This window comes from Pontiella sulfatireligans, from assembly GCF_900890705.1.
GTDB lineage: Bacteria > Verrucomicrobiota > Kiritimatiellia > Kiritimatiellales > Pontiellaceae > Pontiella > Pontiella sulfatireligans.
In genome coordinates this window covers 173014-230684 of sequence record NZ_CAAHFH010000002.1, presented here as the reverse complement: position 1 = coordinate 230684, position 57671 = coordinate 173014, and the positions used below count along the sequence as shown (strand labels likewise).

General features: G+C 53.2%; 42 protein-coding genes and 2 pseudogenes (2 of these 44 only partly in view). 31 read left to right on the top strand and 13 right to left on the bottom strand.

Features of this window, described 5'->3' with window-relative positions; genetic code table 11:
• Positions 1 to 97 carry the 3' portion of a glycoside hydrolase family 16 protein gene (locus SCARR_RS14045; RefSeq protein WP_168433307.1) on the top strand. The gene continues 950 nt to the left of window position 1, outside the view, so the window shows 97 of its 1047 coding nt (coding positions 951–1047); its start codon lies off the left edge, out of view; its stop codon occupies positions 95 to 97.
• Positions 98 to 192: 95 nt separating this feature from the next.
• Here the strand turns inward: SCARR_RS14045 and SCARR_RS14040 are convergent, their stop codons facing one another.
• The 4 genes from SCARR_RS14040 to SCARR_RS14025 form a co-directional block, all read right to left on the bottom strand.
• On the bottom strand, positions 193 to 1965 hold the full coding sequence (locus SCARR_RS14040; protein ID WP_136062312.1) for an alpha-L-fucosidase: 1773 nt from the start codon (positions 1963 to 1965) through the stop codon (positions 193 to 195).
• Positions 1966 to 2127: 162 nt separating this feature from the next.
• On the bottom strand, positions 2128 to 3987 hold the full coding sequence (locus SCARR_RS14035) for an alpha-L-fucosidase (protein WP_136062311.1): 1860 nt from the start codon (positions 3985 to 3987) through the stop codon (positions 2128 to 2130).
• A 42-nt stretch (positions 3988 to 4029) separates the two neighbouring features.
• A complete protein-coding gene (locus SCARR_RS14030) occupies positions 4030 to 5109 on the bottom strand; it encodes a family 20 glycosylhydrolase (protein ID WP_168433306.1) in 1080 nt (359 codons plus the stop codon).
• A gap of 288 nt (positions 5110 to 5397) precedes the next feature.
• Positions 5398 to 6522: an acyltransferase family protein gene (locus SCARR_RS14025; protein WP_136062309.1), complete on the bottom strand. Its 1125-nt coding sequence runs from the start codon at positions 6520 to 6522 to the stop codon at positions 5398 to 5400.
• A gap of 657 nt (positions 6523 to 7179) precedes the next feature.
• On the opposite strand from SCARR_RS14025, the gene SCARR_RS14020 reads away from it, so the two are divergent.
• The 19 genes and pseudogenes from SCARR_RS14020 to SCARR_RS13930 all read left to right on the top strand — a co-directional run bounded on the left by SCARR_RS14020 (position 7180) and on the right by SCARR_RS13930 (position 33850).
• On the top strand, positions 7180 to 9675 hold the full coding sequence (locus SCARR_RS14020; protein ID WP_136062308.1) for a hypothetical protein: 2496 nt from the start codon (positions 7180 to 7182) through the stop codon (positions 9673 to 9675).
• A gap of 124 nt (positions 9676 to 9799) precedes the next feature.
• Complete coding sequence (locus tag SCARR_RS14015; protein WP_136062307.1) at positions 9800 to 12982, top strand: glycoside hydrolase family 18 protein; 3183 nt, start codon at positions 9800 to 9802, stop codon at positions 12980 to 12982.
• A gap of 93 nt (positions 12983 to 13075) precedes the next feature.
• Positions 13076 to 14614 carry a sulfatase family protein gene (locus SCARR_RS14010; RefSeq protein ID WP_222846322.1) on the top strand — a complete coding sequence of 513 codons (1539 nt, stop codon included), beginning with the start codon at positions 13076 to 13078 and terminating at the stop codon, positions 14612 to 14614.
• Between the two features lie 509 nt (positions 14615 to 15123).
• Positions 15124 to 16644 (top strand): arylsulfatase, encoded by a 1521-nt coding sequence (locus SCARR_RS14005; RefSeq protein ID WP_136062306.1) that lies wholly within the window; start codon positions 15124 to 15126, stop codon positions 16642 to 16644.
• A 373-nt stretch (positions 16645 to 17017) separates the two neighbouring features.
• Positions 17018 to 18892 carry a sodium:solute symporter family protein gene (locus SCARR_RS14000; RefSeq protein ID WP_136064611.1) on the top strand — a complete coding sequence of 625 codons (1875 nt, stop codon included), beginning with the start codon at positions 17018 to 17020 and terminating at the stop codon, positions 18890 to 18892.
• 11 nt (positions 18893 to 18903) lie between these two features.
• Positions 18904 to 20526: a beta-N-acetylhexosaminidase gene (locus SCARR_RS13995; RefSeq protein ID WP_136062305.1), complete on the top strand. Its 1623-nt coding sequence runs from the start codon at positions 18904 to 18906 to the stop codon at positions 20524 to 20526.
• A gap of 2 nt (positions 20527 to 20528) precedes the next feature.
• The gene (locus tag SCARR_RS13990; protein ID WP_136062304.1) at positions 20529 to 22106 is read left to right on the top strand and encodes a sulfatase family protein; all 1578 of its coding nucleotides are present in this window, start codon (positions 20529 to 20531) and stop codon (positions 22104 to 22106) included.
• Between the two features lie 22 nt (positions 22107 to 22128).
• On the top strand, positions 22129 to 23664 hold the full coding sequence (locus SCARR_RS13985; RefSeq protein ID WP_222846320.1) for a sulfatase-like hydrolase/transferase: 1536 nt from the start codon (positions 22129 to 22131) through the stop codon (positions 23662 to 23664).
• Between the two features lie 28 nt (positions 23665 to 23692).
• Positions 23693 to 23854 (top strand): annotated as a pseudogene (locus tag SCARR_RS13980) (arylsulfatase); the annotation flags it as partial.
• Positions 23855 to 23888: 34 nt separating this feature from the next.
• Positions 23889 to 24530: a DOMON domain-containing protein gene (locus SCARR_RS13975; RefSeq protein ID WP_136062302.1), complete on the top strand. Its 642-nt coding sequence runs from the start codon at positions 23889 to 23891 to the stop codon at positions 24528 to 24530.
• Positions 24531 to 25176: 646 nt separating this feature from the next.
• Entirely contained in the window at positions 25177 to 25875 is a 699-nt protein-coding gene (locus SCARR_RS28500; protein WP_136062301.1) for an IS1595 family transposase, read from the top strand.
• Positions 25876 to 26138: 263 nt separating this feature from the next.
• Complete coding sequence (gene aroC, locus SCARR_RS13965; protein WP_136062300.1) at positions 26139 to 27224, top strand: chorismate synthase; 1086 nt, start codon at positions 26139 to 26141, stop codon at positions 27222 to 27224.
• A 113-nt stretch (positions 27225 to 27337) separates the two neighbouring features.
• Complete coding sequence (locus SCARR_RS13960; RefSeq protein ID WP_222846318.1) at positions 27338 to 28630, top strand: anaerobic sulfatase maturase; 1293 nt, start codon at positions 27338 to 27340, stop codon at positions 28628 to 28630.
• Positions 28631 to 28634: 4 nt separating this feature from the next.
• Positions 28635 to 29531 carry a peptidylprolyl isomerase gene (locus SCARR_RS13955; protein ID WP_136062298.1) on the top strand — a complete coding sequence of 299 codons (897 nt, stop codon included), beginning with the start codon at positions 28635 to 28637 and terminating at the stop codon, positions 29529 to 29531.
• 99 nt (positions 29532 to 29630) lie between these two features.
• Positions 29631 to 30080 carry a Sec-independent protein translocase subunit TatA/TatB gene (locus SCARR_RS13950; RefSeq protein WP_136062297.1) on the top strand — a complete coding sequence of 150 codons (450 nt, stop codon included), beginning with the start codon at positions 29631 to 29633 and terminating at the stop codon, positions 30078 to 30080.
• Complete coding sequence (gene tatC, locus SCARR_RS13945; RefSeq protein ID WP_136062296.1) at positions 30064 to 30921, top strand: twin-arginine translocase subunit TatC; 858 nt, start codon at positions 30064 to 30066, stop codon at positions 30919 to 30921. The genes SCARR_RS13950 and tatC overlap by 17 nt, the downstream gene beginning before the upstream one ends.
• A 3-nt stretch (positions 30922 to 30924) precedes the next feature.
• Positions 30925 to 31155 carry a twin-arginine translocase TatA/TatE family subunit gene (gene tatA / locus SCARR_RS13940; RefSeq protein WP_281281177.1) on the top strand — a complete coding sequence of 77 codons (231 nt, stop codon included), beginning with the start codon at positions 30925 to 30927 and terminating at the stop codon, positions 31153 to 31155.
• 76 nt (positions 31156 to 31231) lie between these two features.
• A complete protein-coding gene (locus SCARR_RS13935) occupies positions 31232 to 32026 on the top strand; it encodes a CAAX prenyl protease-related protein (protein ID WP_136062295.1) in 795 nt (264 codons plus the stop codon).
• A 30-nt stretch (positions 32027 to 32056) separates the two neighbouring features.
• Entirely contained in the window at positions 32057 to 33850 is a 1794-nt protein-coding gene (locus tag SCARR_RS13930) for an SLC13 family permease (protein WP_136062294.1), read from the top strand.
• Between the two features lie 138 nt (positions 33851 to 33988).
• On the opposite strand, the gene SCARR_RS13925 is transcribed toward SCARR_RS13930, so the two are convergent.
• Positions 33989 to 35482, bottom strand: coding sequence for a DUF2851 family protein (locus tag SCARR_RS13925; RefSeq protein WP_136062293.1), 1494 nt, complete (start codon positions 35480 to 35482; stop codon positions 33989 to 33991).
• Between the two features lie 160 nt (positions 35483 to 35642).
• On the opposite strand from SCARR_RS13925, the gene SCARR_RS13920 reads away from it, so the two are divergent.
• The gene (locus tag SCARR_RS13920) at positions 35643 to 36149 is read left to right on the top strand and encodes a hypothetical protein (protein ID WP_168433305.1); all 507 of its coding nucleotides are present in this window, start codon (positions 35643 to 35645) and stop codon (positions 36147 to 36149) included.
• A 136-nt stretch (positions 36150 to 36285) separates the two neighbouring features.
• Here the strand turns inward: SCARR_RS13920 and SCARR_RS13915 are convergent, their stop codons facing one another.
• The 7 genes from SCARR_RS13915 to SCARR_RS13885 all read right to left on the bottom strand — a co-directional run bounded on the left by SCARR_RS13915 (position 36286) and on the right by SCARR_RS13885 (position 42304).
• A complete protein-coding gene (locus SCARR_RS13915; RefSeq protein WP_222846317.1) occupies positions 36286 to 36933 on the bottom strand; it encodes a redox-sensing transcriptional repressor Rex in 648 nt (215 codons plus the stop codon).
• A 90-nt stretch (positions 36934 to 37023) separates the two neighbouring features.
• Positions 37024 to 37275, bottom strand: a complete 252-nt coding sequence (locus SCARR_RS13910; RefSeq protein WP_136062290.1) for a thioredoxin domain-containing protein — start codon at positions 37273 to 37275, stop codon at positions 37024 to 37026.
• Positions 37276 to 37349: 74 nt separating this feature from the next.
• Positions 37350 to 38792 carry a monomeric [FeFe] hydrogenase gene (locus tag SCARR_RS13905; RefSeq protein ID WP_136062289.1) on the bottom strand — a complete coding sequence of 481 codons (1443 nt, stop codon included), beginning with the start codon at positions 38790 to 38792 and terminating at the stop codon, positions 37350 to 37352.
• The gene (locus tag SCARR_RS13900) at positions 38792 to 39055 is read right to left on the bottom strand and encodes an NAD(P)H-dependent oxidoreductase subunit E (protein WP_136062288.1); all 264 of its coding nucleotides are present in this window, start codon (positions 39053 to 39055) and stop codon (positions 38792 to 38794) included. The genes SCARR_RS13905 and SCARR_RS13900 overlap by 1 nt, the downstream gene beginning before the upstream one ends.
• A complete protein-coding gene (locus SCARR_RS13895) occupies positions 39052 to 40230 on the bottom strand; it encodes a SpoIIE family protein phosphatase (protein ID WP_136062287.1) in 1179 nt (392 codons plus the stop codon). The genes SCARR_RS13900 and SCARR_RS13895 overlap by 4 nt, the downstream gene beginning before the upstream one ends.
• Positions 40227 to 41936 (bottom strand): [Fe-Fe] hydrogenase large subunit C-terminal domain-containing protein, encoded by a 1710-nt coding sequence (locus tag SCARR_RS13890; protein WP_136062286.1) that lies wholly within the window; start codon positions 41934 to 41936, stop codon positions 40227 to 40229. Before SCARR_RS13890 ends, SCARR_RS13895 begins: the two co-directional genes overlap by 4 nt.
• A gap of 86 nt (positions 41937 to 42022) precedes the next feature.
• A complete protein-coding gene (locus SCARR_RS13885; RefSeq protein ID WP_281281176.1) occupies positions 42023 to 42304 on the bottom strand; it encodes a (2Fe-2S) ferredoxin domain-containing protein in 282 nt (93 codons plus the stop codon).
• 185 nt (positions 42305 to 42489) lie between these two features.
• Here SCARR_RS13885 and adhE point away from each other — a divergent pair, with 185 nt between their 5' ends.
• From adhE to SCARR_RS13855, 6 genes are all read left to right on the top strand, one after another.
• Positions 42490 to 45066, top strand: a complete 2577-nt coding sequence (gene adhE, locus SCARR_RS13880; RefSeq protein WP_136062284.1) for a bifunctional acetaldehyde-CoA/alcohol dehydrogenase — start codon at positions 42490 to 42492, stop codon at positions 45064 to 45066.
• A gap of 347 nt (positions 45067 to 45413) precedes the next feature.
• Positions 45414 to 45704: a Dabb family protein gene (locus SCARR_RS13875; protein ID WP_136062283.1), complete on the top strand. Its 291-nt coding sequence runs from the start codon at positions 45414 to 45416 to the stop codon at positions 45702 to 45704.
• Between the two features lie 80 nt (positions 45705 to 45784).
• Entirely contained in the window at positions 45785 to 46288 is a 504-nt protein-coding gene (locus tag SCARR_RS13870; RefSeq protein ID WP_136062282.1) for a shikimate kinase, read from the top strand.
• Between the two features lie 1100 nt (positions 46289 to 47388).
• Positions 47389 to 47829 (top strand): hypothetical protein, encoded by a 441-nt coding sequence (locus SCARR_RS13865; RefSeq protein WP_136062281.1) that lies wholly within the window; start codon positions 47389 to 47391, stop codon positions 47827 to 47829.
• 113 nt (positions 47830 to 47942) lie between these two features.
• Positions 47943 to 48614, top strand: a complete 672-nt coding sequence (locus SCARR_RS13860) for a lectin-like protein (protein WP_136062280.1) — start codon at positions 47943 to 47945, stop codon at positions 48612 to 48614.
• Positions 48615 to 48791: 177 nt separating this feature from the next.
• A complete protein-coding gene (locus SCARR_RS13855) occupies positions 48792 to 50333 on the top strand; it encodes a PHP domain-containing protein (RefSeq protein ID WP_136062279.1) in 1542 nt (513 codons plus the stop codon).
• Here the strand turns inward: SCARR_RS13855 and SCARR_RS13850 are convergent.
• Positions 50311 to 50694, bottom strand: a pseudogene (locus SCARR_RS13850) (transglutaminase family protein); the annotation flags it as partial. The gene SCARR_RS13855 and the pseudogene SCARR_RS13850 sit on opposite strands and share 23 nt — an antisense overlap.
• Between SCARR_RS13850 and SCARR_RS28190 the strand changes: the two are divergent.
• The 4 genes from SCARR_RS28190 to SCARR_RS13835 all read left to right on the top strand — a co-directional run.
• Positions 50681 to 50908: a hypothetical protein gene (locus SCARR_RS28190; RefSeq protein ID WP_168433290.1), complete on the top strand. Its 228-nt coding sequence runs from the start codon at positions 50681 to 50683 to the stop codon at positions 50906 to 50908. The pseudogene SCARR_RS13850 and the gene SCARR_RS28190 sit on opposite strands and share 14 nt — an antisense overlap.
• A 518-nt stretch (positions 50909 to 51426) precedes the next feature.
• Positions 51427 to 52491, top strand: coding sequence for a hypothetical protein (locus tag SCARR_RS13845; RefSeq protein ID WP_136062278.1), 1065 nt, complete (start codon positions 51427 to 51429; stop codon positions 52489 to 52491).
• A complete protein-coding gene (locus tag SCARR_RS13840; protein ID WP_136062277.1) occupies positions 52488 to 54311 on the top strand; it encodes a hypothetical protein in 1824 nt (607 codons plus the stop codon). The genes SCARR_RS13845 and SCARR_RS13840 overlap by 4 nt, the downstream gene beginning before the upstream one ends.
• A gap of 10 nt (positions 54312 to 54321) precedes the next feature.
• Positions 54322 to 57671 carry the start of a hypothetical protein gene (locus tag SCARR_RS13835; protein ID WP_136062276.1) on the top strand. 5290 nt of this gene lie beyond the right edge of the window, so 3350 of the gene's 8640 nt are visible here — the first part of the coding sequence; its start codon is at positions 54322 to 54324; its stop codon lies beyond the right edge, outside the window.

Here is a 57671-nt window from a genome sequence, read left to right as displayed (position 1 = left end):
GGCCGACTGGGCAGGCGGGCCTATCTTGAAAGAAGAACTGCCCAGTCGGATGGTCATCGATTATATTCGCGTTTATCAATTGTCGGAAACAGAGTGATCTCGCTTAATACGTCCTTCAGATAATAAAAACAGGCCGTGCATTTCAAAATGGAACGGCCTGTAAAAGGTTGGGAGTTAATTTTAATTAGGTGCTTACTTCTCCGGCAGGGGCACGGGCGGGGAGAGCGTGTTGCCTAGGCTCATGATTCTAACCTTATCCAGTCTAACACCAACGGGCTCGCCTGAGACATAACTTGGCGACTGGACCGTTAGTTGAATGGGGCAGTCGGCCTGTAGGGTTAGTGGCCTCGTTTCTACGGAAATGGTTTTTTCGGCGCTGGCATCCACTTCCAGAATGTGCGACGTGCCATCCACAAGTAATTCGATTCTGCATGGCTGGTCGGGCGATAAGATTTCGGGAACAATTTTATAGGTTCCGCTCTGGCTCAGGGAGAAATCCCACGTGTAGCCCGTGGTCACTCCAGGACTGAAGCAGTCCGGCCCATTGCGTGCAATCCGTCGATACGCATCCTTCTCGTTAAGGCTGAAAAGGCCCGGAGCCTCCGGCTTAAGTTGCGGAGGACGGATGTCGAGGGGGCCCTCCAGTTCGACCACAATAATCTGGACCGGCCACTGTGTGGCGGCCGAGGAGAGAGTGATCGCCATACTGCCTGCAGAACCGCGAACCGTTAGGTCGCTCTTATCCTTATCGTGCAGGAGATAGGCGCGTTTGACCGGGCTGTACAGTCCGGGCATGGGGAGGGATCCATCTTCGGGCAGATCGTGAACATGCAGGTACAGTTTTCTCGGTCTAAATGTCGCACATCCATAGGGTAGGTTCTCGTAGAAGGGCTGAGGTTCCGTGCCGTGAATGGCTTCTTTATGTATCTGCATCCACTCTCCGACACCGCGTAAAACATCTGCTTCAAACTCCACAATGGAGCCATCGCCACGGGGGCCGATGTTGAGTAGGTATACGCCGCCGAGAGACGCCACTTTAGAGAGATGTTCGATCTTTTCGGCGATCTTATCTTTCAATCCCAACCGCTCTTGCCATGTACGATATCCCCATGTTTTGTGGTAGATGGTTTCGGGACTTTGCCAAGGCTCTCGAATGGCTGCCTCCGGGGTCACGTTGTCTCCCACAACGGTGAAATCGCCCTGATGATTCCACACTCTGCCACTCACGGCACAATGGGGTTGTGCGTCTCGCACGGTTTGGGCGAACCGTACGCTCTGATTCCACGTCGGTGCACCCATATCAAACCAGATCTCGGCGAGCTCACCATACTGGGTGGTTAGTTCTCTGAGCTGTCTGACGTTGATCTCTTCAAGTCCCTTCGGAATCGGATTGGAATTCTTCTGAGGTTCCGGGGTGTTTCCTTCCGGGTGCGACCAGTCGATATTGGAGAAATAGAGACCAAGCTTGAGACCATGGCGCTTGCAGGCTTCCGCAAGTGAGCCGACTACATCCCGACCGAACGGTGTTGCATCGACGGTATTGAACGTTGTCGTTTCTGTATGAAACAGGCAAAACCCGTCGTGGTGCTTACTGGTAATGACGATATATTTCATGCCCGCCTGTTTGGCCAGGAGGCAGAGGGCATCGGGATCCCATTGGGCGGCAGTGAATTGCTCTGCCAATTTCGCGTATTCAGCTCGCGGAATATCCGCCCAGGCCATAATTTGCTCACTGTATCCTTTCTTTATAGGTTCTTCATCCCACACCCCCGCCGGAATGGAGTAGAGTCCCCAGTGAATGAAGAGCCCGAATTTCAGTGCCCGCCAGTCGTTCAGAGTATCCGCCGATGCGCGATCCGCGTATCTCCGCAGTGCTGTGTCTGAGACCACGTCTGCTGCTTGTGCGCAAAAACTTGTTAACACAAAACAGGTGATTGCAGTCAGAAAATTTAGTCTCATTGTCATATTATATCCTTGTTGATGTGTGGCTCCCTTGTGAGTTTCGGTATCTAATGTTCGGCTACGAAGCAGAACTCGGTGAGATTAACGATTTCTCCTCAAGAGCTCTTCCCTCCACTCAGGGATGTTGCGTGAGAGGGAATGCCAGAGGCGGGGATGATATAGGTCTTATTTTCTCTTGATCACCAGATATTTCAAGAGTCCGGCTTCTTCACCGATGAGTTGATCGATCTGAAGTGCGAGTGTAGACTTGCCATTCAGTTTTACATTTTCAAGTGTGACGATTCCCTTCCCGGCATGCCTGAACGATGCAATCACGGCGTTGTCTTTGAGAAGCTTAAAGTCGGCTTCATCATGTATTTCGGGTTGGTTCCACATCTTCTTGGGTTTATCAAAATAGATATCGATGTCGTAGTTTCCGGCTTGCTCCACATCAATCTGCCATTCGGGGTAGGTGTCTGAATTTTTCCATCTGTAGATGTATTCGCTCTCTTCTTGGCCGCTGCCATAGGTGAATCCCTTTTCGGGGCCCGAAACCTGTGCTTCAAAAACGTGCAGTTTGTTTTTCATGTTCGCAATGATGTACTGCCTAGAAGATGGGGTTATGTTTCCTTCATAGGTCAGTTTGATCACCGGAATATTTTCCTGAAGCAGTTCTTCCGAAACGGAAACCGTACAGATATTCGCCGCCTGTTCGGTGTTTAACACGGAGCCGCTTTTCAAGGACGAGGCACAGAGCAAGTTGTTTGTCAGTCCGTAGAGTTTTATCATTCCGTCGGCTGGTTTCTGGAGGATATGCAGGTAGAGATTATTACCTTTGGTTGTGATCTGGCCCCAGCTTTGGGCGGGCAGGCCGGAGTATCCGCAACCGCGAATCGATTCTCCGTTTATTTTCAGCCAGGCGCCGATTCCCCTTAAAACATCTGCATCGGCTGCGTCAATGGTTCCATCGCCTTTCGGGCCAACATTGAGCATGGTGTTTCCAGATTTTGCGGTGGCTTTAATCAATACTTCAATCAGCTCTTCCGGCTTTTTGTGCGTTTTATCAAACTTGTGATAGCCATAGCTTTCGGTGGTGGTCGGGATGCCTTCCCACGGGGCATCAAGCAGCCGAAACTCGATGGCTTTGTCATTGGTAGAAAGGTAATCGCCCAGATCCGCGCCGATCCGGCTGTTAACAATGACGTTGGGATTTTCCGCACGCAGCGCTTTCAGCAGTCTGTTGTTTTCCCACTGGGGTGCACAGAAGGCGACATCGAACCAGAAGATGGCGGGGTCATACTTTCGTGACAGCTCCAAAACATGGGGGATGGCAACTTCATCGAAATACTTGCCGACATTCAGCGCATGTTCTTTATTTTTGGTCTGCAGATACCAGCATCCTCCACTGTTTACTGGGTGATTGAATTCCCATCGATTATAGGTTCCGTAAGGGTGGCTCCATTCTTGGGCCTGGCTGTAGTAGAAGCCAAGTTTGATGCCGAACTTGTCGCAGGCCTTTTTCAGTTCCATCATGGGGTCGCGTTTGAACGGGGTCATGCCCATGTCATAGTCATTTACATCGCTCTGCCACACGGCGAAGCCGTCATGGTGTTTTGCGGTAATCACCAGATATTTCATGCCTGCCTCGGAGAGCAGTTGGCACCATTCATCGGCATTGAATTTTTGGGGGTTGAATTTTTTGACTACGTTTTCCTTGTAGTCGGCGACGGTGATTTTGGCTTGGCGCATAATCTGTTCGGCATAGCCCGGGACGCCGGTAATCTGCTTTCCTTCATACTCCCCGCCCAGCGCGCTGTAGGCCCCCCAGTGCATCATGCAGCCGAATCGGGCATCTGTCCACCATGCCAACCGTGCGTCCCGGGTCTGTTGTGATGCCTTGTACCACGCAGACTCCCTGACTGATTTTGTTGATTCGTTATTCAGCGCCACGAGCTCGTCGTCATATCCAGGGTTTGCGTGAGCAGAATGAAGTATGCCGATGCAGAGAAGAGAAATTGACAATCTGTTTATCGAGTGGATTTTCATAGGTTTTCCTTCTGGTTTGAACTGAATGCGTATACAAATTTCTTAATTGTTGGTGTCCTGTTGATACATAGCCTTGAAGGTTTCAACCGCTTGGGCCGTGGTCTCAGGGCATGGTTTCCCTTCATATCCATCAAGAAACCACTTTAACGGGCCCCATTGGGTGTGCATGACGCCCTGCATGCGTTGAGAGATGATACCGCTCTTGGCAGACCGGGCGCGCAGCATTTCCTCAATTTGCCATGTTGCCACATTGGGGACGTGGTGTGAGCAACTGATGACATTGAAGCCTTTCATGGCAAAGTAGGATGCTGTGGGAGGTGTTCGTCCGTATTGCCAGTCGCAGATGATAATTTCTTTTGAAATCAAATCAATGGCGGGGTGTGTGCCGTTGAATGAAGCGGCCCACTCACCCAACCCGGTTGTTTTCCCATCAAGCAGGCGGTCGCCCCACATATACATGTTCAGATTTTTTTCTTTCAGGTGCTCGTAAATACGGTTTGCTTCACCTGCAAAGAGTTCTGCTGTGTTTTTGCCTTTGCATCGATTACAGCCATCCTCTCCAAGAATAAACACTTCGTCCATTCCCACATGCATGGCCGAGCACTCAAAAGCTGCAGCGATTTCGTCAAGCACGGAAAAAACCACGTTGTGTACCTCCGGGTGAAGAGGGCAGTAACTACGGCAATAGAATTTCTCGTCGTGGATCTTGTCCCCCGGGTTTTCTTCGAAGTCGGGGTATACCTTGAGGAGAGAATGAATGCCGTCCTTTTTCCATGATTGATGTCCCAGCAGGTTCACCAAGGGCATGAGCTCGATATCGTTTCTCCGGCAGGCGTTCAGGATCTTTTTAATTTGTTCCTTGCTCAGCGCACTTCTTTCTGCCAGTTCGGGATGAGACTTAAACTCATAGTTGTAGTTAATGCGGACAATCAAAAGGTTTAGATCCGTTTTTGAGAGTTCGGTATCAATAAATTCAACAAAACGATCAACTTGGGCGGGTTGTGGAACAGGAATGCACCACCCTCGAACGGGTAGGGTCGAAACATTCTCCTGAGCTGAAACAGAGACGATGCTCAGCAATATTGCCAAGTGAAAGATTGTGTGTTTGATCATGCGGGTCATAAATATAAATCCTCGAATTGTGTTTTTAAATCGCGCATTCAGCGCCCTTGTTTTCCCATTGTGAAACTTACCCCTAAGCGGATCATCCGCAACGGCCAAGATCATCTATAAGTTTATAATGTATGGATAGCGCAATTCTATACACATAGAAGGAAACGAGTGCTAGCAACCTGTCGGAGTTAACACCCCGAGATCATCCCAGTTTCCAGTGACCGGATTGAATATCCGGCGATAACGGGGAATGACAGGTTTTTGGAATGGTTGCCGTTGCAGGGATTAGAGAGGAAACTAAACCCGAAGAAATAGTTTTTTTATGAAAAGCCAATATAGAAAGCCCCATTTAATGGCAATTAATCCGAAGGCTAAAACTAACTTTTTCAGATCAGCATCAGAGCAGATATTGGCGAGTCCTCCGAAGAAATAATGCTGAATATCGCCAAAGTTGACATAGTGCTGCCCGACATAAATCGTAATTGAATTCATTCCGATCGGGATGAAAAACCAGCCCATCCACTTTTGTTTCCAGACGTCGATGACGGTATAGAATATGGAGAGCAGCAGGAGGGACCACCCAGCGGTCCAGAGAATGAAGGATGGTGACCACAGGTCTTTAATGATGGGGAAGAAAAAGCTCCAGATCCATCCGAAAAACAGAAAGCCAAGGCCCGCTCCGAAAAGCTCCAGCCCGCAGCGTAGTTTTGCGTTGGGATAGGATTTTATTCGTTGCCCGGTTAAGGCTCCCAGTAGGCACAGCATTCCTGCTGTAATCACCCGAATTGAGCCTTCGGGGTCATAAACCTTTCGATATAGGTTTGTGGAGATAAGACTCCGATCCATCCAGGCCGCGAGATTATTTTCAGGAGTGATCCCGGATTCTTTTCCGGGGAAGGGCAGATAAAGCATTACGAGATGGTAAGCCAGTAAGACCCCTATAATCGTAAAAACCTTTTTCTGCCAGCTTTCCACATGCAGCGAAAGACTGGCTCCGATGAGGTAGCTCATCCCAATAAGCCACAATACGGTGTAAAATCGAACGGCACTGGGATTAAATCTAAAAACACTGAAACTCAACCCGATTATAATTAAAAGAACCGCTCGTTTCACAATCTTTAATTGAAGCCGCCTCGGCGCAACCCCTTTTTCTTTTTTGGATAAGATGGAGTATGGAATTGTAACTCCGGACATAAAAACGAAGAGGGGGAAAACAAGATCTAGAAAATGAAATCCCTCCCATTTCACATGCCTCAGTTGAGCCTTCACTTCCAGGATCCAGTCATGGGGGAGTCGAAGCACCTCCAGCAGAGCAATCAGCAGGCCGCTGCCCCCAATAATCCAGAACATATCAAAGCCCCGAAGGGCATCAAGCGAGGCGAGGCGAGGCGGTTTTGCTTCTTGTTCGATTTGATGTCCCATAGCTTTTTTAGATGAAATGTAGAAACACGAACTTTAAATTTACTCTTCCTGAAGAGGAAGAGTAAATGGCGATATCCTGAATCCGTTGGTTGAAATATTATAAATCCTCGAATTATGTTTTTAAATCGCGCATTCAGCGTCCTGGTTTTTCCCTTGTGAAACTTACCTCTAAACGGATCACCTGCAATGTTGAGCTTCTTTATGAGCTTATAATGTCTGGATAGTGAAATTCTATACGCGTCGGAAGAACTTTTTCAGTGTCGGATGTGGTTTTTGATTCGGGCCCGCTGGATCCGGCAGGGCCAATCGTGATTGGCTCCTTGAATATCCAGCGCTCGGATCTGTAACTAATCTGATGGACGATATGGAACCGATTGCGTTGGTTCATTTAATCTGTTCCCAAACTCTGGGACCCCGGCAAGCGTCGTCGGCCCTAGCGGTTTCCAATCCTTTAAAGACCTCTAAGGAATCCCTCCAATCCATCCCTTGAGTCGGGCTGTGCGGGGTGTGGTTCCGAATGCACGAATGGGATGCTCAAAAATTGCAAATTCACTTTTTTTCACTCATCTGTATAGAAACCGCATGATCAGCTGTTATCTATAATTATATAGCGTAAACAAACTGTGATACGCTCTAAACTACGAACAGGAGAAACAGATGAAGAGATCGTGGATAATAGCAACAACAACGGCAATGGCTATGAGTTTTGCCGCACAAGTCGCAAACGCTGCGACGGTGGTGGATACGTGGACGTTTGATGCTAGTAGCGCAACGTCGGGAGAAGAACCTTCAAACAACGGCATTCTGCTGGGTGATTTCGATTCCACCCTTCAGACCGCTGCACAGGTGGACGGGACGTTTAAATTTGATCCAATCACCAGCGGCACGGCTTCCGATCTGTCGGCCTGGAGCCTGCTAAATGAATCCATTGATATGAGCGCGGGGTATGCCCAATTCACTCTGAATATTGACAGTGTAGATATGTCAGGCGACCCCGCGACTGCCAATGCGTTTGGCATCCAACTGGCGAACTCGGGTGATGCCGGAGATTTTTTGCAGTTAAATTTCGGGTTGAACTGGAACAAAACGATCATGCAATTTATTCTCACCGGCAAGATCGATGGTGTAGCCATTACTGAGGGCGCGACAGCTAATAAGTATATAAACCTGCCAACTCTGGCTGAAACGGATGTACAGGCTACAGCGAAATTAAATGTTGATGCAGGCACCTTGACGCTCTCCGTCGTCGGCTTTGATGATAAGGTTATGACCATTGATAACGATCTGTCTGGACTTGATAAACTGGACCGGATTCGTACCTATCAAAGAAATTTCCTCGGGGCCGGGGATTTCATCGTGTTCGATTCCATTACTGTTGAGAAGGACGCGTCGGTGCAGACGGAAGCCGAATACGGGTATGCTGAAGTCTGGGACATGGATGACAACGGTCAGTTCCAGCTCTCAACCAATGGCACCAGTCTTGGTTCGACCTTTGATACGAATAACAACAGCATCACGCAGATCGACGATGACGGAACCTTTATCTTTTCGCCAACATCGGTTTCCGGAAATGATACGATTTTGCTTTCTACGCCAATCGTTCTGACGAACGGTGCTACGAGCAAGGTGAAGCTTTCGTACGATCTTTCATCGGTCGATTTCTCTGTTGATCCGGCCACGCGGACGACCCTTGATGTGATCCTGATGGATTCTGCTTCGTCGGATTCCCTGACCATTAGGCTCCTCGATGTGAACACCGGCGATACACTGCGAGGGCAGGTCTATCTGCGGGAAGCCGGGACGATTCCTAATCTCTTCCTCGGAAACCAGGATGTGTCCCCGACTTTATCGCTCAGCGCACCTGCGTCTATCTCCGTCGAGCTGGACTATGAGGCCGGCTCATACGCTTGGGATATTAATGGAGTAACCGGTACTGGCGCTGTGGACTTGTCCGGGTTAGGTATCAATCGTTTTGATTCGCTGAAGATTTATTACAACACCTGGTCAAACAGCACCGATCAGGCCGTCTTAGACAGCCTGAAGGTTGAGACTTTTGGAAATGCTTCCAGTGGGCCTCATCCGTTGTCTGCGTATGTGATCAATTATCAAATGGACGATAACATCGGTACGACTCCCGATGAGTTGGCGCAAACCGGGAATGATTATTTAGGCCAGTTCAATACCGTTCCAGGGCCTGCCGCAGATGGCGCGGGGAATCTGTTTGTTACGAATGCTACGGCTGCGGTTCAGTCGATGAAGCATATTTTTGATTCCGTTCGAACAAATGGTGTATTTGTGGCGGAGTGGCGTTTGAGCGAGTGGGATTTCTCCACAGCAGTGGACGGAAAAGGTGTAAAGGTGGGGCTTTTTGATGCCAGCCACGCGTTATACTTGGAATATGTCGCTGACAACGTTAACGGCCACTGTGAAATTCGTTCCTGGCAAAGTGGAGATCCGGCATTTGACTTCGGAAACACCACTGAAATTCCGCTGGTTAGCGACGGGACAGGTGTTGTCATTCAGGCGGAATTTAATCTGGATGATTTGACCTACACGGTATCCTGGAAATTCGATACCGATGCCGCATTTACAACATTTGTTAATGCCAAGGCGTTTAATGCAGGGTTTGTGGATAAATTCGATGCGATAGAGCTTCGGCCCGGCGACGGAACTCAAACTGCATCAATCGATTATATCACGGTGACAGATCCGAACCCCCCGGAGGCAAGTCCCGGGGCGATGTATCTCGCATGGCTGACGACGTATTCCGAACTCGGCACAGCGACGAACCTGACCGACAATCCGGATGGGGATATGCTGGACAACCTGGCGGAGTATGCTCTCGGTGGAAATCCGGTTGACGGTGCTGATACCGGAATTGGCTCTGTGGTCGGAACTGCGGTAGATGGTGGAACGAACTATTTGGAATATGTTCATGCCATTCGGGACGATGCGGACGCCCGCGGCCTGACCTACTATCTGGAAAGCGATGAGAATCTGATCGTGGCACCGGGCTGGGTCAGTGCGGTCTACGAAATTGTCGGAACAAATCTCAATTATGAGGTTTCTGGATTCGACTCGGTCACCAACCGGATTCCTACTGATGCCAAGGATCAGCAGTTCCTGAAGCTGAAGGTAGAATCTTTCTTGTAATTCAGGCTAAACGCCATGTTGGTTAAGCAAAAGGGCCTGCATGTAGCAGGTCCTTTTGTGTAGTAGAAGGAACCAAGGAAGAGTTAACCCTGGGTTCTCAAAATGTTGACGGTGGGATAAGATCATGATGAATAAATTCGGATGGCTGACGGGTTTACTTTGCCTGGCTGGATTTTTTTCGGCGGGTGCTGCTGTTGTTGAAATTCAGAACAGTAGTTTTGAGGCGTTTATGTCTTCATGGACGAACTTGAGTGGATCGGCCGCATCGATCAGTACAGCGACTTCTGACGGTGCCAGATGTCTCTCAATCGGGGCCGGGGGTGTAATCCGGCAGGATCTTTCTCATGTTTTGACGGGTGGCGAAACACTGACGCTTCGATATGACAGTTATCGCGGTGGCGCCAGCTATACGCGTACCATCAAGCTCGTCGCCAAGAACGGCGAGACCTACACGACCCTGTGTGAGCGCACGGATACTGTCGGTGATGGCACCTGGCCTACGGCGGCATTGGACTATGTCGTCGAACCCGCTCATGTGGGAAGTGAACTGGCCATTGAAATCACGGGCGTTGCCGGCTATTGCTGGCTGGATCATTTCAGAATGTACTCTTCCCCGCCCGACTCGCCGCGGATCGTCGGCTATCTTCCGCACTACCGGTCATTGATTCCCGATCAATTAGACTCCCTGACGCACGTGATCGCTTTCAACGTCATACCTGATCCGCTAACGGGAACCTTCAAGGTCTTCAGCGAAGTCGGCGGCGTAACGACATACGAATCAGCAACTGGCGCGGCGGGGCTGACCTCGACCGATATTGAGCAGATCGTTGCCGCCTGTGCGAGCCGTGGTGTTAAGGCCAGCGTCTGCATTGGGGGCGGCGATATCTATGCCGAGTTCCAGGGGCTGGCAATAAACGGCATGATCGACACCTTTGCGGCTTATGTGCGCGACATGGCTCTTGCTTACGGCCTTGACGGAATAGATATCGATTGGGAGCACCCGAACACATCTGAGGATCCGGACCGTGCAGAGCAACTTTTTGCCGCACTTGAACAGGAACTTTCACCGCATGGTATCGAGCTGACTGCCGCATGGACCGGCTATGCCGGTGCGACCTACGCTCTTGAAGCCGTCCGGCGCTGTCGCCCCTACACCGACGCGGTCTATGTGATGAGTTATGGGAATACCCTTTCAAGCTTTCAGGAACGTTTCGACCTTTATGCCCAATCCGAATCAGCAGGCGGGCAGGGATACAGTGCCACGAAAGTCTGCCCGGGCGTGCCGTTCTTCGGGCGTTCCGCGGATCGTTCTGTGGTGAAGCCGTATGCTCAAATAGTGGCCTTGTCCGGCGGCAGCATAGACCCCGCGCTGGATGTGTATAATTTCGAGGGAAAAGATCTCTTATATGTCGGCCAAAATACGATGCAATCAATCAATGGCTTTAGCGCGGATGCCGGTTGCGGCATGATGATTTGGGAAGTCGGGCAGGATGTTGAATTTTCCCATACAAACTCCCTGCTCGGCGCGCTCTCCTGGGCGATTGACCCGTCTCCTTCTGTTGCCGGGCTGGGATATGCTGAAGTCTGGGGCATGGATGACAACAGACAGTTCCAGTTCTCAACCAATGGAACCAGCCTCGGGGCGACCTTTGACACGAATCACAACGGAATCGCGCAGATAAATGATGACGGGACGTTCATCTTTGCGCCGAACTCCGGAAACGGAAATGATACGATTTTGCTTTCTACGCCAATCGTTCTGACGAACGGTGCTACGAGCAAGGTGAAGCTTTCGTACGATCTTTCATCGGTCGATTTCTCTGTTGATCCTTCTACACAAACGATTCTTGATGTGATCCTGATGGATTCTGTTTCATCGGATTCTGTGACCATACGGCTTCTCGATGTAGATACCAGCGACACACTACGAGGGCAGGTATATTTGCGTGAAGAGGGGACGCCACCAAATCTTTTCCTTGGAAATCAGACTGCTCAGCCGGTTTTGTCGACCAATGTATCTACTGTTATATCGGTGGAACTGGACTATAGCGCAGGCGGGTACGCCTGGGATATCAATGGTGCGACCGGTAGCGGCGCCGTTGATTTGGCCGGTCTGGGCATCGATCGTTTCGATTCGATCAAGATCGTTTATAATAACTGGTCTAACAGCACCGATAAGGCTGTTTTTGACCATCTAATGGTTGAGACCTTTATGACTCAACCGGAGTCTATTTATATCGTCGAGTATCAAATGAACGATGTCGCCACCACAGCTCTCAGTTCGGTGGATCAAACGGGCAATGATCCTGGTAGCTTTCCCGCGCTAACCGGTATCGATGCCGCCACGGACGGATTAGGAAATGTTCTCTTTCGGGACGTGACCGCGAGCAAGGGGCCGACAATGTCTCTCGCTGATGTTTACAGCAACGGCGTTTACACGATCGATCTTTACATTAGCGAATGGGATCAGACGGCTGAAAACCATGGCAATCTTATCAGGGCATCCGTTCAGTCATCGCTTACCGACGGTGAATCCATGATGATCGGTTTAGGGGTTGATTCTAACTATAACGGCATGGTTGTTTCATCCTGGGTAGCCCCCGGAACTTATGTCTCGGGCAGTACCATCAATGAAATCCCCTATCAGAGCAATGGGACGGGGATTGTTATGCGGCTTCAGTTTGATCTTGATGACGGAAGCTATCGTGCATCCTGGAAATGGGATACGGATGCCAGTTTTACTCAATATGATTCCGGTGCAAGCATGAATTTGGTGAACTATAATCAGTTCAAGTTGAACATAAATACCGCCGGGAGCTGGCCGGCGGACCAGTCCATGTCGATTGGCTACATGACCTTGAATCAAGAACCTCAGATTACGGTGGAGTCGGGGTATAGCCTCTGGCTGGATAATTATCCGGGGCTGGGAGCCGCGACAAACCTGACCGATAATGCAGATGGTGATGCATTGGATAATTTGGCGGAGTATGCGCTCGGAGGCAATCCGGTTGATGCCGCTGATGTCGGGGTCGCATCCGTCAGTGCAATCATGGAAGAGGGTGGAGTCAACTATCTGGAATATGTCCATCCGGTACGATACGACGCGGATATCCGGGGGCTGACTTATTATCTGGAAAGTGATGAGGATCTGGTAAACGCGCCGGGCTGGGTCGGTGTGGTCTATGAAGTCATCGGCACAAACTTCAATTTTGGTGCTGCCGGGTTCAATTCCGTCACCAACCGAATTTCAATTGATGCAAAGGTCCAGCAGTTTCTTCGGTTGCGAGTTGGGGCCGCCGGACTTTAATCAACCAATCATTGGGTGAGAAACACGGGCGCCTGAATTTCAGGTGCCCGCTTGCGTCCGTATGTTTAAGCGGGTGATCATAAAGGAAATACAATGAAGAAAATAAATATACAGATCTTGAGTACAATTGCAGCCTCTGCCGTGATGTCGGTTGCCGATGGTCACCGCGAAGCGAAGCCCCCTGAAGGCCGCCCCAATATTATATTCATCCTGGCTGATGATATGGGTGTGGGTGATGTGTCGGGCCTCAATGCTCAGGCTAAACTTGCAACGCCGCATCTGGATGCGATGATCCGGGGCGGTATGAAGTTTACCGATGCGCATACGTCGTCGGCCGTCTGTACGCCTACGCGCTACGGCCTGCTAACCGGCCGTTATAACTGGCGCAGCGAACTCAAGGGCATGGTGGTCAACGGATATGGAAAGGCGGTCATTGCTCCGGATCGCTCCATAGTGGCCGACATACTGAAAAGCAAAGGTTACAAAACGGCCATGATTGGCAAGTGGCACCTCGGGCTGAACTGGAAAACAAAAGATGGTTCCCCGATTACGGATTGGACCCCGCCTAAAATGGATGACAAGATTGATTTCACTCAGCCGTTTACCGGTGGTCCGCTGGATTGCGGGTTTGATACATATTATGGAATTAATGCGTCGCTCGACTTTCCTCCTTACACGTTCCTTAATGGTGATCGTGTAACGGTGGTCCCCACGGAGCTGCGCCCGAGACAGGGGCGCAAAAAGAATGATACTTTGCAGCTTATGATGCGTGGCGGGTTGCAGGTGCCGGGCTTCCGCCCTGAGAAAGTGCTGCAGCACTTCTCTGAAAAGGCCGTGGCCTATATTGAGGCACAGCAGGAAGGCGTTCCCTTCTTTCTATATTTGCCGCTCAACTCTCCGCATACGCCGGTTGTGCCGCGCGAAGAATTCAAGGGCACCAGCCAATGCGGAATCTACGGCGATTTTGTTCAGGAAGCAGACTGGACGGTCGGGCAGATCGTGATGGCGCTCGAAAAAACCGGATTGCTTGAAAACACATTACTCATATTCTCTGCTGACAACGGGGCTTCCAGAGTATCGTTCTCTTTAGAAAAGGAAGAGCAGTTTGACCATCATCCAAGTGGTATTTACCGGGGGCGCAAGGGCGATCTGCATGAGGGCGGGCATCGGGTTCCGTTCATCGTTCAGTGGCCTGCCGCCATCACGCCGGGCACCGCCTGTGATGTGCCGTGTAATTTGAATGATTTCTATGCCACCTGCGCCGAACTGGTGGGTAAGCCTCTTGCGGATACCGAAGCAGAGGACAGCTTCAGCATGGTCCCGCTGCTCAAGGGGCGGTCGGGCGGATACTCAAGAACGAGCATGGTACATCACGATTATTCCGGACAGTTCGGCTTCCGGGATGGTCCGTGGAAACTCAAGTACAATCGCGGCGGCAACTATGAACTTCACGATTTGAGTGCTGATCCGGCGGAAAAGAAGAACCTGTATAAGACTCATCCAGAGAGGGTTGAGCTCATGGCGAAGATGCTGACAAAAATTGTCGAAGACGGGCGCAGTACGCCGGGCGCACCACAGAAGAATGATGGCCCCAAATGGTGGGAACAACTGGTCTGGATGGAAAAAAGATAATCGGTTTCAAGGTGTTCTGAATATCGCGGTGGCCTTCCAGGTATTTTTCGGATGCCTGGGGGCTCTTTGTTCAACTGGAGTTTTTTTCACGATGCGGATGAGAAGGTTCTGTGGGGTTCTGTTGGCGGTGGCAACCGTTGCGGCCATTGAGGCTGTTAAGACACAAGGCTTACCCTAGGGAGTCAGGTAGAAGCGCTTGTCTTCGCGCAGTAGGAAATGGTTTTCCGACCAGAAGGGTTAAAAGAACGATCGTGGCGATTCCGTGTATAGAAACTCCCTGTCCGCTGATTACGAATAGTATAGACAGTTCGCTGTTCGATGAGGCGAAGAGTTTTTGGTTTGGATTTAACAATATGTGGAGGATGGTTTGATGGGTGTCGATGCGGTCGCGAATCGAATCCTCATGGAGGAACCCAATCAATTTCTGCGGCTGAAGGTCGAGTCATCCTTTACTCTCCACGCCCTGTGAGATTGAAGATGATCAATGAATAAAGTAAGGAAGATAAGCTATGAATAAAGTATGGTTAACTGCGCTGGCGACCGCATGGTTGGCAGGATTTCAAGTGAAGGCGGAAGCTCTCAAACCGGATGATCTGCAAGGAACTCGTCCAAACATGGTCTTTGTCATTACCGATGATAACAGTTTTGATACTGTTGGCCGTTATGGCGGTGGTGCGCTGTCGCCCCATCTGGACAAACTGTATGATCAGTCCCTGCGTCTCAACCGCTTCCATGTTTCTCCGACCTGTGCTCCAAGCCGGGCATCCCTGATGACGGGCCGCCACGAATTTTATGCCGGAGTCACGCATACGATCTACGGAAGGGATCGAATGAATCTAGAGCTGTTGACTCTTCCCCAGATGCTTAGAGATAACGGATATACAACGGCTATGTTCGGGAAGTGGCATCTTGGCGACGAAAAACCTTATCGTCCGTATCAAAGAGGTTTCGACGAAGTCTGGCAGCATGGGGCCGGAGGGATCGGTCAATCGTGGCCAAATAGTGCGGATTTTCCAGCCAATACCTATCATGACCCTATCGTGCTTCATAATGAGACGCCCATTCAAACCAAAGGTTATTGCTCCGACATTTTTTTTGATAAAGCTATCGAATGGATCAAGCAGAACAAGGAATCCGGGAAACCGTTTTTCGCCTATATCGTTCCCAACGCACCGCATAGCCCGCATATTCCACCGCTTGGCTATGAGGATCGGTTCGGGTCGAAAGCAACAAGTTATGAAAAAATGCAGGCCAATATTGATGACAATGTTGGGAAGATTATTCAGTTTCTGGATGATAATGGGTTAAGGGAAGACACCCTGCTTGTTTTCTATACCGATAATGGCCGCAGTCATCAAACCGTTCATGGAACCAAATTGAAGGGTGGCAAAGGCAGCTCGTATGAAGGGGGGCTTTGGGTGCCCTGTCTCGTTTCCTGGCCGAAGCATCTTCCGGGAAATGTAGACCGCGGGGAACTCTGTGGGCATATCGACTGGTTTGAAACGCTGGCCGACCTGGCGGGAGCCAAAGTCGCCCCTCCGGGAACAAACCCATGGGACGGGCGCAGTCTGTTGCCGGTGTTGTGCGGAGAAGCCGATGAGGGGTGGGACCAGCGTCTGATTATTGGTCACCGGGGACGTTGGGAAAACGGTGCGCGGGGCCAGAGCCAATATAAGAATGTGTCGATTCAGAATGGGAAATTCAAACTGTACGATCATCGTGAGCTGTATGATATGCGAGAGGATCTGGGTGAAACAAAGAATATTGCAGCCCACTATCCGGAGGTCGTCGCGATGCTTCAAAAGGAGTATGACCAATTTTGGGCAGATGCGACCACTTACATGATAAACGATGCCCATCCGCTTCCCTCGCAAGAGTTGAAAAATGAACCGTTCCATCAACTGTATCTCAAAGAATTCGGGCCGGCCTCCTACGCCGAACGAGTCGAGGAAATGAACGACTGGAAGAAAGGCGGGCAATCAGAAAAGGAATTTCTGGAAAGCCTGAACGATCCACAGAGGAAGATGTGATTTTATGCGCTAATACATTTTTCATCTTTTCCGATGAGCAGTCGTATTGAGCGATGGGGTATTCTGGGGACGGTGTCTGGGAGTCTATCTCGACGACTAGCCTGAGGCATAAGTTGATAGACCTGAGGTCATGCATCGTTGTGCTGGTGGTCTGGGGCGTCGTTGCGAAACTACAGGCAGAGAGCCGCCTTTTTTCAACTGCTCATCAATAGAGGGCGGGTGGGTCGTGCTGAGGTGCCATTGGCGCCAGAGATCGAAAAGCGGAAAAGATACAATCAGTGTATAGAAATCGGGATCCGCGAGATTATCTAATTCATACAAGCAATGAATTTTACAGGAGGTAATTTTGAAGGGTGTGAGCAATACAATCGGTGTGCCGATGACTGGGTTGGACTGGTCGATTATCGGGGTTTTCTTTGTCGTCGTAATTGGTATCGGTTTGTGGCAGTCGCGGCAGGCGGGTAAAAGTTCGGCTGATTTCTTTTTGGGGGGGCGAGGAATGCCGTGGTGGCTGCTGGGCGTTTCCATGGTGGCCTGCACCTTTTCGGCCGACACCCCAAATCTGGTCTGCGGGCTGGTGCGTGAAGGCGGCGTGGCTAAGAACTGGTATTGGTGGGCGTTTTTGATCACCGGGATGGTGACGGTATTCATCTATGCCAAGCTCTGGCGGCGTTCCGGCGTGATGACCGACCTCGGGTTCTACGAACTCCGCTACGGTGGCAAGCCCGCTTCGTTTCTGCGCGGCTTCCGCGCGATCTATCTCGGCGTGTTTTTCAATGTACTCATCATGGCTACCGTCACGCTCGCAATTATTAAATACGGCGAGTTGCTGTTTGGGTTGAGTAAGGTTCAGTGCATAATATTTGGATCAATCGGTGTGGTGATCTACGCCACGCTTGGCGGCATCAAGGGCTGTATCTGGGCCGACTTTTTCCAGTATTCCATCGCCATGTTCGGTGCGATCTGGGCGGCCATCCACTCCGTTAAGGAAGCGGGTATTGCCTCCTTCAATGCCGGCGTGGTGGAGAGCGCAAATGACTTCGGTTTGGCCGGACTGCTTTCCCATGTCAACGTGGTCGACAAGCTTAATATTTTTCCCGACTTCAACGACCCGAACATGTGGGTTCCGATGCTGCTGATGCCGTTGGCGGTTCAGTGGTGGGCGGCGTGGTATCCCGGTGCCGAGCCGGGCGGTGGCGGTTATATTGCTCAGCGCATGCTCGCGGCCAAGGATGAAAAGAACGCCGTCGGCGCGACCCTTTTCTTCAACTTTGCGCACTATGCCCTGCGCCCGTGGCCGTGGATTATCGTCGCGCTCGCGTCGCTCGTGGTCTTTCCCGAGGTCTCCGATATCCAGAGTGCCTTCCCTCACGTCGATCAAAGCATTATCGGCAATGACATCGCTTATCCGGCCATGATCTCCAAGTTGAGTCCCGGATTCCTCGGTCTCGTGATTGCGTCGATCATCGCGGCCTATATGTCGACCATTGGCACGCACCTCAACTGGGGTTCATCGTATGCCGTGAATGATTTCTACAAACGCTTCCTTAAAAAGGATGCCAGCGAGAAAGAAATGGTTCGCATGGGCCGCATCTGCACGGTTGCTCTGATGGTGCTGGCGGGCGCGCTTTCCCTTGCGCTTACGAATGCCACGCAGGCGTTTAATCTGTTGCTGCTCTCCGGTGCGGGTTCCGGTGCCATCTATCTGCTGCGCTGGTTCTGGTGGCGTATCAATGCCTATAGCGAAATTTTCGCGATGGTCTTCACCACCATCGTCGCGCTGGTGCTTACGTTTGCCTTCAACGGCGAGCGCGAAGCGCTGCTGGACATACAAATCAGCGACACGTTCACGCTTTCTGGAAACAGTGTTAAATTCCTGATTGCCGTGATTGGAACCACCATTGCTTGGATTCTGGGGACGTTTGTGACCAAACCCGAGTCGCAGGAAACGTTGCGCCACTTCTACCGCATTTGTCAGCCCGGCGGGCCCGGCTGGAAAAAACTGATCGCCACGGCCGAGGCCGAAGGCGACATGATCGACGGTGAAGAGCACGGAAAGTCGTGGGAAGTTCCGTTGGAAATTCTCTGCGTGTTCATCGGCTGTGCCTTTGTTTACTGCTCGCTCTTTTGTATAGGGAGCTTTGTCTATGGCGAAATGATGCGCGGCATCATTCTCGGTGGTGTGGCTGCCGCGTCTGCATTCTTCCTCTTCTCCGTCTGGGGAAAGTTACATACTCATAAATCTTAGGAATCTTTGTGATGAAAAAAATTATACTCTCTACGTGTCTGGCGGCTTCGACCGCATTCGCCGTACCATCAATTATCCCGCAGCCGTTGGAGTTAAAGGAAACGGGCAAAATCTTCGAACTTAAATCTGACGCAGTTATCGCCTACGCCGACGACGCGGCAAAGAGCAGCGCGGAAATGCTGGCGGCTCAGTTGCGCCCTGCAACTGGTTTTGATCTTCCGGTCAAACCCGCATGCATGGGCAGTGTTGTTTTCCAAACCTTTGAAAATCCAGACCTTGGAAACGAGGGCTATACCTTGAGTGTTGAAGACAGTGTGATTATTTCAGCAGGCCGTCCTGACGGCTTGTTCTATGGAGCGCAAACCTTTCGACAACTGCTTCCCCCTGCAATTTTTTCGAAGGATACCGTTTCCAACGATTGGAAAATTCAAACGGTTGAAATTCGCGATGTTCCAAGGTTGGGATGGCGTGGGATGCATTTGGATGTTTCCCGCCATTTCATGCCGAAAGAAGACGTGATGAAATTCCTCGACTCCATGGCTTCGCTCAAGCTCAATACCTTTCACTGGCATCTGACCGATGATCAGGGTTGGCGCATCGAAATTAAAAAATATCCCAAGCTTACCGAGGTAGGGGCTTGGCGCAAAGAAACGCTGGCCGGGCATGGCCTTCTGGGAAAACGCAATGGCCAGCCTTTCACATACGATGGAAAGCCCCATGGCGGTTATTATACGCAGGATGACATCCGCGAGGTGGTGGCTTATGCAGCTGAACGCCACATCACGATTGTTCCTGAAATCGATATGCCTGGCCACATGCAGGCGGCGATTGCGGCCTACCCGGAACTCGGATGCACGACTGTGCCGACGGACGTGATGACCCGGTGGGGGGTCAGTGAAATCATTCTCAATCCCGAGGAATCGACCGTCCAGTTTTGCAAGGATGTGCTAACGGAAGTCATGGAGCTCTTTCCGTCCGAGTTTATTCACGTTGGCGGTGATGAGGCGAAGAAGACCCAGTGGGAAAACAGCGAGCGCGTTCAGCAACTCTTAAAAGAGCGCGGCCTGAAGGATATGCATGAAATGCAGAGCTGGTTCATCAAACAGATCGACGATTTCCTGGTTGCCAATAAGCGCCGTTTGATCGGCTGGGACGAAATTGCCGAAGGCGGGTTGGCAGAAAATGCTGCGATTACGTGGTGGCGCGGGAAGCCGCACCAGACGGAAGTCCGGGAGTCGATCATTAAGGCCATAAGGGAGGGGCATGACATTGTTGTGGCTCCCACGATCTACCTCTATTTTGATTTCTATCAGACAGACGATACGGTGAATGAGCCTATGGCGATCGGCGGCCATCTTCCGCTGGAAAAGGTCTACGGTTTCGAACCGGTTCTGGAGGAGTTGAGCAAAGAAGAAGCAGGGCACATTCTTGGTTCCCAGGCGCAGCTTTGGTCGGAATACATGAAAAGTTTGAAGCAGGTCGAATACATGGCTTTCCCGCGCGCCTGTGCTTTGGCTGAAGTGGTCTGGTTGCCGAAGGAGCAGAAAGATTACGAATCCTTCCTCAAACGCATGAAGGTGCAACAGATGCGCTTCGATGCCGCCGGCGTGAATTATCGAAATCTCGGAGAATAAGAATGAAACGTATTACAATTGCATTATTGCTTTCGACACTTGGGTTCCTTGCGACAGAGGCGGCCGAGCGCCCAAACATTCTGTTCCTCTTTTCAGATGATCACGCGCTGAATGCGATTTCGGCCTATGGTGGTCCCTTGGCAGAAGTTGCGCCGACACCCAACATTGATCGGCTGGCAACCTCGGGCGCGGTTTTTGAAAACTCCTTTGTGGCTAATTCGATTTGCGGGCCATCACGGGCCTGTATTCTGACCGGTAAGCACAGCCACAAAAACGGATTCCTGTATAATAGCGGAAATCCGTTTGATGGCACGCAATGGACGGTTGCCAGTGCGCTGAACAATGCGGGATATGCAACGGCCGTTATCGGAAAATGGCACCTTAAGTCCACGCCGGTAGGCTTTGACCACTGGGAAGTCTACCCCGGCCAGGGCCAATACTATAATCCGATTTTCCTGCAGATGGACGGGTCGACAGAACAGGCCATGGGATATGCCACGGATGTCACAACAGACAAAGCGATCGACTGGCTGGACTCGCGCGATAAGAACAAACCTTTTTTTCTGATGTGCCAGCACAAGGCGCCACATCGTACGTTTTCACCCGCTCTTCGTCACCTCGGTGCGTTCGACGGGATTACGATCCCGGAACCGGATAACCTATTCGACGACTATGCCACCCGCAGTAGAACTCTGCCGGGCAACGAAATGGAAATCGGCCAGCATATGCACTGGATGTATGACTTAAAACTGCGGAAGGACGAGCATACTGGAGTGACTCTACCCGGACCGGATCAGCATCCCGCCATCGAATACAACCGTATGACCGATGAGCAGAAAACCGCATGGGACGCCTATTTTGGGCCGTTGAATAAAAAGTTTTTAGCCGAGTTTAACAAAGGGAAAATGAGCAAACAGGATGTGCTTTGCTGGAAGTACCAGCGCTATATCAAAAACTATCTTTCCACAGTTAAAAGCGTGGATGAAAACATTGGACGGATGCTCGACTATCTAGAAGAAAACGGACTGGCCGAAAATACGATTGTCATCTATTCGTCCGATCAAGGATTCTATCTCGGTGAGCATGGCTGGTTCGACAAGCGATGGATGTTCGAAGAATCGTTTAAGATGCCCTTCCTTATTTCCTGGCCGGGTGTGATCAAGCCGGGGTCACGACCGCAGGAATTGATTCAGAATATTGACTATGCCCCGACTTTTGCGGAGGCCGCTGGCATCACGGTTCCATCTGATGTGCAGGGAATGTCTTTGCTGCCGGTATTTAAGGGTGAGGTCAGTGATTGGCGCAAGTCGGTTTATTACGCCTACTATGAAGTGGGTGAACACAACGTTCCTGTTCACTTTGGTGTACGTACAAAACAGCACAAGTTGATCCATTTCCCTGCCACGGATGAGTGGAACCTGTTCGACCTCGAGGCGGATCCTTGCGAAATGAAAAATTTATTTGACAATCCAGAATACGCTAACGTGCAGAAAAAAATGACGGCCGAATACTACCGTGTCCGTGAATATTATGATGCACCTGCGTGGGAAAACGAGCTGCAGGCTGCATCCTTGAAATAAATTGAGCATCGAAGAGATCGTTATGAAAAACATGAAAAATTATGTATTAAGTGCCGTAGTCGCAACGGTCGGGCTTTTCGGAGCCCATGCCGAGTCTTCAGCAGAGAAGCCCAACATTCTGTTTATTTTAGCGGACGACCAGTGCTATGACACGATCCATGCATTGGGCAATCCAGAAATTCAAACTCCCAGCCTGGACCGTTTGGTAGAGCGGGGCACGAGTTTTTCCAACACTTACAATATGGGGGCGTGGGGAGCTGCGGTCTGTGTGGCAAGCCGTGCCATGCTCAATACGGGGCGCAGTGTGTGGCATGCCGGGTGCATGTATGGCGATCCACGAATTGATCCGGACTTTAAATTTCCATTGAAGGGTAAGGTGTTGGATCGGGAAAAGATGAATTTCAATATGATAGGGGAAGCCGTAATGACCGATGCTTTCCAACAGGGTGAATTGTGGTCTCAACAGATGAAGGCAGCCGGGTACGAAACCTATATGTCCGGCAAATGGCACGTTCAGCACGTGAAGCCAGAGCAGGTATTTGACACGACGCAAAATGTGCGCGGTGGAATGCCCAGAACAACGCAGGATGTCTACAAACGCAAGTATGAACCGGGAGTGGCCGATGTCTGGTCTCCTTCGGATGAAACACTGAACGGGTACTGGCAAGGCGGAACGCATTGGAGTGAGGTGCTTGCGAACGATGCGGAAGCCTTTATCGATCAGGCTAAAGAAAGTGATAAGCCTTTCTTCATGTATCTGGCATTCAATGCGCCTCATGATCCGCGACAAGCTCCGCAACGCTTTGTGGATATGTATCCTGTGGATAAAATCAAGCTGCCGGAATCTTTCCTGCCTGAAAATCCGTGCCTGGATCCGATGGGCTGTCCCAAAAACCTGCGCGATGAGATGCTCGCGCCGTTCCCTCGTACTGAATATTCCGTGAAGGTGAATATTCAGGAGTATTATGCCTTGATCTCGCATATGGATGAGCAGATCGGTCGTATGCTCGACGCACTGGAGGCTTCTGGGGAATGGGATAACACCTATATCTTTTTCACAGCGGACCACGGTCTTGCCGTCGGCAAGCATGGTTTGATGGGAAAGCAAAGTATGTTCGAGCACAGTATGCGTCCGCCACTGCTGTTGGTGGGCCCGGGCGTTCCGGCAAACAACACGGTTGACGGCAATGTTTATTTGCAGGATGTAATGCCGACATCGCTGGAGCTCGCCGGTGCTCCTGTGCCGAAGTATGTATATTTTAAGAGTCTGTTGCCGGTGCTGCGCGGTGAGCGTGAGGGCAACTATTCCCGAGTCTACGGCAGTTATATGCACCGGCAGCGCATGATTGTCGAGGACGGCTATAAGCTGATTCTGTATCCGAAATCCGGAACCGTATTGCTGTACAATCTGGAAAAGGATCCGCAGGAACTTACGGATCTGGCTGGAAAGTTCGAGTATGCCACACTGAAGAAAAAACTGTTCCGTTCATTTCTTGAGTTGCAGGAAGAACTGGATGATCCACTGGATATTAAGGGCATCTATTCTGATTTAATGTAGTGGCATCAAGGGGAAAGAAAAAATGGACATGAAAGCATTGTTGGGTTTGGGCGTATTCGTTGTTGCCGGTTCGCTCTTTGCAGAAGCGGCAGCTCCGAACATTGTTTTTGTTCTTTGCGATGATTTGGGCTATGGCGATGTGCAGTGCCTGAATCCGGAGCGGGGAAAGATCCCAACACCGATTATCGATAACGGAAAGCCGGAATGGCAGAGGGATGTTTAGCATGGAAGGGCGTATTGCATTCTCAGCGGTTTACACGACTAATTTTCCTGGAGACGAGCTCTGGGAAAGAGCGCCTTCCTATCGGTTTGTAAACAGCACCGATCAGGGAGGCATGCCGCTCGAGGGGGGTAACGTCCGTTTTGCATGGAATGAGCGGGGTCTATATGTCCGGGCGGATCTGGAGGATTCTTTTCAGATAGCAAATGACCCTCGCGATGAGCAGCTTCACTTCGAATCCGGTGATGTTTTCGAGCTGTTTGTAAAACCGCTTTGCGACGATTATTACTGGGAAATGTACGCAACGCCCATTGGAAAGAAATCCACATTGTTTTTTCCGCGTAAGCGTGAGGGCATGGATCTTGAAAACTTCCTGCGCGACCATTCATTTAATGGCTTGGAAGTGTCTGCCGATCAGAGTGAATCAAGTTGGCGTGCGGGGATGTTTGTTCCTGTGGAACAGTTGACGGCTTTGGGTGCAACGTGGGGCGAGTCTGCTGAATGGACGATCTTCTGCGGACGATACAATTACAACCATATCGAGCTGGTTGATCCGGAACTGAGTATGGCGCCAGCGTTGTCTCAGACGAATTATCATTTAACGGATGAATATGCTGTGTTGGTCATGAGTTATGATCAGACATGACTGGTTTTAAACACAATTTGAGTAAAATAATGGTTCTCCGTTAATTTTTATGGAGAGCTTCGGGAATTAGACTTTAAGATTGTTCAGCTTCATGTGATGGGTGCGGATTGGTGTCGCACCCGAAATCGACGGGAAAACGCAAGTTGAGCGAGCGAGTTTGAACTGAAAGAATTGAAAGTGAAGTGGAAAAACTGGTAGCAAGAAACAATGGGTAACCAGAAAACAACAGAATTCACACAATCAAGGCGCACGGAAGTAGTCGTTCTATTAAAACGGGACGGTTCGTTTTGATGTTGGCCTCGGCAGCGATTCAAAGTTATGTGCCAGCAACGGGAAAGAATCGTTAACGAGTATAAACCCACAGATCCTGAGCAATGTATTCTGATCGGCTACATATGAAAGCTCTCGAGTTTTCTTAAGGGACGTAACTCACCGCTTGTTGCGTATTCTTGTCAGCGAATCTCGATGGACTCGCGCCGGAAGACTGCTTCAGCATTGTGCCATTGTTTAAAGGGGGGGGGCGAGCGGTGGCCGAAACTACACTGGACGGAATAGGGGAAACAAATGAAGCGTTTGATTCTGTTGATGTGCGCGGCGGCATTCAGTGTGGTTGCAGAGAAAAAACAGAACATCTTGTTCATCGCCGGTGGATGACTTAAAACCGATACTGGGATGTTATGGCGATAAGGATATAAAGACACCGAATATGGATCGGCTTGCGGCACGTGGCACGGTGTTTTTAAACAACGCCTGCCAGCAGTCGGTCTGTGGCCCGTCGCGGGCGAGTTTGATGACGGGAACCGTGCAGGTGGATGAAACCTTCATTGGCGGGGCAAAGCCAGGCAAAAGAGGACGTGGGGCAGAAGGCAAGGCATTGGTTCTGATCATTGCGCAGGAGAAGGAAAAGGCTGCCGGGCGGATCCGTCTTCGGCGAATAGAGGACGCATCGTCAGATAGCCTTGAGGCGGCGATAAAGGAAACCGTCGAGCCGGGGACATTGATTAAAACAGATGGCTGGGCGGGCTATAACGGAGTGAAGGGTTTGGGATATGGACACAAAGTGATTCGTAAGACTGCCGATGTTGGAGATAATTTGTTGCCCTTGTGTCACCGGGAAGCAAGCTTGATCAAACGATGGCTGGGCGGAACGCATCAAGGAGCTGTCAGCCATGAGCATCAGGGCTGCTATCTCGACGAATACACCTTTCGCTTCAATCGTCGTATGTCACGATCCCGTGGCTTGCTGTTCTTGCGCCTATTGCAGAATGCCGTCGTAGTGGAGCATACAGGATATAATGAAATCGCTCTTTCGGTTAGAGGGAGAAAGCCGAAACACAAGATGTAGTACCGAGTTCAGCGAAGGGGATACCCCTAAAAAGAAATGCCGCGGAAATGTTCCGCAAAAAATCCCATTCCTTTTATTCGCAGAGTTTTAACTGGCCGGGCGCATCAGTCATGGGCGGTTTCTTGCTCTCGGCATAGGGGAAGTTTTCGTGCGATTTTCGTCCAAATTCGCAGGGGTTGGTGGTATAAACAAGCGCTTTGAACCGATTAGGGAAAAGATTAGGGGTTTCCGGTGCTGGAAGCCGAGAAAAGCAAGGAATCAACATGTCGAGTACGATAGGAACCCTTTACAAAGTATCAACGTTCGGTGAATCGCACGGAAAGGCGGTTGGCGCCATCGTAGACGGATGCCCCGCCAACCTCCAGTTGAGCGAAGACGACATCCAGCCCCAGCTGACGCGCCGCCGTCCCGGCCAAAGCGATATGACCACCCCGCGCGACGAAGCCGACCGGGTGATCATCCTTTCCGGCGTCGAGAACGGCAAGACGCTCGGAACGCCGATCGGCCTGATGGTCAACAACAAGGACCAGCGCCCCGGCGACTACGGCGAAATGAGCAATGTGCCGCGCCCGTCGCACGCCGACTTTACGTATCAGATGAAGTACGGCAACCGCGCCGCCAGCGGCGGCGGCCGCTCCAGCGCCCGCGAAACCATCGGGCGCGTGGCAGCAGGCGCCATTGCCGAGAAATGGCTTTTTGAACAGTTTGGAACCAAAATCACTTCATGGGTCAGCTCCGTGGGCGAATTTGACGCGCGCGATATGACCAGCGAAGGCCTGACGCGCGAGCAGATTGACGCCAACATTATCCGTTGCCCCGACGAAGCCGCGGCGGCCAAGATGATCGAGCTCGTGACCGCGACGCGCGACCGCAAGGATTCCGTTGGCGGGATTTTGACCTGCGTGGCTGAAAATATTCCGGTGGGCCTCGGCGAGCCGGTTTTCGAGCGCATGGAAGCCAAGCTCGGGCAGGCGATGCTTTCGATTCCCGCTACGAAGGGCTTCGAACTCGGCTCCGGCTTTGCCGGTGCGCGCATGTTTGGCTCGCAGCACAACGATCCTTTTGAAATGAAGGCCGATGGACGTTTGGGCACCTCCACCAACTTTAGCGGCGGCGTGCAGGGCGGGATTTCCAACGGCGAACCGCTGGTGTTCCGCATTGCGTTTAAGCCCCCGGCCACGATCGGGATGGCGCAACAGACCTCCACGTTCGAGGGCGAATCCACCGTGCTTGAGGCCAAGGGCCGCCACGACCCGTGCGTTGTGCCGCGTGCCGTGCCGATCGTCGAAACCATGACTGCGCTGGTGCTGATGGACTTTGTTCTTAGGCAAGCCTATCGGAAGGCGTGAGCTGTGAAGTTTGATGCTTTTTCACGACTCAATCGTCACTTCTCACGCAGGTTATATTTATGAGCAACGCCTCCCATTCTAACGCAGCGCCCGGACCCCGCACGTTCCACGTGATGACTAAGCCGATCGGGCCATTGTGCAACCTCGACTGCAAATACTGCTATTACCTCGAAAAGGAAAAGCTGTTCCCTGCGGGCGAGGAGTACAAGATGAGCGACGATGTGCTGGAGGCGTACATCCGCAAATACACCCAAAGCCAGAACACCCCCGAAATCAGCTTTGCCTGGCAGGGCGGCGAACCAACCCTGATGGGGCTCGATTTTTTCCGCAAGGTGGTTGCCGTTCAGCGCCAGTATGCTGGCGGGCGCCCGGTTCAGAATTCATTCCAGACCAACGGCACCAACCTCGACGACAAATGGTGCGAGTTTTTTGCCCGCGAAAAGTTTTTGGTGGGCCTGAGCATCGATGGGCCGGAACACATCCATAACCGCTACAGGGTCGATAAGGGCGGGGTGGGGTCGTTCGAACGGGTTTTCAACGCCATGGAGCTGTTGAAGAAGTGGCGCGTGGAATTTAATACGCTCACCTGTGTGACGCGCCAAAGCCCCGATGAAGCGGTTGAGATCTACAATTTCTTGAAGCAGCAGGGCGTTACGTTCATGCAGTTTATCCCGATTGTCGAGCGGGCGGGCGACCGCGCGGCGCATGCCATGGGGCTCGACCTCGCCGTGCCGCCGGATCTGCGCGCGGACGACAATCCGGACGCCATGATGCCGTGGGCGGTTTCTTCGGAAGGCTTCGGCACGTTTTTGACGAAGGTGTTCGATGAATGGGTCAAAGCCGATGTCGGGCGCGTTTTTGTGAATATTTTTGATGTGGAGCTCAGTGCGTGGTGCGGTATGGAGCCGGGGCTATGCACGTTTTCGAAGCGTTGCGGGCAGGCGGTGGCGATGGAGCACGACGGCAGCGTCTATTCGTGCGACCATTATGTGTACCCTTCGTATTTCCTCGGCAACATTATGGAAAAGTCGCTGGAGGAGATGATCTATTCCAAGGAGCAGGTTAAATTCGGCAACGACAAGTGGGACGCGCTTCCGAAATATTGCCGGGAGTGCGAGTTTTTGTTTGCCTGCAACGGCGGATGCCCCAAGCATCGCTTCGTCAACACGCCCGACGGCGAACCGGGGTTGAACTATCTGTGCGCAGGTTATAAAAAGTTTTTCGCGCACATTGATCCGGTTATGCGTAATATGGCGTCGCTTGTCCAAAATGGACGGCCGGCGGCGGACATAATGAAGGACGGCGAGGCTCCGGCCCCGCCGGCGCCAACGGCCGGTCCGGCCGGGCGCAACGCCCTGTGCCCGTGCGGCAGCGGGAAAAAATTTAAAAAGTGCTGTGGAAGATAAAACTATGAGCGAAGAGAAAAAAGACCCCATCTTGGTGAACGGCGAGGAGGTCGGCGACGGCCTGATCGAGCAGGAGCTGCAAATGCTGCGCGAGCGTTATGCCCGCGAAATGTCGCATGAGGAAATGGAGGAAAAGCAGGCCAAGATTGAATCCGATGCCCGCGAAAACGCCGTCGAGCGCGTCCTGCTGATGCAGCAGGCCCGGACGGAGATCGAACACGTTCGCTCCGAGGAGATCGAGGCGCGCTTTATTGCGCTCAAAACCCAGCACGGCGGCGAAGAGGAGTTTCAGAAGCGCTTCGAGCTGGCGCCGGAGGATGAGGCCAAGATCAAGGCGGACATCGAAGACGGCGTGCGATTGGAAAAATATTTCGACCAGATCTGCGCCTCAGCGGCTCGTCCGGGCGAGGCGGATTCGCGGGCCTATTATGAAGAGCACGGAGACGAGTTCCTGGTGCCGGAAACGGTGCACGCGGCCCATATCGTTCAGCATCCGTCGCCGGAGGCTCCCATGGAAAAGGTCTATGCCGATCTTTTGAATGTGCGTGAACGTCTGAGGGCCGGCGAGGATTTCGACGCGCTGGCGGGCGAATATTCCCACTGCCAGGACGGCGGGCATGATCTCGGCTTTTTTGCCCGCGGGCAGATGGTGCCGTCGTTTGAAGAGGTGGCTTTTAAAACAGAGGTGGGCGGCTGCAGCGATGTTTTCCAAACCGAGTTCGGCTATCACATTCTGACCGTGCTCGACCACAAGCCCGCGACGGTGCGCGAATACGACGAGGTTCGCTACGACATTGAAAGCATGTTGTTCGAGGAACGGAAGAACGAGGCCATCGGCGTCGTGGCCGACGAGCTCCGCGCGGCGGCGGATATACAGAACCTGGAAATTGTTACAGACTAATTATGGCCACGAGAGAGCGCAGAGAACACAAAATAGACCGAGGAGCAGTCTTTGCTTTCTTTGCGGGCTTTTGCGTTAAACCTTGCTGGCGGGTAGAGTATGATTGAAGCATTTTCCCATATGGCCTATCTCGGACCGGGCGGCCCTGAATTTTTAGTGATCATGCTCGTGCTGCTCATAATGTTCGGCTCCAAAGACGCGCCGCGCATCCTGCGCAAGATCAACGAAATCATCAACCAGGTGCGCAATACCGCTGACAGCTTTAAACGCGAGGTGATGTATGGCGACCTGAACAGCAACCCGCCGTCCTACGCCTCGACGGAGGACGATGACGGCGAGCACGACAGCGACTACGACTACGGCGACGAGGACTACTACGACCAGGACGACAGCGACGAAACCTTCGACGAATTGGAAAAGGATTTGGAAAAGGCGGAAGCCGATGCCGAAGAAACAGATGTGGCCGATGACGCCGAAATAGAAGAGACTGCTCCGGAAAAAGCGCCGGCGGAAGCGGAAGAGGGGAACGACGATGATCGAAAAGCTTAAATCGCTGACGAGCAAGTTCCGCTACGACGACAGCGAAATGCCCTTCCTTGAGCATCTCGAGGAGTTTCGCAAAACCGTTATTCGCTCCGCTATCGCGATTATAATCGGCATGGGCGCTTGCGCCTATTTCGTGCCGTGGCTGACGGACGTGCTGCGCGAACCGGCGCAGCAGTACATTGATTCCGGACAGATTGTGCTGCAGCACCCCGAGGTAACTTCCGGCTTCAAAATGTGGGTTACGATCGCTCTGTGGGGCGGCATTCTGGTCAGCATGCCGGCGCTGACGATCATTATCGGCTCCTTCATCATGCCGGGCATCAAAGACACCGAGCGCAAGATTGTGCGGCGCGTGTCCGGCTTTGCCGGCGTGCTCTTCATTGTCGGCGTGCTGCTCGGCTACAAGGTCACGCTGCCGCTGGCGATGAAGATTATGTGGGGCTTTACCGACAGGTTGGGCGGCGAAGCCATTTGGAACTACCAAAAATTCATCGGTTTCACGCTGCAGGTGCTGCTCGGTTTCGGCGTGGCGTTCCAACTGCCGATCGTTATTATTCTGCTCGGTAAGCTGGGGGTGCTCAACGCGCAGCAGCTCAAGGAAAAGCGCCGCCATGTGATTGTGGCGCTTTTTATTCTCGCGATGCTGCTCACGCCTCCGGACATTACCACCCAAATCCTCATGGCCGTGCCGCTGATTTTGCTGTATGAGTTTTGCATTTGGTTCCTCCATTTTTCCCAAGGCCGGGAAAAAGCCGGAACGGCAGATGAAACGCCGGAGGATCCGGCACCAGAAGACTCCGAAGAAACGGAGCCTGAAACGATGAACAAGACGAACGAGGAGTAGGCAATGGATACATTGGGTTTCATTCCGGGCATGCAGGGGCACACGGAAATTATTTTGGTGATTTTTGTCATCCTGCTGCTGTTTGGCGCAAAGAAGCTTCCGGAACTTTCGCGGTCGCTGGGCAAAAGCCTCGGCGAATTCAAGAAGGGGCAGAAAGAAGGCGATGAGCCGGACAAGGGCGACGCCGTTGAAAAGAAGGAAATTGTTTCTGAGGAACCGAGCAATAAGGAGTAATCCTGATGAGCCATGTGCGGCGCCTGCCTAGGCGCAGTTGAGTTACGCATCACTCGTTACGAATTACGTTTAGTCTATGAGCGAAAGAGAGCACGTCGAGCTTACTCCTGAAGAGGACCGCATCAATACCCAGGCGGTCATTGCGCATGTGCTGCCTTTTGTGATGTGGCTGACCATGATGGTCTGGCTGGGCGACCCGAGCGGGTGGAAATACGTCGCCCGCTCCATCGCGGGCCTGGGGTTGCTGCTGGTCTTCCGGCCATGGCGCTGGTATCCGCGCATCAACCTGAAAAACATACCGGCCGCCCTCGGGGTCGGCTTTTTCATCTTTATCGTCTGGATCGTTTTTGAAATGCCCTGGGTGGCCGATCATGCGCCGGCCGTCACCGAATGGTACGACCGCCTGTTCATCGATCTAACCCAGCCCTTCAAACTGCGCGAGCTGCACGACGTCGGCAACGGGGTCATGACTCCGTACGAGGTGATCAAGGAAGGCGAAAACGCCGGCATGAACGTGTACGACCCCAGAGTGACCGGCTGGCTGAATTTTTGGCTCCACATGTTTGGAACCTCGGTTGTCATAGCGGTGATTGAAGAGTTTTTCTACCGTGGCTTTCTCTACCGCTGGATGCTCGGTTCTCCGTTCTTCAAGATCGATGCCGGCAAGCTGCATTGGCCGATGTTGCTGCTGATTTCCGTCTTTTTCAGCGTGTCGCACTTCGAATGGGGCGCCGCCATCATTTGCGGCATCTGCTACGGCTTGCTCTACATTAAAACCCGCGACATCTGGGCTTCGATCATTGCCCACGGCACGACCAACTTCCTGCTGGGCCTCTATGTCATTAAGACTGGCTCCTATCAGTTTTGGTAGCATGCCCCCAACGGGCACGGAATAAAGATTATGGAAGCGGTTGGATTTTCTTCATTGGGATGGGACGCTTGGTTCACCATGGGAACCGTGGTTGCGGTCTTCTTGTGCGTGGTGCTGACGCGTCTGAGCGCGGACACCGTGTTTCTCGGCGGCACCGGGCTGCTCATGGTGGTCGGTGTTCTTGACGCGAAGGAGGCGTTGGCCGGATTCAGCTCTTCGGGCATGGTTACCGTCGGCGTGTTGTACGTCGTGGTGTCCGGACTGCAGGAAACCGGTGCGCTGTTGTGGATCTCCTCCAACGTGCTTGGGCGCCCAACATCCGTCCGCGGCGCGCAGTCGCGCGTCATGTTTCCGGTGCTGCTGCTCAGCGGCTTTTTGAACAATACGCCGGTGGTGGCCATGTTCATCCCCATGGTTCTGCAATGGGCGCGGCGGATCGGGCGCGCGGCTTCGCTGCTCCTTATCCCGCTTAGCTTTGCCTCCATTCTCGGCGGCATGTGCACCCTGATCGGCACCAGCACCAACCTGGTGGTCAATGGCCTCTACCAGCACCGCTACGGCGGCGACGGAATGGGCATGTTCGAAATCACCCTGCTCGGGCTGCCGTGCGCCGTGGTGGGCATGGCCTATCTGCTGCTCTTCAGTAAAAAGCTGCTCCCGCAGAAAAAAAGCATCGGCGAGGAGTTTGCCAATCCGCGCGAATACACCGTCGAGATGATCGTCCAGCCCAAAAGCGGCCTCTCTGGCCACTCCGTTCAGGAAGCCGGCCTGCGCCAGCTGCCGGGAGGCTACCTCGTTGAAATCATCCACGAAGGGCACGTCCACGCACCGGTGGCCCCATCCATGATTTTGAACGACGGTGACCGTCTTGTGTTCGCCGGCGCGGTGGAATTGATTCTGGAGCTGCGGAATTTGCAGGGGCTGCAGGTCGCGGAAGATTCTTTGTTTTCGTTGGACATGCCCCTCAGCCAGCGCCGGGTGGTGGAGGTGGTGGTGTCGACGACCTGCCCGGAAATCGGCCAGCGGATCCGCGAGTGCAATTTCCGCGAACGCTACAACGCTGCGATTCTCGCTCTGGCCCGCAACGGCGAGCGGGTTGATGGCCGCATTGGCGACATGCGCCTGAAAGCCGGCGACACGTTGTTGATTGAAGCCCATGCCGGTTTTGCGCCGCGCCAAAAAGACTCGCGCGACTTTCTGCTGGTCAGCGAAATGCAGGATGCCGTGCTTGTCGAGCACCGGCGCGCGCCGGTGGCGATGCTGATCCTTGCGGGCATGGTGCTGGCCGTGAGCTTCCAACTCGCTTCCATGCTGCACGCGGCCGTTACCGCCGCGATGCTGATGCTTGCGCTGAAGTGCAGCAATCCCAGCCGCGCCCGCAAGAGCGTCGAGTGGAACGTGCTCCTCGTAATTGCCGCCGCGCTTGGGCTCGGCAGTGCGTTGGAAAAAACCGGTGCGGCCGGCGCCTTGGCCAATAGCCTTATTGGACTCGGCGGCGGCAGTCCGTGGATTACACTGGCGCTGGTCTATGTTGTAACCTCCATCTTCACGGAGCTGATCACCAACAATGCGGCGGCGGCCCTTGTATTTCCCGTAGCGATGGGGGTGGCCGAGTCGCTGGGAGTTGACGCGAAGCCGTTCATTACCTGCATCATGATCAGTGCGTCCGCCAGCTTCATTACCCCGATCGGCTATCAAACCAACCTGATGGTTTTCGGCCCCGGCGGGTACCGCTTTGCCGACTATCTAAAAATCGGCCTGCCGCTGACGGTGCTCGTTGGTGTAACGGCCATTTTGCTCGCGCCCCTCATCTGGCCGTTTTAGAGCAACAATGGTTGCAAATGGGAAAGTTTTTGTGAGACCAATCTTTTCCAAAATGCCGTCCATCGCGCGATCCCGACCGCTTCATGGGAGGTTGGAGAGCAGAACAGGTGAATGTGATCGGCAAGAAGTGGACGGTGCTTATGGGAACAGATGGTCAGAAAGGTGATTGGAGCCTTGTTGTGTTGTTTTATCGGCGGATGGGTGCGCGGGATATTTTCGGTTTGGGTATTCTTTTGGAGGGACGATGTCCTCATCGTCCGCGGACAACGGGGACGTTGTCCCTCCATTAAGTTTTCTTAGCTCATCGAGCCGATGCGTAATCAGATAGTCGTGGAAGATTTGGATGAGGCCTTGGCGGGCGAGGGCACTGCGATAAACCTTTGCGGTGTGGTCGGGGCCGAAGAGGGTGTGGGTGGTTTGGCGGATGATGCTGTTGCTGGGCTCGACGGGCAGCTTTTCTAGGTTAAGTTTGGTTTTGCCGGCGGCGGCTTGGAATGGAACGAGGATGTTGGTGGCGATGGCGTTGGCGCGTGACTGCCCGACGAGCGCAGTCGGAGCGCATTTGGTTTTCCAACTGATGTGCGTGTTCCAGAAGTTTTCAGGACATTGGGTTAAAAGGTTCCAGTGGTCCAAGAGTTGAAGGGTGTCAAAGGCGAAAAAAGCGGCGGCCATGAGGCGCCGGACGGGATGGTTGGCGGGGCGGATGCCGGCGAGGTTCCAATCGGATTTGTCGAGTGCGAGTTCCTTCAGTGCCGCGGGCTGCTTCCACCAAAAGTCCCAGACGGTGCGGACGAAGGTTTTGGTTTCGTTGGCCCACTTGGCGTCGGGATTGGTCGGCAGCAGTCCGGAAAGGCCAAGCAGCAGGGCGTAGGCTTCGTCGGGCGTTTGCGCTAGCGAGCGCAGGCGGGCGAGGGGAAGCGTGGCGGCGAGCTGCCGGAAGGGGGCCTTGTTGTTTTTGTATCCGAGCGCGGCGAGGAGCTCTTCCCACAAGATCTGTTCGGGTTCTTTGGTCTGCATGGCGAGGGCGAGGCGTTCGGCCTTGAGGCGCAGCCGCTCTTCGCCGGCGCTTTCGAGCCACTCGGTTTTCCGGTCGGGATTCATTCCGAGCAGGGGAAAGTCGCCGGAGGGAATGGAATAGGGGTAGGCGGCGAGGTCGATGTTGTCGAACGAGAAGCGCGGATCGGTGGAGAGGGTTTCCTGCAAAGGAATTTGTAGCAAGCCGGGGATTTCTGCGCCTTGGAAATAGACGATGTGGAAGCGCACGTTGGCGTAGCGCGGGTCGCCGGCGTGGCCGTGCTGCTTCCAGCCGTTGGGGTGGATGTGGATTTCGAGGTCGCCGGAGACGCGGCGTTTTTCTTTGCCGACCAGCAGGACGGCGTTGAGGAAGTCGGGGCCGGCTTCGAGGTTCCAGTCGCCGGGGTGCTCGACGATGAGTGGCTCGCCTTCGGAGGTTTTGAGGTCGGCCGGCCGGTGGCGCGGATCGGCCCAGAGGCACTGGAGGTGCCGTTCGCGGTAGGGAAAGTGCCGGAACGGGGCGGTTGATTCGTGGACTGCGGAATCGGAGCCGCCGCGCCGGTAGTCGCCCGAGCGCGGGAAACACGCTTCCATGGATTGGAATAAAAGCGGATGCATGAACGCAAACTAATATAAACTAAAAACAAGGGCAATCGATTAGCCGCGAAAGAACGCAAGAAGCGCAAAAAGACAGGAATTGAGCGGACTATGCGTTCGCTGCGTTCTTTTGCGGTTAAACTTTTCTGTTGAATGGGGAAGGTCTAGTATCCGCGCCCTTATGAATACATTACAAGCAGACCGAATTATGAAGGCCGTCGTGGATGGCGTGGACGACTATGCGGCGATTGCGCAGCAGGCGCAGATTGATCCGACAGAGCTAGTGAAGCACGACGAGGTAGTTGACCGGGCGATTTCGCTGATGTGCGGCTTCTACAAGTATGCCGACGAAAACATGAAGCCGGCAGGCTTGCCTCCGCCGAAGAATCCCTACTTGGATGCCGGCAAAGCAATCGACGAGCAGTGTCCGGAATATTTTGCTTTCGAAGCGGTGCAGCGCAACGGGATGGATCGCGAGCGCTCCATTTGGACGTGCGGTCAGCTGGGGCTGGAGGCCGATGCCGCCGAAACAGCGGTCGACAATGTTTGCATTCCGTGGCGTTCTTCCAATGGCTGGAAAACCTATGTCCGCGAAGAGGGCGGCAAGTATGTTTTGCAGAATCATCCGCCGGTTAAGCTCAAGCGCCACATCGAGCGTTTTCTTAAGCAGCTGACGGCGACCGACTAGTGCACAGGCCTTAAATATTTGTCCTGCATGACACTCCCGCTCTGCCGGGATGTTTGACCGCAAAGACGCTAAGAAATAAAGAAAACATATCTTCGCGACTTTGCGTCTTAGCGGTCAATAATTCTCTGACAGAGTACTAGTCCGCGCTGCCTTCGAGCAGGAGGCGGTGCGAGAGCACGGCCAGGCTCGACGCCAGCTCTTCGCGCTGGAGGATAACGTGCTTGGGCACGTCGAGCGAAGTGGGCGTAAAGTTCCATATGCCGCGGATCCCGCCTTCAATCATCGCGTTGGCCACGTCTTGCGCCACGGAGGCGGTTACGGTGATCACGCCGATCTGTACATGCATGCGCTTGGCCAGTGCCGGCATTGTTTCAATGTCGAGAATGGTTTTGCCGTGGACTTTCGTGCCGATGATTTCGGGGGATGAATCAAACGCGGCGACGATGCGCATGCCGTGCTGCTCGAATCCCTGATAGCCCAGCAGGGCGCGCCCCATATTGCCTACGCCCACCAAGAATGCGTCGGTGGTGTTCGACCAGCCGAGAAACTCTTCGATGGCCTCGATAATCTCGTCCATCGGGAAACCTAGGCGCGGCCGGCCGACCGCGCCGGTAATGGCCAAATCCTTGCGCACGACAATCGGATCGAGCCCCAGTTCTTTGGCCACCACGGTGCCCGATGCATATTCATCGCCGTTTTCCTTCATCCTGCGCAGCAGACGAAGATAGAGCGGCAAACGCTTCAGCGTCGGCACTCCGGCGGTTTTTTGTTCCATTTGACTCATTCAAAAATCTCCAATTACTTTAAAAACAGTACCAGTATGGGTCGATATTCGTCAAACCTTACGGGACGGTCAATAAGACGTGCGGCTGGCCTACGCCAAGCATTCCCTCGTGGTCAGCAGCACTTCCGCGGGGCGTGCGCGAGTGGTCAGCCGGCCGTCCACTCGCGCGCAAGGGGCTTGGGAAGCGCCGCATTCTGCGCAGTAGCCGGGGCAATCGCTTCCCGTCAGCGTGATGCTGTTTTTGATGCGAACGCTCATGATGTTGTCGAGCTGCTTGAAAAGCGCCGCTCCTTTGGTGTAGCAGTTTTGGCCGGTGCAGATTGTTGCATTTACCTTTTTCATCCCATTCTCCGTTTCACTCATGGGCAGGGGTTGTCTGCCGATGCGCTAAATAGATATAAATATATCCATTTGTTTTAATGCTCTAAACTGGGGCTGTCATTGAGCAGGGCGTTGAGTTGCTTAAGCGCGATCCGCGGGTTCCCGAGTGTGCCGGGGCCGGCGATGCAGCCGCCTTCGCACGACATGACTTCCACAAAGTTGCCGGTGCAGGTTTTATTGGCCCACGCGCGCATTTGGTTGATCGTCTTGCGGTCGATGCCGTCGACGAGGATCGGCTGCAACGCCGCGTTGTCGGGGGCGGTGGCGCGGATTGCGCCGGTTACGCCGCCACTGGCGGCAAAGCCGCGGCCTTCGCGGTGGGCATTGGAGTCGACCGGGGTTTCATCGCTTTGGTTGACATCGATGTGCGCCCCGACCAGCAACGCCCCAAGTTCCTCGAAGGTCAGCACATAGTCCACATCTGGATTCTTGGCCGCTTCGACGCGTTTGGCTATGCACGGACCGATAAAGACGGTGATGGCATCGGGATTCTCGCGACGGACTTTGGCGGCGGAAAAGGCCATCGGTGTCGGTGTATGGGAAACATAGGGCTTCATTTCCGGCAGATGCTTTTCGACGGTTTCGATGAAGGACGGACAGCAGGAGGTGGTCATGAAGCGCTCGCCCTCACCCATTTTTTCGGCCCACTCGGCGCTTTCGTGGCGCGTGGTTTCGTCGGCCCCTTCGGCGACTTCGACGACCTTGGCAAAGCCGAGTTTTTTGAGGGCGGTGACGAGCTGAGGCAGGGTGCCGGGTAGCTGGCCGGTGACCGATGGGGCAATCATCGCGACGACCGTGTTGCTTTTGAAGCGTTGGAGGACATCGATCATCTGCGAGAGATCGGAGATGGCGGCGAATGGGCATTCGCGCAGACATTTTCCGCAATAGATGCATTTATCGTGGTCGATGACTTCGCGGCCGGTGGCTTCGTCTTTCGTAATGGCACCGACGGGGCAGGCCTCTTCGCAGGGAATCGGAATGCGAATGATGGCGTGGTACGGACAGGCTTTCATGCAGAGGCCGCAGTTGACGCATTTGTCCGGATTGAGCCAAGCTTGTCCGTCGCGGAATTCGATGGCGTCTTTGGGGCAGGCGCTTTCGCACGAGCGGGCGATGCACCCTCGGCAGGCGTTGGTGGCGCTGTAGCGGGTGGTGACGCAGGCGGAGCAGGCTTCGTCGATAACGGTTAATGCGGGCTTGACGGCTTCGGTGCGGAGGGTGGCTGCGGCGTAGTATTCGCTGATCGGCTTGAGTTCGTCGGTTTCGTCTTCGACGCTGAAGCCGAGCGCGGCCATGCAACGGTATTTGAGCACGGCGCGGTCTTTATGAATGCAGCAACGCGAGGATTCGCCGAGTTTCGGGCGCATGGCGACCGGGATGCGGTTAAGGGTGTCGGCGGGTTCTTTCGTAAAAAAGGCGCGGGCGACGCGGATGAGAATTTCCTTGCGCAGCCGGTTGGCGTTGTTGTCGTAGAACATCAGTTCGCTCCTGTATTAAGTATTTCGCGCACCTTGCGGATCACTTTATCCAGTGTGGCGTCAGCGATCAGCTGATCGTTGACCTTTACAAAGGGGGCTTTGCCGAAGTTTTCGGCGTCGCAGTAGCCGAGGCAGTGCGACCCGATGATTTCGACCTGTTCGAGCATGGCGGCATCCATCACTTCATCTAGGCGCTGGAGGTGTGTGGCGCCCATGATGTAGCAGGTGGTTCCGGTGCAGATGGTTATTTTTATTTTTTTCATATGAATTCCAGTTTGACTTCTTTGAAATAGCGCTCTTCGAGCGTGGTTGCGATGCGGCGCATCAGGCTGCGGCGGATTTCGAGCTCGATCGGCAGGCTTGGATCCTGATGGGCCTGGTTGATTTTGGTGCCGACGAGTATGTGGATTTCGTCGGAGTTGCGCAGCCGTTCGGCCAGCAGCGATGCGGCGTTTTCGGTGGAATAGCGCTTCTTTTCATCCAGCAGATTCAGCGTTTCGGTCAACGTGAGAATCCCTTCGGTGACGAGATCGATGCCGTCCATGGTGGAGATCGGCGGCAGGGCGGATTTGCGGAAGCGAAACAATTCGGTATGGATGGGACGTTTGAGCTCGCGCGCCACGATGTCGGCGCTGGTGCCGCCGCTGATGATTTTTGTGCCGGCGAAAGAACGGATGATCTCGGCGTATTCGGAATCGCGCGTTTCGGAAAACGGCGGGCCGGAGGCGAGCAGGGTACGACGCGGGGTGCGGAAATAGAGGACGGCGCAGCTGATGTCGTCGTGCGCCAGGCGGTCGGGTTCTTTCAGCAGCGCCTCGTGTACAATCTCTTCGGCGGCCTTGCGTGCGGAGAGCGCGACGTCTTTTCCAACGCGGTCTTTAATGAATTCGGCGCAGCCCTGCCGGCGCCAGCCGAGCGGATAGCGGTGCGAACCCATGCCGGCTTCAGTGACGCCGTCGCTGAAGAAGAGGATGCGGTCTTCGGGCTGGGCGGTGAAGCGGTAGACGCAGAGTTTACGGTAGTCGTGGGGCGTATTGTTGCCGTATTCGGTGCAGGGAATCTCGTGCGGAATGCCGTTGCGCAACAGGATGAACGGCGGGCTGCCCTGCTCGACAATCTGGATGGTGCCGTCGTTGTGATAATCGACCACGGTGAAGGTGGCATAGGCAATCTTGCGCACGCGGCAGACCGGCAGCGCATTCATGATGATCTTGGCGTAGTGCAGAAAGTCGGTGTTGCTTTCAGCAAAGCGGATGGCCATGCGTGCGGTCATGTTGGCGAGAATATTCGCCTTCACGCCGCTGCCGAGTCCGTCGGAGAGGACGGCGATGAGCCGACCGCTCTGGGTATTCTTCTGCATCATGAAGGCATCGCCCGGGGTGTTTTCCGTGGCTTTGCGCATCTGGTGGAATTCAAGTTCGGTGAAGAGCTTTTTCATTCGTATTCGGGGGGCGGGGTGTCGGCATAGTCTTCGGCGATGGAGCGCAGCAGGATTTCGGTGTCGGCCATATGTTCGCCGAGCTGGCAGGCGATTTCCTGAACGGTCGCCATATTCTTTTCGATAACCGCGCGCGCTTTTTGGGCAATCAACTCCCGCCGGTTCTCGGTTTGCGTCACGTCGAGCAGGATGCCGCCAACCGTTTTTCCGGCCTCGATGGGAAAGACGGTGACGTGCAGCAGCAGGTCGTTCATGCGCAACGCCTCGGAACGGTATTCCTGCCCGTCGTCGAGCACCCGCTGGAAGAGTGGGTGAATGGAGATTGTTTTCCTTAGATCGGCACCTTCCATGCCGGGGCGGGCGGTGTAGGCGAGCGCGGCGTCGGGGCCGGCGATGCGCGCAAAGTTTTCATTGCATTCGATTATGTGTAGCCGTTCATCGACGATCACCACGCCCGACGGCATGCAGCGCAGCAGGGCGTTGGCCTTCTTTTGCGTCTGTTTGCGCAGGAAGGAGAGGCACATGTCGGGCTCGGCTTTATGGCTCAGCAGCGCTTGTGCAAAATGGCGGCAGCTTTCGTAGCCGCAGCCGCCGCAGTTGAGTTCGTCTTCGGGTTTGTATTTGCCGACGCGCTGAAGGGTCTGGCGGATCAGCCCTTCGTCCTGCGATTCGTCTTGCTGCGGCTGCGCGGTGAAGGCAAATGTGACGGCATCGGCGGGCGGGTATTCCTCCTGGCGCTTGGCGCGGACGGCTTTGCGGACGGCGAGCTCGCCGGCAAGGATCGGTTTGCGGTCGTTGATCTGCGGGCCGCCGATGCAGCCGCCGGGGCAGGCGAGTGCTTCGAGGAAAACAGGGGCTTCAAGGGTGGTTGGATCCAGATTTTCCAAGGTCTGGAGAATGGCATCCATGCCGCTGGCGGCCAGCAGTTCAACCTGCGGCAGCGCATAGTCTTCCAGCGTTTTGCTCATGCCGCCGATGATGGGGTAGAGCGCGCCGCGCGCGGCGTCGGCCGGCTCGAAGGCGGCGGGCTGTGCGGCGGCGGGATCAATGTTTTCTTCGGCGAGCCATTGGGTCAGGTCGCGAAAGGTGAGCGCGAGATCGGTGTAGCCGGGCTGTTCATCGCATTCGCATTTCTTGGCGATGCACGGGCCGAAAAAGACGATGCGGCAGTCGGGGCCATAGTGCTGTTTGAGTAGTTGGGCGTGGGTCTGCATTGGGCTGAGTATCGGGGTGAGGTTCGGCGCGAACTGCGGCATGTATTTGCGGATGTGACCGACCACCACCGGGCAGGCGGTGGAAATATGCAGTCCCGGCGGAGCGTGTTTGAGGCTGGCGGCGAGCGCGTGGGTGACCGCTTCCGCGCCGAGGGCGGTTTCGCTGACCGCGTGGAAGCCGAGTTGTTTGATCGCGCCGGCGAGCGCCTGTGGATTCAGTCCGGGCCATTCGCTGGCGTAGGAGGGCGCGATCGAGGCGATGACATTGGCGTTGCGCTCAAGCAAACTTTTGGCGCGGGGGAGGTCGCTGCGGACTTTTTTGGCACCGGTCGGGCAAATATCGACGCAGACGCCACAGGCGATGCAGCGTTCGGCGATGACCGTGGCGCGGTGGTTTTCAATCTTGATCGCTTTAACCGGACAATGTCGAACGCATTTGTAGCAGTCCTGACAGTCAGTGCTTTCGGTGTAGATGGGGGACAGGCGGTTCATGAGAAACCTTGGGTAGAAGGGGGGCAGAGTTGAACGGTTGAAGGGTGAATGAGGAACGGACTTTTAAACCCTGCAACCTTTGAACCTTAAACTCCGATGTTTACATCGGAAAAGTAATATTCGAGCAGATCGAGCAGAGTGCCGGTATCGACCTGATGGTGCAAGGTTCCGTTAAACTCGATGTTGGGTCCGCGGCCGCATTCGCCGCGGCAACGGCATCCTGAAAACTTCACTTCAGCATCGATTTTATTGCCGTGCAGATAGTTTTCGATCAGTTCCAAATGCTCCCGGTTGCCTCGTGCGAAGCAGGAACTGCCCATGCAAATAACGACTGAATTGGCCATATGTGCTCTCCGGTGAAAAGCCAAAAAAGATACAAAACAAATCGATGAATGTCAATCGATAAAAAAATATCTAAAAAGGGGTTGCGCGGGCTTCGGAGGTCGGCTATACCAGTCCGCTCAATTCGATATGTATATATCGAATGAAATGAAAATATTAAATTTAAGCCCCGTTTTACGGGGGTAACAACAACCCAGGAGCAACGAAAAAAATGACAACTGCCCAGAAAGATGAGTTGGAAAAAATGGTGGCCCGCGTCAAAAAGGCCCAGATGGAATATGCAACATTCCCACAGGAAAAGGTGGATGCCATTTTCCGCAAGGCGGCGATTGCCGCCAACGTGGCCCGGATCGACCTTGCGAAAAAGGCCGTCGCTGAAACCGGCATGGGGATTGTGGAAGACAAAGTGACGAAGAACCACTTCGCTTCCGAGTTTATCTACAACAAATACAAAGACATGAAGACCTGCGGCGTGCTCGAACGCGATGAAACCTACGGCATCACCAAGATTGCCGAGCCGATCGGCATCATTGCCGGCGTCGTCCCGACCACCAACCCAACCTCCACCGCCATCTTCAAGGCGCTAATCTCGCTGAAAACCCGCAACGGCATCATTTTTTCGCCGCATCCCCGCGCCAAGGGCTGCACGGCTGAAGCAGCACATTTGATCCGCAAAGCGGCTGAAGAAGCCGGCGCTCCGGTAGGGCTGATCGACTGCATCGAAACACCTTCTGTTGAATTGAGCAACGCGCTGATGAGCCATCCGGACATCGCGCTGATTCTCGCGACCGGCGGTCCGGGCATGGTCAAAGCGGCCTACAGCTCCGGCAAGCCGGCGCTTGGGGTGGGGGCGGGCAATACGCCGGCGGTCATCGATGAAACCGCCTGCATCAAAACGGCCGTTAACAGCATCCTGATCTCCAAGACCTTCGACAACGGTGTCATCTGCGCCTCCGAGCAGAGCGTGGTGGTGGTGGATTCCATCTACGACGAAGTGAAGGACGAGTTCAAAAAGCGCGGCGCCACGATCCTGACGGCAGCCCAGAAAAAGAAAGTCGGCGAAACCATTATGGTGGATGGCCACCTCAACGCAAAAATCGTCGGACAGCCGGCGGGCGCGATTGCCGAGCTGGCCGGCATCAAGGTCAAGGAAGACACCAAGGTGCTGATCGGCGAAGCCACGAAGGTCGGGCCGGAAGAGCCGTTCTCTTATGAAAAGCTCAGTCCGGTGCTCGGGCTCTATAAGGTGTCCGACTTTTTTCATGCATTGGAAACGGCCGAGGCGCTCGTGGCCGCCGGCGGGATCGGGCACACCTCCGTGCTGTATACCGATCCGCTCAACCGCGATCGTATCCGCGATTTCGGCGCCATGATGAAAACGGGCCGTATTCTCGTGAATACGCCGAGTTCGCAGGGCGCGATCGGCGATTTGTACAACTTTAAACTCGAACCTTCTTTGACCCTGGGCTGCGGAAGCTGGGGCGGAAATTCGGTCAGCGAAAACGTGGGAGTGAAACACCTGATGAACGTTAAAACGGTCGCGGAACGCCGCGAAAACACCCTGTGGTTCAATGTGCCGAAGAATATTTATTTCAAGTATGGCTGCCTGCCGGTGGCGATCAAGGATCTGTGCGGAAGCAAACGCGCCATGATTGTGACCGACAAGGCGCTGATGGACTTGGGGCTGGTCGATAAGGTGACCGATGCGCTTGATGCCATTAATCTGGATTATGAAATCTTCTACGACGTGAAACCCGATCCCGATCTGAGCACCGTGAAGGCCGGCCTGAAAGTGATGAACGGATATAGACCCGACGTGATCATTGCCCTCGGCGGCGGCTCCCCGATGGATGCGGCCAAGATCATGTGGCTGATGTATGAAAGCCCGGAAACCAAGTTTGAAGATTTGGCGATGCGCTTTATGGATATCAAGAAACGCATCTGCACCTTTCCAGAGCTTGGAAAAAAATCGAAGATGGTCTGCATTCCGACCACCAGCGGCACCGGTTCTGAAGTTACGCCGTTCGCGGTGGTGACCGACGACAAAACCGGCGCGAAATATCCGATTGCCGACTATGCCCTCACGCCGGATATGGCCATCTGCGATCCGGAACTCGTCATGGGCATGCCTAAATCGCTCGCGGCCTTTGGCGGGATTGACGCCGTGACGCACGCCCTTGAAGCGATGGTCAGCATCGTCAGCTCCGAGTTCACCAATCCGCAGGCCCTCGAAGCGCTTCGTCTGCTCTTCAAGTATCTGCCGGAGTCCTATGCCACGGGCGACCGCAAGGCGCGCGAAAAGGTGCACTATGCCGCCACGCTCGCCGGCATGAGCTTCGCCAACGCGTTCCTAGGGGTTTGCCACTCGATGGCGCATAAGCTCGGCGCCGCCTACCACCTGCCGCACGGAATGGCCAACGCGCTGATGATCAATGAAACGATCAAATTCAACGCCACGGACAACCCGATCAAGCAGGCGGCATTCTCCCAGTACAGCTGGCCGACCGCCAAGGAACGGTATGCCCGCGTGGCCGATTATCTCCAGCTCGGCGGCACCACCGACGATTCCAAGGTGAAGCTGCTGATCAAGGCGATCGATGAGCTGAAGAAAAAGCTCAACATTCCGATGAGCATCAAGGAAGCCGGCGTGAACGAGAAAGATTTCTACGCCAACCTCGACCAGCTCTCCGAGGATGCGTTTGACGACCAGTGCACCGGCGCCAACCCGCGCTACCCGCTGATCAGCGAACTCAAGGAAATCTACATCAAAGCCTACGAAGGGAAGTAAATCCTAAGCACGAAACCCTAAATCCTAAACAATGACGAAATAACAAATGGAAATATCAAAAATGAAGCGGGATAGCCGTTTCCATTTTGGTATCGGTGTTTTGGATTTGTTTAGGATTTAAAAATTAGCATTTAGCGTTTCCCGGCGCATGCGCCGGTCGTTCTCCTCCTGCGGGGCGTTTGCCCGCCCCGTTTCCTACGCCCCGCCCCGGGTCTCCTAACCGGGGCGGGGTTTTTGCATTGAACAATGGCGCAAAAGCCTGTGCTGCATTTGATCCTTAAATTATGTTTCTCGATGGGTGGCGGGTGGGTAACATCCGGCAATCAATCTGATGAAAGGAAAAGCTTATGATTAAACATATCGTGATGTGGAAGTTTAAGGATGACGCGGCGGAGGCGGATAAGCTGGAGATGAAGCGCCAGCTGGAGGCGCTGAAGGGTGTGACGCCGACGCTGATCGACATTGAAGTCGGACTGGATGTGCTGGGCAGCGACCAGTCGAAAGACATCGTGCTCTATTCCGAGTTTGCTTCGATGGAAGATCTCACGGCCTACGCCACGCATCCCGCGCACCTGAAAGTCGGAGAGCTCGTTAAAACGCTCGTCTGCGAACGCATGTGCGTTGACTACGAAGTATAGAAAATTTAACACGAAGACGCGAAGGTCACGAAGAGGTCTTTCTTTGAGTCCTTTGTGGCTTAAGCGCAGCGGATGTTAAAATGTCTGTAGCAAAGTCCAACATAGTTTTAATCGGGATGCCGGCGAGCGGGAAGAGCACGCTGGGCGTTCAGCTGGCGAAGTGGATGTCGATGGGCTTCATCGATACCGACTTGCTGGTGCAGGCGCGTGCGGGCGAAAGCATGCAGGCCTTCCAAGATGCCAACGGCATGGATGCGTATCAAGACCTCGAATGCGATACGGTCAAGTCGCTGGTCTGCGAAAACTGCGTGATCGCCACCGGCGGCAGCGCCGTCTATTGCGATGGTGCGATGAATCATTTAAAAAGCCTCGCCCGAATCATTTTCCTCGATGTGCCGATCGACGAAATCAAACGCCGCATCGGCGACACCTCGCAGCGCGGCGTGGTCATGCAGCTTGGCATGACGCTCGACGACCTCTACGGCGAACGGCATCCGCTCTATCTCCAGCATGCCGATATAGTGGTCGATTGTTCCGGCAAAAGCCAAAGCGAGTTGCTGGCAGAGATTCGGGCATTAGTGTAGCGCGGAATTGCCACTTCGTTGCTTTCGTTCCTCAAGCCTCGCTTCGCGTCTGTTCCGCGTTTTCAGCGGCACTTTGCAACCGCGACTCGAAACAGAATTTCGAGCTACTACACGCTGACGTATTGCGAGCGGACGGACACCGGGGAGCCGAATGGATTGAAGACGGCGACGCAATCGGCTCATAGAGCCGACGCTACACCCGCTCACGTTGTAGAGTTGGCTCTATGAGCCAATTTGCGCAGCATAAGACATCTCATTCGTCATGTGTTGCTTCGCTGCGCCGTCTGGTCGTCGCGACCGTCGTCCTTCCAACGTGAGACATTCCCGCTGGTCATTATTATGCTGACCGCAAAATCATCTATCGCTGCGCTTTCGGGGAAATTCCCAGCCCTTGGAAAAATGTAGGCCACGTCCCCAATGGGACGGGTGTCCGCAAATGCGGTGCAACCGCTCTGGAGTGCTGCCACTTCGCGAAGCGAATGATAATTTGCGAATGCAAATAACGAACCAAGTGAGTGTTTCCTCCCGTCTCAGCTTTCGCGCAGGAACAGCCTATGTGGACGAAAAGCGGTAACGGGGTTCCCGCACGCCTTCAAACCCCAAACCCCAAACCACAAACTTCAAACTCTCCAAACCCTCAAACCTCAAACCCCAAACTTTCACAACCCCTTTCCTTTACTTAGACCTAAATCCATATAAGATGTACGGATAATTTTGCTGTGCGTATGGGACGAGCAGTTGTGTGGGCGGATAATGAAAGAAGTGGTCTGCCCCTCGGATGAAGGGAGTAGGGGAAATGCAGAAAACATTAATTTATAGGACTGACCCCTTCGTCCTTTCCTCCGTGAATATGGATCTATCTGAAATACTGATTAAGTATAACAGACGAGAGCGGAGTGAACAGTTCATTTTCCATGTTTACCCCTTTAATGCGGGCATATGTGGACAATAATTCAATCGGAGGTCATATGTGGAAAATAAAACAGCTCATTTTCCATGTTTACCCCCTTAATGCGGGCATATGTGGAAAATCTGTCCACCCCATAAGGGTGATATATGGAAAGTTTTCCACTTATGACACTGTTGGGATCAGGTAAATAATGAAAAGAAAATCAGTCATCCGAGTGATCATTATTTCTCTGTCAGCCATAGCGGTTATAGCAGGACTCATTTACTTTCATATAATGTGCGGTTATTGGTGGAGCAGACCTGATCTAGGTAATGACGTTGATAACATTGTGATAGCAGAAGGCGGTTTCTTTCCCCCTGGAGTTGAGTACACAACAACAACCCTGTACCCCGAATCCAATCAGTTTCAGAAGATCACCAAAATCATTGAAAGTGGATGGAGATATGACCAGTTAGTTCTATTGAAAGTTCCATCCCACATTGTGACAATCAATAATCTCGATGAATCAAAAATTGAAGTCGATGTGTTCGGGAATTTTATAAGAATTGAATCACAAGATGATGTTCAAATTTACAGATCCATGTGGGATGTTTCAGAAATTATTGAGGAAGAACTCAAGACTACAAAATAAAAATCCCAACCAGATCCTAGACCCTACTTGGACAACGCCCGTCGATTCGGTCAACGTCTATTTCCCAAGCGGGTCATGAGTAACGTTGGACAAACTAAAGAAAGGTGAATGGCATGAAAGTGATAATAATTATCTCTATATGGATTCTCACATTACTTTTTTCAACGTCTCATGCTGCGATATTAGCGGGTCCTATACCAAACCCAGCTAACGGACATGACTATTATCTATTAAGTAGCCAAGGGTGGTTAGATGCAGAAAACGAATCTCAGTCCTTGGGCGGGCATTTGGCTACTATCCGAAGTTTACAAGAGAATACTTGGGTTACCGAACAATTCTCTAGTTATGGAGGCACTAATCGATATCTTTGGATCGGATTAAACGATATTACTTCTGAGGGAGTGTTTGAGTGGACTTCTGGAGAAACAGTAGCCTATACCAATTGGGATTCTGGAGAACCTAATAACGTTAACGGAATAGAAGATGCCGTTTATATTTTTTCACCAGGGGAAACTGCACGATTCCCAAGATGGAATGATTTTGATCCAGAAACAGAGCTATATGCAATTGCTGAGGTAAGCCTCAAACCGATCTATCTCAACATCCAAAGCAATTCTGTCTTCTTTACTTCAGCCTCCAGCACACTCTACCGGATCGAGTCGATTAGCAATCTTGTTTCGGGATCATGGAGCACCTACACAAACCTGTCGGCTACGGGAACCAACGGCGTGGTCAATATCCTGACAGATGAAGACAGCATGTACTTCAGGGGATGGGAGCTTTGACGGTGGCCGACACACGACCAAACCTTGATGACGAATGAAAACTGTCCAACCAGATCCTAGACCCTACTTGGACAACGCCCGTCGATTCGGTCAACGTCTATTTCCCAAGCGGGTCAGGATTAACGTTAGGCATAGAAAAGATGAATAATCGAATTGGTCACGGGAACAAGGACCGTAATGAAAAAAATAGATTTCCACATACACACTGTCTCCAGCGTTAGTGACAGAGAATTTACATTTAGCCTTAGTAAGCTAAATGAATATATTTCCTCTCGAGAGATTGATGGTATCGCAATAACAAATCATAACCTATTTGATTTAGATCAATTCAACCAAATCAAGGAAACTGTCCCTATACAGGTCTTTCCTGGAATTGAAATAGATGTCGATGATGGCCACCTTTTACTTATTGCGGACGGAACTGAGTTAGCTGACTTTGATTCAAAGTGTAAGGAAATATCAGCAAAAATTCCTGCTGATAATGATTCTGTCAGTGTCACAGAGCTGAAATTCATTTTTCCTGATCTCAGCAAATACATACTCATCCCTCACTACAGTAAAAAACCTGAACTTAGCGATGCTGCATTGGCACAACTTGGTTCAACTATCTCTGCTGGAGAGGTAGCTAGTCCTAAGAAATTTCAGTATTGTCTTAAGGATAGAGAATCTCTTGTCCCGGTGTATTTCAGTGACCAGAGAATAGATGAAAACCTTATAGATTTCTCAGTTCGCCAAACCTATATCGACTGCGCAGTTATTGATTTTTCAGGAGTGAAAATTTGTCTTCAGGATAAGAATAAAGTTTTTTTGGCAAAAGAAGACGGGCATCACTTTTTTGATGCGCTGGCAAGCGGAGTTAAACTGTCAACAGGATTAAATGTTATCCTAGGTGAAAGATCCACGGGAAAATCTTATACACTAAATCAAATAGATAAAACCTTTGAGAACGTGAAGTATATCAAGCAGTTCTCGCTTCTAGAGCGTGACGAAGAGGCTGATAAGAAACGTTTTAACGACTTACTTACGCGACGACAAAGTTTATTGACACAAGATCACTTGAAGCCATTTAAAGATGTGGTGGATAAAATGGTTAGCGTTGATTTAGAACAAAATGAGCGTGCTGTAGACCGATATCTTCTTTCTCTATTAAAAAATGCTCAAGAGTCGGAAAAATCCGACTCATTTTCATCCTCGAGTTTATTTAATGAAGTGGACTTTTCTGAAAGTGATTTTTCGGGTTTAAAATCGCTTATTGATTCAACCAAGAACCTTATTGAGAATACTGAGTATCGAGACCTAATCGAAGAACATGTAGAGCTAGCCAGTTTAAAATCTCTTGCAGTGGCCTTGATGTCTAAATATGCCGAAGAAACAGAGCTCAACTTAAAAAAGAGATTTTTGAATGATCTAATTGGTAATATTAAAAAAGGGCTACATGTACGCTCTGCCATCACACCAATTGATGATGTTGATTTTTACATGATAGCAATGAATCGAAAGAAAATTGATAAATTTGATGATGTGGCCAAGGCGCTTAAACAGCCTTGTGAAATCCAAAGAAAAGATATCCAAGGTTTTAAGGTAGTTGCTACACGAAAACCCTTTGGTGGTGCACAAGAACTCAAAAACATGAGCGGTCGTCGAACTGCATTCAGCACGGCTTTTTCATCTTATAGCTCTCCATACAAATACCTTATCCGAGCAACTGGCCGGCGGTGATCTCGGTGGCCATTTGGCCGAACCGGTCCGATTCACAGTAGCGGCTCGGCAACAGATAGCTCAGGATGCCTTCGGGCAGGTTTTCGACCTCGACAACCGGGGCGCCGGGGGCTTGATCCTCCCAGTCCTGGGTCATGACTTCGGCCGCAGTATAGACTCCGAACAGACCGGGCGGTGCAATCAGGCGTTGGCAGAGGTTGCCGTAGCTGTCGGTGAATTCAACGGCAGGGACGCCCGGCTCGAGCTTGTATTCCTCGCGGGCGATCCATTGCTGTGCACCGCTGCGCGGCCGCAGCATCAGCACAAAGGGGGTGGGCACTTGAATCTCGAAGGTTAAGTTACAACTGGTGAGCAACTGCATAGAATACCTATTGTTGTTGCTGCTGCTGTTGCACAAATTCGGTTTCAGGGATCATGTCGACTTCGGCGATCACGTTATGTTTGCCACCGCCGAGCAGGACTCCGGCGACGGGGCTGACGTCGTCGTAGCGCCGCCGGCCGTGTTCAACAGCCGGCTTGTTGTTGGTCGGGAGGCTGGTCTTTTGTTCCGTATCTTGGAAGCGCGCAACCCTTAAAGTCAGGTTCGGTTCCCTGCGAAAAGAGCGCCGCTATTGTTAATGCTTAAAACAATAATAAACATTTACGTCTTTTGTGCGTTATAGTGGGTTGACTTAAAATTGCAATGGGCGTAGTCGTCAAAGGCATTGGAAATCGGAGTGCATGGATTGAATTTCAGTTTAACCATTTTTGTAGGTCATTTGAGAAATCGGCCTGATGCATCTGAAGTCAGGTTGGCAAGGCGGTTTATCAACACATAGAAATCAACTCCGATTTGCTCATGGCAGCTAGGAAATCGCTAAAACATGCACTTTTCCCATAATGAAAACAAAATCGGGTGAGACAGGCATATGCTGGTGTTATGAACTCTTTTTTTAATGAATACTTAGGCTCTTAATGGATGACTAACATGATCGTTATGGGCATTTTACATATGCCATAAAGTTTTTGACATGCACGATTTTGGGGCGTAATGATGGCTTTTCACAAGCCTCACACGACGATTCTAGTTCTTCTGAATTATTTGGAGGGTAGTATGAAGGTTGTAGAAGCAAGGAACATGTCCCGGACTGCAAGCATTGCCGCAGGCGTTAAGAATTTCAGAAAAGCGTTGCCTCTATTGGCGGCGTTTTTTTTGTGCCTCCAAGCTTTCGGAAGCGCAACGCGCACTCAGACGTTCGCCATTCAAGAGGGCTGGAATGCCGTCTATCTGGCCGTTGATCCGGTTGAAAAGGATCCGGATCTTCTTTTTGCGGGACTGCCGGTTGATATCGTTGCGGTTTTTGATGTTTCCAAATCGACCCGCCAGTTTTCGTCGAATCCCGACACGGACATGCTTCGCCAACTCGGTTGGGGCATGTGGTATGCCCCGGGTCGTGACGATGCATTTCTCAGTGGCTTGGGTGCGATTTACGGAAATAAAGCCTATCTGGTCCACGCTTCGGAAAGCATGCAGCTCTCCATTGAAGGGGAGGTGGAGTTTAATCAGGTGTGGTGGAAGCCCAGTTCCTATAATTTGATTGGGTTTACACTCGATGCAACAGCACCGCCCACTTTTGAGCAGTTTTTCGCGGGTTCCTCATCCCACAGCGGCCAGGCGGTTTATCGCTTGGTCGGCGGCGCTTGGCGGCTTGTGTCTGATCCGTCCGCCACATTGATGAAAAACGGAGAAGCATTCTGGGTCTATTGCGAGGGATCGTCGGACTACCAAGGCCCGTTGGCCGTGACCGCCATCGGCCGTCAGGGGATTGCGCTGGAGGATTCGGCGGGGAATCTGACGCTGCAGAACGATGCGTCTTATCCGCTCCAGCCCACCATTGAGCATGTGCTTTCCGGCGCCGATTTTGTGCCGTTGTCGGTGTTGGTTGATGTGATCGGCGAAGATCAGGAATCGTTGACGCGCGTGGCGGTGCCGCTGGGAGAGGGAGCATGGAGCCAGCCGCTCCCGCCGCTGGAAAGCGGGAACTCCATCCGTGTGCCGCTGCAGGCGCGGCTCGCTGAAATTACGGTGCCGGAAGTGAAATCGCTGCTGTGCATAAAGACTGATGTAGGAACAGAAACCTGGGTGCCCGTTACCGGGAAGCGGGAGGACTTAAAGTGAAAAATCCAATCATGATCACTAATCCACGGCATGCCATCGAAGCGGTTGCTTGCTGCGGCTTGCTGCTGGCGGGCTCCGTCGCCCATGCCGAAAACTCCTATGAAGGGCTTTGGGTGGGGCGTGTTGCGTTGTCACATGTGAATGAAGTCTCCATTCCGCTCGATGAAGAAAATATTCCGATTGCGCCGGATCCCAATGTGCCGACCCCGGCGCACGACGAAGCCTACCTGCGTTTGATCCTGCACGTGAACGGTGCCGGGCAGGTTAATCTTTTGAAAGACGTGGCCATTCTGAAACAGGATGAGGGTGCGTCAGGTACGATAACCGGCTCGGAGAGCGATTATGTATTGGTAACCGACGACCGTCTTTATGCCGACTTCCCGGCGCAGGAGGCCGTTCGCATTGCCAGTGCCGTGTTTGATTTTGGCGACAGCAAGGCCACTGATGCGGTTGATGATCTGATCGACGCCATAATTGATGAAGTGGCGCCGTCGGTTCTATCGAATAACCTTTCCTCTGCATCTGAAGACGGCGAGCTGCGGCAAGCGGAGGACGATGCTCAGGCGGTCGCGGAAGCGGCGGCGGATCTGGTTGTGGTCAGCAATGATGTTGCCGGAGCTTTCGGCCGCTACCTGCTGGACAATCTTCCATCGGCGACATTAACAACGATTGCAACCACCGAGCCACTGGATCTGGACGATCTCCGAGATAAGGCCGTGGAGCTGAGAGACGCCTCGTTTTATAGCGACTCTCGCGCCATCAACATGCTGGCGGATATGGAAGCGGCCGTGGCCAATGCCCCGGATGCTGATGCAAAAGAAGCGGCGGCGCACAATGTGGTTTCCCGCTATGCGGATACGGCGAACGAATACCAGCGCTTTATTAATGGACGCAGCGTGGGCGATATGATCGTTGACGCCGCGCAGGCCGCCGGAGTTGCGGCGGTCAGCAATGCCCCGGTCCGGGCTGCGGTTAATGCCGTGCCCTCCGTGCAACAGGTGCGCCTTGACGCACCTAACGCCCAAGATAAGACCTATGACGACACCGCGGCAACAAGTGCGGTTGAAACGGTGCTCGATGCCGTCATCAACAGCGCCGCATCCAATACAGCAACGCAGGTTTCTGATGTGGCGGACGACGCGGAAGCTGCGGGCTTGAATGCGCTGCAGAACGATGTGCCGCGCTATGCGCTCCAGACGCAGGCGCCGACCACCGACTATACGGATTTCATTCGGTCGGATGCCTATCTTGATGCCGTCGAAACCGCCTCCGAAGCAGCCGCTTTGGCCGCCGTTAAGGAAGCCAAGAATGATCCGTTTCATGATGAAACCACGCTCCGCAATGCGGCCAAGCTGGGCGCGGTCAATGCGCTTCGCAACGTCTATGGCGAGGCCGCGCGGGCCCGCCAGACCGAGCTTCCGATGGCGGGCGAATTTGGCGTGGGGCTGGGCGACCCCCGTCTGGTTTCAACCATCGCCAGCACCAATGCGCCGCTGGCTTCTTCCGGCGCGCTTACCGCCACCTTGCTCCTGCCGGCTTCGCACCCGACCAATCCGTTCCGCCATCGCCGCCACCCCGACCACACGGTGGGGCTGGATATCCAGCGGGATATCCGCATCGACTTTGACGGGGATTCGACTAACCAGCTCGAACGCGTCAGCATCGGCGTGGACCAGATCAGCGGAACCTATCGCGAAGAAATCTTCGGCTTGCACAAACCCTTGGGGCCGAACCCGGACTCCAATCCCGTCGGCCTGAAGGTTGAAGGCAAATTTGAACTTAACCGCATCAGCCATATCGACACTTTAAATGCGTTGTAAAGGGGCCATTATGAGAACTTTAAAATACATCAAAAATGCACGCCCTAGAGCCCTCTTCCGCGGTTGCATGATTACGATGCTTATGGGCTTATCATGCTGGAGCGCGCTGGCCGCCGCACCAACGACGGACATTCCATTTGTTGTGACGATTAGCGGCGACAAAAATGTTCCGACCTTTCAGATTTTAAACCAGTCGGGCGAGTCGATCACCAAAGTTGAGATCAGCATCGGCGACAACAACTATAATTTCGATATGGGGGGAAGCCAAATATACGGCTCATGGAACCCGAATCTTGAGGAAGCCGTTTTTGGGTCTAGCGGCCGCCAAAATACGGCGACCGTCACGACGAAGGGATTCGATAACCTCGAGACGCTAACGTTCAAGTTGGATATTGACCGCGATCAATACTGGATTTGGGATTTTTTGTTTATTGGTCACTACTCCCCTGCAAATACGGCTGAAAATTTTACGAAAGTAATGTTCAACACCAGCGCTGCCAATGGAAATGTTCAGGTGTTTGTCAAACGCGACGGATCCGAATACCGGGAGCAGCTTGTGCTGCAGGATCGGACGGCCTCGCAGGGCTATAGCTTTGAATCCAATAGCCGTCCGCCCGTGATGAAAGTGCGCTCGGAAACAGTGGACGGCATGCCGATTCCCAACACCGCGGTCCGGGTGATTCCTTCGGTGGCCGGTGGCGCGGTTCGGACGACGTACAACATTGGGGTTGAGCAGAATATCGTCGTCTATGAAGGCGATGTGGTGGAGGTGATTGCCCCGCAGCTCGTCTACATGGGCGACAACGACAACTATCTGACCGACAGTTCGTCGAACACCAACACCAGCTTGATCGACGATGCCACGCAGCGCTTTGAAGCCATTGGCATTTCCGTGAATAATGTGGCGCAAACCGGCGACCCGACCTTCTACAGTTTCGAAGTCACGGATGAGGATGCGCGAATTTTCCTGAAATGGCGCCACGACTATGCCCTGAACGTGACCAGCGATTTTGACGAAACCAAAAGCGATCTGAAGGATGAAGGAGGCGCGCCTTGGGCGGGGCCGGTCCACTCGCTGGCCACCGGCAACCCCGAACCGTCGGTCAAGCTTCACTGGATTCCCAAGGGCGATCTAATGACGGCGACGGTGGACGGGCAGGTTGTCGATTATAGCCATCCGGGGCTGGCCATCCGCTATGTGCCGATCGGCCGCCGGGAAATCGGCACTGAGGGGCCGGGCAGCGTCAGCACCAATCCCTTCATGGTCGGGCAGTCGCCGCCGGCGCGGCAGCAGGTTGAACAGTTTGTGATGAACGGGCCGGCGAGCATTGAATATGTTTGGCAAATCCAGTACGGCGTGACGGTCAACATTGATGATGTTTCGCGGGTATCCATCCCGTTGGTGCGCGAGTTTGTGAGCGCCCATACGAACCAGCTGGGTAAATATGTCCACAGTGCAACCAATCGCTATTTCGGCGAGGGCACCTTTTGGTTCGACCCTGCCGCCCGGGTGCAGGTGCTTTGCCAAGCCAACGACGGCTCCTCCGAGAACAAGGCTCTTGGCGGGTGGATCAACGGCGACGGGTATTATTTCACCTCTTCTGGCGAGGTGTTCTCGCCGGACGGGTCGCTGCTCAACGGCGACTCCGATGCGGCCGACTGGCTGCCGGACGAGGGGGTGGACGGCACGCTCTATCGCGGCTTTGAAATCGACAAGGACCGCATTGGCGCCGGCGGGGACGGCGGCCTGCAGCGTTCGGCCCGCGTCTTGTGGACCTACGGCAACCAGGCCATTGCTGCGACGGTGCCGATTGGGCAGTATGTTTTCCAGCAAGACACGGAAGCCGGAGGGGAAACCTATACGGGCGCTACGTTCCTGCAGGAGCCGGAAACCATACGCCTGATTTCGGTGGATGGCCAAAACACGAGCATTGCCGAGTCTGACATGACGGTGTGGGATCCGAACGCGGCCAAGCTCTATCCACTGGTGCCGGGTCTCTTCCGTGCAACGTGGAGGCCCAGCGCCGACCCCGACGAAGTGATTGATGTGATCGTGACGGCCTACATTCCTGAAGAGACGCACTATCCGCATATTGCTGGCGCACCGCCGGTAAACCTTGATCCGTCGGATACAGACAGCTTTATCTTCAAGGAAATCAAGTATACGGAAAACGAGGCCGCGTTGGATACGGATCAGCACTTCATTGCCTCCAAAGTGGGTCGTTCCGTGCTGCTCTTCAGCGAAATCCAGCAGCAAGGCCGCGGACAGCCCAAGGAATATCTGCGCGTTCGAACAGTTGAAAGCTTTAGTTGGCAAGACCGGTTGACGGTCACGACAAACGCTGTCATCGGCCAGGCGATTCAGGATCCGGAACTGGATCTGGCTGAGCTTGGTGCCGGATATGTGCTGTTTGACCAGGCCCGCTACAATCCCTTCATTTACGACGAGTCCAAGCTTGCGGGGCTCGGCGCTCCTTCCGTTTATGACATGGCCTCGCTCAACTCCACGCTGCACCAAAAAATCGTGACGCAGCCTGAAAACCTGCCGGGCTCAATCATCCCCGTCAACCTGCATCCCGGCGCAGGCGCTGAGGAGCGCATCGTGGTGGGGTGGTACGACGACCCCTCGATGAACGACAACCTGCTGTGGCCGCATGCCGTGCGCACCTATCTTCCGCGTTGGCCTGTCGATGAATCCGAAGGGCTCGGGCGGATTGTCATAGCCAGTCAGCACGGCAGCGAAAGCCTCGGCGAAGACCTGCAGGAGCAGGTCACGGCGGAGGCGATTACCAACATGGTGCTGGATGCCGGCGGAAACTGGGTTGAAAAAATTACGCCGCATGAAACCACCTTCAATCCATCACGCCTTCAGCAAGCGGTGGTGTATAACCAGCCTGACGAAAGCCAGGCCGGGTACAACCCGAACGAAGAGCATGCGCTGATGGCGCCGTCGCTTCGCTATGCCAAGGTGTCGCCGCGCCCGAGCGCGGCCTATGCGCTGCGCGACAACGATCTCAACCGCGCCAACCTGCTGCGCCGCGATGAGAATGGACAGCCGGCGGACTATACCTCGCATCCCTATGTGCTGGTTCAGTATTTAGATACGGCGGACTCGACCTTTAAGATGAAGGTCTACGGCATTACCGCCGAAGATCCCGACATAGGGAACTATTCCTTTGCGGACAGCACGCGTTGGGCGGTATCGTCGCAACCGAGCATTGTGGCGCTGCGCAACGAACCGCACGTGGTGATGGAAGCCAGCGAGCCGGTCATTCCGTTCTATCCGCTCGGCGTCGTGATGGGCGCGGTTCCAAGTCCGGAAACCTTCGGCGACAACATCACCTCGCAGCTGACGTATTG

Excerpts from the sequence above, each read along its gene's own strand:
- SCARR_RS14035 (WP_136062311.1), bottom strand. The coding sequence starts at position 3,987 with ATGAAAATCCACTCGATAAACAGATTGTCAATTTCTCTTCTCTGCATC.
- SCARR_RS13925 (WP_136062293.1), bottom strand. The coding sequence starts at position 35,482 with ATGCATCCGCTTTTATTCCAATCCATGGAAGCGTGTTTCCCGCGCTCG.
- SCARR_RS13985 (WP_222846320.1), top strand. The coding sequence starts at position 22,129 with ATGAAAAACATGAAAAATTATGTATTAAGTGCCGTAGTCGCAACGGTC.
- SCARR_RS14005 (WP_136062306.1), top strand. The coding sequence starts at position 15,124 with ATGAATAAAGTATGGTTAACTGCGCTGGCGACCGCATGGTTGGCAGGA.
- aroC (WP_136062300.1), top strand. The coding sequence starts at position 26,139 with ATGTCGAGTACGATAGGAACCCTTTACAAAGTATCAACGTTCGGTGAA.
- SCARR_RS14010 (WP_222846322.1), top strand. The coding sequence starts at position 13,076 with ATGAAGAAAATAAATATACAGATCTTGAGTACAATTGCAGCCTCTGCC.
- SCARR_RS14015 (WP_136062307.1), top strand. The coding sequence starts at position 9,800 with ATGATGAATAAATTCGGATGGCTGACGGGTTTACTTTGCCTGGCTGGA.
- SCARR_RS13875 (WP_136062283.1), top strand. The coding sequence starts at position 45,414 with ATGATTAAACATATCGTGATGTGGAAGTTTAAGGATGACGCGGCGGAG.
- SCARR_RS13960 (WP_222846318.1), top strand. The coding sequence starts at position 27,338 with ATGACTAAGCCGATCGGGCCATTGTGCAACCTCGACTGCAAATACTGC.
- SCARR_RS13990 (WP_136062304.1), top strand. The coding sequence starts at position 20,529 with ATGAAACGTATTACAATTGCATTATTGCTTTCGACACTTGGGTTCCTT.
- tatA (WP_281281177.1), top strand. The coding sequence starts at position 30,925 with ATGGATACATTGGGTTTCATTCCGGGCATGCAGGGGCACACGGAAATT.
- SCARR_RS13895 (WP_136062287.1), bottom strand. The coding sequence starts at position 40,230 with ATGAAAAAGCTCTTCACCGAACTTGAATTCCACCAGATGCGCAAAGCC.
- SCARR_RS13905 (WP_136062289.1), bottom strand. The coding sequence starts at position 38,792 with ATGTTCTACGACAACAACGCCAACCGGCTGCGCAAGGAAATTCTCATC.
- tatC (WP_136062296.1), top strand. The coding sequence starts at position 30,064 with ATGATCGAAAAGCTTAAATCGCTGACGAGCAAGTTCCGCTACGACGAC.
- SCARR_RS13950 (WP_136062297.1), top strand. The coding sequence starts at position 29,631 with ATGATTGAAGCATTTTCCCATATGGCCTATCTCGGACCGGGCGGCCCT.
- SCARR_RS13890 (WP_136062286.1), bottom strand. The coding sequence starts at position 41,936 with ATGAACCGCCTGTCCCCCATCTACACCGAAAGCACTGACTGTCAGGAC.
- SCARR_RS13870 (WP_136062282.1), top strand. The coding sequence starts at position 45,785 with ATGTCTGTAGCAAAGTCCAACATAGTTTTAATCGGGATGCCGGCGAGC.
- SCARR_RS14040 (WP_136062312.1), bottom strand. The coding sequence starts at position 1,965 with ATGACAATGAGACTAAATTTTCTGACTGCAATCACCTGTTTTGTGTTA.
- SCARR_RS14020 (WP_136062308.1), top strand. The coding sequence starts at position 7,180 with ATGAAGAGATCGTGGATAATAGCAACAACAACGGCAATGGCTATGAGT.
- SCARR_RS13975 (WP_136062302.1), top strand. The coding sequence starts at position 23,889 with ATGGAAGGGCGTATTGCATTCTCAGCGGTTTACACGACTAATTTTCCT.
- SCARR_RS13865 (WP_136062281.1), top strand. The coding sequence starts at position 47,389 with ATGAAAAGAAAATCAGTCATCCGAGTGATCATTATTTCTCTGTCAGCC.
- SCARR_RS13955 (WP_136062298.1), top strand. The coding sequence starts at position 28,635 with ATGAGCGAAGAGAAAAAAGACCCCATCTTGGTGAACGGCGAGGAGGTC.
- SCARR_RS13930 (WP_136062294.1), top strand. The coding sequence starts at position 32,057 with ATGGAAGCGGTTGGATTTTCTTCATTGGGATGGGACGCTTGGTTCACC.
- SCARR_RS13900 (WP_136062288.1), bottom strand. The coding sequence starts at position 39,055 with ATGAAAAAAATAAAAATAACCATCTGCACCGGAACCACCTGCTACATC.
- SCARR_RS13935 (WP_136062295.1), top strand. The coding sequence starts at position 31,232 with ATGAGCGAAAGAGAGCACGTCGAGCTTACTCCTGAAGAGGACCGCATC.
- SCARR_RS13860 (WP_136062280.1), top strand. The coding sequence starts at position 47,943 with ATGAAAGTGATAATAATTATCTCTATATGGATTCTCACATTACTTTTT.
- SCARR_RS14030 (WP_168433306.1), bottom strand. The coding sequence starts at position 5,109 with ATGACCCGCATGATCAAACACACAATCTTTCACTTGGCAATATTGCTG.
- SCARR_RS14025 (WP_136062309.1), bottom strand. The coding sequence starts at position 6,522 with ATGGGACATCAAATCGAACAAGAAGCAAAACCGCCTCGCCTCGCCTCG.
- SCARR_RS13920 (WP_168433305.1), top strand. The coding sequence starts at position 35,643 with ATGAATACATTACAAGCAGACCGAATTATGAAGGCCGTCGTGGATGGC.
- SCARR_RS13910 (WP_136062290.1), bottom strand. The coding sequence starts at position 37,275 with ATGAAAAAGGTAAATGCAACAATCTGCACCGGCCAAAACTGCTACACC.
- SCARR_RS13915 (WP_222846317.1), bottom strand. The coding sequence starts at position 36,933 with ATGAGTCAAATGGAACAAAAAACCGCCGGAGTGCCGACGCTGAAGCGT.
- SCARR_RS13855 (WP_136062279.1), top strand. The coding sequence starts at position 48,792 with ATGAAAAAAATAGATTTCCACATACACACTGTCTCCAGCGTTAGTGAC.
- SCARR_RS13845 (WP_136062278.1), top strand. The coding sequence starts at position 51,427 with ATGAAGGTTGTAGAAGCAAGGAACATGTCCCGGACTGCAAGCATTGCC.
- adhE (WP_136062284.1), top strand. The coding sequence starts at position 42,490 with ATGACAACTGCCCAGAAAGATGAGTTGGAAAAAATGGTGGCCCGCGTC.
- SCARR_RS13995 (WP_136062305.1), top strand. The coding sequence starts at position 18,904 with ATGAAAAAAATTATACTCTCTACGTGTCTGGCGGCTTCGACCGCATTC.